This is a genomic window from Idiomarina loihiensis L2TR, assembly GCF_000008465.1.
Lineage (GTDB): Bacteria > Pseudomonadota > Gammaproteobacteria > Enterobacterales > Alteromonadaceae > Idiomarina > Idiomarina loihiensis.
The window spans coordinates 690,561-747,796 of the sequence record NC_006512.1; the positions used below are offsets into that span (position 1 = coordinate 690,561).

Genomic DNA, 57,236 nt, shown 5'->3' on the forward strand with positions numbered 1-57,236 from the left:
AATGCGGCGTGCAGGGTGAGTTCGTACGGTTCGGCAAGCGTGACGTTCCCTATCGTGATCTGCCCATCCACGGCAAGCGGGTCACTCTCTGGGTGGTCCGCCGCCGATACACCTGCCGGGCCTGCAAGACAACATTCAGGCCCCAGCTACCGGAGATGGTGGACGGATTCCGTATGACACTGCGGCTGCATGAGTACGTGGAGAAGGAATCCTTCAACCACCCCTACACCTTTGTGGCGGCACAGACCGGCCTGGACGAGAAGACGGTGCGCGACATCTTCAACGCCCGCGCCGAGTTCCTGGGGCGCTGGCACCGCTTCGAGACGCCCCGCATCCTGGGCATTGACGAGCTATACCTGAACAAGCGCTACCGCTGCATTCTGACCAACATTGAGGAGCGAACCCTGCTCGACCTGCTGGCCACCCGCCGCCAGGACGTGGTGACCAACTACCTGATGAAGCTGAAAGACCGGCAGAAGGTCGAGATCGTCAGCATGGACATGTGGAACCCCTACCGGGCAGCGGTCAAGGCTGTGCTGCCCCAGGCCCGTATCGTGGTCGATAAGTTCCATGTGGTGCGCATGGCCAACGATGCCCTAGAGAGAGTGCGCAAGGGCCTCAGAAAGGAGCTGAAACCGTCCCAGAGCCGGACTCTCAAGGGAGACCGGAAAATCCTGCTGAAACGCGCTCACGAAGTCTCAGACCGGGAGCGCCTCATCATGGAGACCTGGACAGGCGCGTTCCCGCAACTGCTGGCCGCCTACGAGCACAAGGAGCGCTTCTACGGCATCTGGGACGCCACCACACGGCTCCAGGCAGAAGCCGCCCTGGACGAGTGGATAGCCACCATCCCGAAGGGCCAAAAGGAAGTCTGGAGCGATCTGGTCAGGGCAGTGGGAAACTGGCGCGAAGAGACCATGACCTACTTCGAGACGGACATGCCCGTCACCAACGCTTACACGGAGTCCATCAACCGACTGGCCAAGGACAAGAACCGTGAAGGGCGCGGTTACTCCTTCGAGGTGATGCGGGCACGAATGCTCTACACCACGAAGCACAAGAAGAAGGCACCGACTGCGAAGGTCTCTCCTTTCTACAAGAAAACCATCGGTTACGGACTGCCGGACTTCGCAGAGGAACTCAACTACGGAGTCGATCTATCAACCATCTGAGGGTGGTATCAGATTGATGGGGTGAAGGTGCCCCATCAACCATTAAATCCGTATACCCAAACTAATAAAGAGGCGAAGAGTGCTTTCCGCCTCCAAGCTTCATCAGACGGTTATTGTGCAGTTCTAGACGAAAAGCTTTGGTTAAACAGCCGTACACCAACCTCTTCCAAAGCCGCTCTAACGCTCTCAACAACGTCAGGTTCGATCGACAGACCATTGGCATACACACCTTTATCGAACGTTAAAACAGCTCCGTACGCTTTCGCTGTGGACGCTGCCCGTTTAATGCCTTCACTATCAATCGCAGAGTCATCAGTGATGTGATGACGGATTTGGTAGGACGTGATGACATAACCCCGCTCATCAAGCAAGAGCAGGCCAAGTGGGCTTGCTGACATAGCGTTAGGAAAGTCTGACTCTGACCTTAAGCATCCAGTGTTTTGCTGGCGCTCTCGCAGTTGCGGTAAAAGTGCCAGTGCTGTTATTGCTGCCTTAATTCCCAGCACTACCCACTTTCTCGATGCCGGTGTCTTAAATATTGCCGCCATAAAGGTTTACTCCAGTATTTGGTTACAAGTGAATTAGCGCTAAAGAAGACCGCGCTCAGAGAATGACACGCACTCTTTGCCGACAACGATGTGGTCTTTCACCTCAACGTCGATAACAGCCAGGGCCTTTTGCAAGCGCTCAGTAAGACGGATATCCGCATTGGAAGGTTCAGCCTCTCCCGAGGGGTGGTTATGTGACAGTACGAGTGAAGATGCTTTAGTTTCGAGGGCAGCTCGCACCACTTCGCGGGGATAAACACTGGCCGCATTAATGGTGCCGTAGAACAGCTCCCTGTATTCAATGAAGTGGCCCTTTTCATCCAGGAAGATGATGCTGAATACCTCACGCTCGTAGTGCGCCAGCTTATACGTCAGGAAATCCTTAATGACGTTCGGGTTGTAAGGCTCTTGTCCTCGTAAATGGCGCTCTTCCAGGATCTGGCTGGCGCGATGAAAAACGTCTCGCTCAGCTTCATTGTTGGCTGATGAGTAACAGCCTTTATCAAGTGTGTGCATTGTTAACCTCCTAATTTGGTAAATGCACAGCAGTGATATAGGTCTGAAATCTGATGGGCTCTTAACTATCGCAATAAAACATTACGGCTCCGACCGATGCTTTGAGAACAAGCACGATCAATCAACACATCTGAAACTTGGAGTCATCATGTATAATCCTTTTACCTTTGACGCAAAGCATATCGAACTCATTCACAATCACTTTCACGACGACCCTTACTACATTAAAAGGGATGCGTTGGAGTCTGCAGTAAAACAAGCGTCCAACGAAATTTGGAATAATCCGACATATGGAGCTTTTGAAGCGGCAGGTGTTTACGCGTACCAGCTCATTCGCTCAAACGCTTTTGGTAGACAAAGCGGTGATACTGCTTTGGTCTGCGCCCTGCTATTCCTTCGGCTATACGGTCACGGTTTTGTCTGTACACAGCAGTATCTTTACAATTTCGTCGAGCGACATGCAGACCCTGAAACTATGGCTATCTGCCTTTCCGGTGCTTATGCCGGAGCTGAAAGCTATGTTGAGTCTCTCCATCTTCAACGGCCTCATGTGCCTATGGACATTGCTGATATAGCTCTCGATGAAGACATGGCTGTGTCGCTTACTTCCGCTATAAAAATGGCTTATGACGTAAACGGAGACTACGGGGCTTGCCAAAAAATAAAGAAACCTAGGTTAAGTGGCCGCAGAAAGCGTTGGGTCAGATTAGCTGATTTATAAAACTCAGGATGCAAAACGGCTGTACCCTAGCAGTACAGCCGCCCAATCATAATAGCCCCCGCTCAGCAAGCGAGACGACCTCATCAGTTACTAGCATGCAGTCCAATAGTGACACGTCAATCAGGTTCAGGGCCGACTTTAGCGTTGATAACTCATGTTCTTTGTCAGAATGATTCAGCTCTTTAGAAGGTGAGAAGTAACTGACAATAACTGCCGCTGCATTAACCTTGAGAACTTCGCGGTACACCATTGAAGCTGCCAGTTCTTCGCCCTCTTCAAACTCAACATTGTCAATTAGCCGGTGTTGGCTATCTAGTAGCAGTAAACCCGCGACTTCTGTTGAGCACTGCTGATAGCTCCCCTGGACGAACTCTTTAACCATTGAAGGCTCGGTAAAGCCCTCTCCCTGTTTAAATCGTGACTGGATTAGGAGATACGCTTTGTCCAACAACTCTCGCTCTGAGTTGAACTCAGCGCTTTTATCACTTGTGATTTGCTTGTGCATATGGATTCCTTAAGTATTAATGTATCGATGCACAGCGGTAATATAGGTCTCAAATTCTCAGGGTTGGTTGTTTATAATTATTCGTTACAGCTCGCACTAATCCTTTGAAACAAACCGAACAGAGGAAATCATCATGAGATTTTTAAGAATAAACGAAGTGAGAGAGCGCATAGGGCTTGGTAGAACGTCAATCTATAAAATGGTCAACGAAGGCACCTTCCCTAAGCCGGTTCGAGTTTTAGGAAAAAAAGTAGCCTGGGTAGATTCAGAAGTCGATGAGTGGATGTTAGAGCGCATAGCCGAACAACGTAGCGATACCATATCCGCAGTTAACTGCTAATTTATCTTCTAAACGGCGGCTTTCAAGCCGCCTTTATTTTTTCCCTCGCTAACATTCGCACTCAAAAAGGCTTGTAGAGAGCGTTGCAGGCTTACATCTAATCTAAAAAATTACAGCCCTACATCATCCTCTGACACTAAGAGGAGAAGCACTATGAAATTAATGAAAGTCAAAGAAGTCATGCACGTAACCAGCCTAGCCCGCCCTACTATTTACAAGTACATGGCCAAAGGACAATTCCCAAAACCGGTATCTTTAGGTGGCCGAGCCGTGGCATGGGTAGCAGATGAAATTGATGACTGGATTATGCAGTGCATTGCTGAGCGTGATGCGGAAAGTGATATAGAGGCTGATTAAAAACAAAAGAAGAAGCCTAATCGGCTTCTTCTTTATTTAGCACGAAGACACGCCATTATTTTTTTGATGGTGGGTTGTTACTACGACCTTTACCGCTAGGCCCACCAGTTTTGCTCGGTCCATTTTTAAGTCCCATCATAATCTCCTTTTAAGTTATTTAGTTAGCCAGCTAATAAGTTGAAACTGACTGTTTACACGGACCAAATTTTAGTTTTGATCCGCACTCTGGGTTCGATATACAGCTTATCGATTTATCTTTACTACGTATTTCCGTCGTCAATTTTTTAGCGAAATTAGGGGGTACTGCAGCTTCAACGACGCCACCACCAGGGCCAAAGTTTGCGCGATTAAAAAGGGCCACATTCCAGCCTAGTTCTTTTTTGTCTACTGAGATGGCAACTCCCCCTTCTTCGCCATTCACGTCCGTTATATTGTTACCCTGCAACCACTCATTCAAAGTTGCTTGAAAATCTTCAGCATTAAGAAAGTGTTGTTCGCCGACATAGCTTTCAAAGTCGTTAGGCTTAAACTTATGGAACACAACCAGCCAACCTGGTTTATGGCAGTAGCTAAACTGTTTTATACCGTTAATAGTTACGTTATCCGTAACACTCATGCGTAAGCGCTCGACTGCTAACTCAAGTTGAAGCTCTGCGGAATCATTCGATTCAATGTAAGTAATTCCGGTATCATCGGGGTATCCGGCTTTAACGCTCCAGTAGTTTTTGATGCCACTCTCTAGTTGACACAGTTCGAGACTGAGTGACGTCGCTTTAAAATCTATCGAAATCTCCAAATCACTTTGATCAAGTTTGTAACTCAGTATCCCGGCTGCGGCGATAACGCCGTCTATAAACTCAGAGAGAGACGCATGAATGTTTATTGCTGCAGGATTTGTTAGGCTTGCATTTCGAGTACTTAACCAGCAAACATCATTTTGATTCAGCAAGTCTTCGGGTTCGCAATCCAACGCTTTAGCTATAGCTTTTACACTTTTAGCTCTCACTGGTTCACCCTGCTTAGCACGGATCAAAGTTCGTTCACTAAAACTCCCTTCGTAACATATCGCCGAGTGGTATTGCCCTTTTAACCTTGCATTCAGTGCCTTGCTTATGTCGTATGACTTGTTATCTGCCAACTTCATTTTCTAATCCTTTAGTTTGTTTTATTAAGCGAAGGTCAGCTTATTCGATGGCATTAACGATAGAAAGCACTTAAAGGTGACAGTGAACTGACAGTAGTTAACGAGGTAGCCAAGATACTATATTTGTTGCGGCCAAAAACTGCCGCACCAATCGATTAACCTACTGGCAGTGACATCGGATTTATCCGTGGCATAATGACCACAACTTAAGGACGATATAATAATCAACAGGGTGTGCAGTGAATACCGAAAACTACTCTCAAACCGCTTCCTTTATCTGGTCGGTGGCAGACCTGCTGCGTGGGCATTTCAAACAATCTCAGTACGGACGGGTGATATTGCCCTTTACCCTTTTACGTCGCTTAGAGTGCGTTTTAGCGCCGAATAAACAAAAGGTACTAGAAGCCGCAAAACAGCACCAGAACAAACCCGACGCAGTGCGTGAGCAGTTATTGCTACGCGAGTCACAGAACGACTTCTACAACGCTTCGTCTTTGACTCTGGCAACCTTGTCAGATACTCAAACAGCGGAAGACTTAATCTCTTACGTACAGTCATTTAGCAGCTCTGCCCGTGAGATATTCGAGCACTTTAACTTTGAAGAGTTTGTGCTGAAACTGGCTGAAGCTGACCTTCTGTATCAGATCACTCAGCAATTCGGCTCTAAGATAGACTTATCAACCGACAATATCTCTAACTACGGCATGGGCCTTATCTTTGAAGAGCTCATCCGCAAGTTTGCTGAAAGCTCAAACGAGACCGCCGGTGAGCACTTTACCCCACGTGACTGTGTGCATGCAGCAACCTCGTTATTGATGACTGGCCAGGAAGAAGTGCTTTCACCTAACAGCATCATTACCATTTATGATCCAACGGCAGGCACCGGTGGCTTCCTGTCAGAATCTGAAGAGTATATTCAGTCCATCAGTGAAAAGGTTACCGTTAAGCTGTTTGGCCAGGAGCTCAATTCAGAGTCCTATGCCATCTGCAAAGCAGACATGATGATCAAAAGCCAGGAAGTCGACAATATAAAGCTGGGTAACACGCTGTCGAACGATCAGCTGGCGCATGAAAAATTTAAATACATGCTGGCAAACCCACCATTTGGCGTCGACTGGAAAGCCTCACAACGTGTCGTTAACGACGAGCACAAAGTAAAAGGCTTCGATGGTCGCTTTGGTCCAGGATTACCCCGTGTTTCTGACGGTTCACTGCTTTTTTTGTTGCATCTGGTCAGCAAAATGCGGGACACACGTAATGGTGGCTCGCGTATCGGTATTATCTTAAACGGCAGTCCGTTGTTTACCGGCTCTGCAGGCAGTGGTGAATCGGAAATCCGTCGTTACCTGCTGCAAAATGATTTGGTCGAAGCCATCGTTGCCCTTCCCTCGGATATGTTCTTTAACACCGGCATCAGTACCTATATCTGGATCTTATCCAATGCGAAAAAGCCGGAGCGTAAAGGCAAGCTACAGTTGATTGACGGCAGTGACGCCTTTGCCAAAATGCGTAAATCACTCGGCAGCAAGCGCAAATACCTAACCGAAGAAAACATCAACGAGTTGGTGCGTTTATACGGTGCCGTGGAGGAAACCAAAAACAGTAAAGTCTTCCCTAACGAAGCCTTTGGTTACCGCCGTGTCACCATCGAACGACCGTTACGGCTTAACTTCCAGGCTAGTGAAGAACGTGTCGCTCGGTTAGATGACGAAAAGGCATTGCAAAAGCTTAAAGCCGAAGACTTTAGCCAACTGAAACAGGCCATTCAGCAAATTGACGCTGATACCCTGTTCATTAATCGTGATGACTTTACTAGAACACTAAACGCCCAACTAAAAGTAAGCGACTTAAATCTAACCGCCGCACAACTAAAAGCTGTGCTCAATGCCTTGAGCGAGCGCGACAGCGACGCTGATGTCTGTGCCGACAAAAAAGGTAATCCAGAAGCTGATTCCGGCTTACGCGACTACGAGAACGTACCGCTGACAGACGACATATACGAATACTTTGAGCGTGACGTCAAACCGCACGTACCTGACGCCTGGATAGACGAGAGCAAGCGCGACGAGCAAGACGGCGAAATCGGTATCGTGGGCTTTGAAATTCCGTTCAACCGTCACTTTTATGTGTTCGAGCCCCCTCGCCCACTCGAGGAGATCGACGCAGACCTCAAGCAATGCACCGACAAGATCAAGCAGATGATTGAGGAGCTGTCGGCGTGAATAAACCTATTCATGAATCAGAAACTCGAACAGTTCGAGACCTAAAAGAGTTACTTCCAGAACGTTGGAAACTCATTAAGTTAAAGTTAGTTTGCAACATTGAGACGGGGTTTGCATTTCCTTCAGAGGTTTTTGGCGAAACCGGTACTCCAGTTATTAGGATTACAGATATAAAAAATAGAGAAATTAACTTATCTGAAATTAAGCGTGTCGATGACCTGCTCCTAAAATCAAAGCCAAAACGCCCAAGCGTAAATAAAGGCGATATCATCATGGCAATGACAGGTGCCACCATTGGTAAGGTTGGATATTACAATAGCGACAAACCTAGTTATTTAAATCAACGTGTGTGTCGGTTCATTCCAGCAAGTATTGATAGAGGATACCTTTGGCACACGTTAAATAGCGAAATCTATAAAAAATACATCGAACTCGAAGCGTTTGGGGGGGCACAGGCCAACATATCTGACTCCCAACTACTGAACTTTCCGGCTCCGCTGCCAGAATTAGAGGCAGAACAACAAAAAATAGCCCAGTTCCTCGACTACGAAACGGCAAAAATTGATGCACTGATTGACGAGCAAAAGCGGTTGATTGAGTTGCTTAAAGAAAAGCGTCAGGCGGTTATCAGTCATGCAGTTACCAAAGGGCTTAACCCAGACGCACCGATGAAAGACTCTGGTATTGAGTGGCTTGGAGAAGTTCCTGAGCACTGGGAAATTAAAAAGCTAAAGTTCTGTTCTCGCATGCTAAGTGATAAAGGTAAAGACAATACAAACGCGATTAGTCTCGAAAATATCGAGAATGGAACCGGTGCTTTTATCAAAACTGAGTCTAACTTTGATCAAGAGGGTGTTTTATTTGAACCACTGGATATTTTATTCGGAAAGCTTAGACCTTACCTGGCAAAAGTCTATCTAGCTAGAGAGCATGGCTCTGCTCTAGGTGATATTCTTGTTTTCAGAGCAAATAAAGATATAAGCCCAGAATTCTTATTCTTTAGATTGATTTCACAGGAATTTATTAGACAAGTGGATCAATCAAGCTACGGTAGTAAGATGCCAAGAGCCAATCCTGAGTTGATAAAAAGTCTGCAGATTGCTGTGCCACCAATCGAAGAGCAAGTAAAAGTTTCTGACTACTTAGCCAACCTACAGTTTAACAAAATAATGCCTTCGGTTATTAACGCATCATCTCTAGTAAAACTGCTTGAAGAACGCCGTTCAGCGCTAATCTCAGCTGCCGTTACCGGCAAAATTGATGTGCGCGACTGGCAACCGCCTGCAGGTTCCGATACAGTGGATTCAAACGCGTCAGTGCAAACGGAGAGGCATTATGGCTGACACCAAAGAGCGTCAGTTTCAGACGGACATACTTAACAGCCTGGAAAAAGACGGCTGGTTAATTGGCTCCGCAGCTAATTATGATAAAGCCAACGCGGTGTATACCGAAGACTTAATCGATTTCGTGAAAGACGCCTATCCTGACCGTTGGGAGCGCTTTTGTAAGTCTAACCCCGGTGACCCGGAAAAACTTTTAGTTCACGCCGCCGTTAAAGGCATGACCCGCGACGGCGCACTTCACGTGTTGCGTCACGGCTTTAAAGCCATTGGCGGCACGATTAAAGTCTGCGCCTTTCGCCCCGACCATGGCATGAACCCCGATACTGAGCGCCGCTATCAGGCCAATCGCTTGCGAGTGGTTGAGGAAGTCTCCTACTCGCCCCATGCCCACGAAGGCGACTATAACCCACGCATCGACCTGGTATTTTTTGTCAACGGCATTCCAACCGCCACCATGGAGCTAAAAAGCGAGTTTAAGCAGACCGTTGAACACGCCAAGCGCCAGTATAAATTCGACCGTCCAGTTAAAGACCCTGTGACCCGCAAGCCAGAGCCGTTATTAACGTTCAAGCGCGGTGCACTGGTGCATTTTGCGGTCAGTCAGGACGAAGTGGCTATGACCACCAAGTTAGCCGGTAAGGAAACTTTCTTTTTACCATTTAACTTAGGAAAAGAAGACGGCGCTGCCGGTAACCCGCAATCGACATCTGAAAATAGCTACGCCACCAGTTACCTGTGGGAACGGCTGTTGAATAAAGACGCCTGGCTAAAAGTCATCGGCCGCTTTATGCACCTGGAAGTTGAAGAAAAAGAAAACTTCGACGGGCGCACACAGAAAAAAGAAACGCTGATATTCCCCCGCTACCATCAGTGGGACGTAGTGAATCAGCTTATCGATACCACACGCCGTGAAGGCCCCGGCAGTAAGTATCTTATTCAGCATAGTGCAGGCTCGGGCAAATCCAATTCAATTGCCTGGACAGCTCACCAGCTATCATCGCTCTACGCTGACGACGGCTCTAAGCTGTTTAACTCCATTGTGGTGGTCACCGACCGCACGGTACTCGATTCGCAGTTACAAAACACCATTCGGCAATTTGAGCACGCCGACGGTGTGGTGCGGGCCATTACCCGCGATGTCGGCAATAAAAGTAAGTCTGAACAGCTAGCAGAAGCGTTGCAGGAGCAGGTTCGCATTATTGTCGTGACCATCCAGACCTTCCCAGCGTTGTACGATGCCATTGATAAGTACCCTGCTCTGCAAGCCGGTAATTACGCGATCATTGCGGACGAAGCCCATTCGTCACAAACCGGTGCATCTGCCAGTAAGCTAAAAGCACTGCTAGGCTCTGACCGTCCTGAAGGCGATGATATCAGCGCTGAAGAGCTGTTAGACGCCGCCGTTCAGGCGCGGATGCCAAACGAGCGTATCAGCTACTACGCATTTACCGCGACACCAAAAGGTAAAACTCTTGAACTGTTCGGTCGTCCGGATGACCCACATTCGCCCATTAGCGACGACAACAAGCCCAAAGCGTTTCATGTGTATTCTATGCGTCAGGCCATTGAAGAAGGCTTTATCCTTGATGTCCTAAAAAACTACACCACCTACGCCACAGCCTGGAAGATTGCTCACCCCGAGGGTGAGGACAAAGAAGTCGACAGTAAAAAGGCACGCATTAAGCTGGCTAAGTGGGTTCGGTTGCATCCTTACAACATCAACCAGCGCGTTGAAATCATCGTCGAGCATTTTCGGGAAAACGTCCGTCATTTGCTAAACGGCCAGGCCAAAGCCATGGTCGTCACCGGCAGCCGACAGGAAGCAGTACGTTATCAGCTAGCGATGACCAGTTACATTATCGAGAAAGGCTACCAGGACGTGCATGCTCTGGTGGCTTTCTCCGGTGAGGTTCCGGCGGATGATTACATTACCGAGAGCGTGACCGAGTACGACAAAAAATTAAACCCAGGCTTAAATGGCCGCAAGCACGATAAAGCGCTCGACTCCGACGACTTTAACGTGATGATTGTGGCCAATAAGTACCAGACCGGTTTTGACCAACCTAAACTGTGCGCGATGTACGTTGATAAGAAGCTACAAGGCGTTGAATGTGTGCAAACGCTGTCGCGTTTAAACCGTACCTTTCCGGGTAAAGACCAGACCTTCGTGCTCGACTTCTTTAACAGCGAAGAAGACATACTGGAGTCATTCAAGCCCTATTACACGACCGCAGAGCTTGATTCAGTGACCGACCCGCACATTCTGTTCGACATTATGAGCAAGCTCGATGAAGAGCATATTTATGAATGGTCGGAAGTGGAGAAATTTGCCGAGGCGTTCTATGACCCGAATGCGCCTGCCTCGAAACTAGGTTATTACTGTAAACCCGCCAAAGAGCGCTTCATGGCACGGTATAACCTTGCCGTTGATACGCTAAAGCAAGCTAAAGATATGCTGAACCAGGCTCGGGTTTCAGGTGATAAGGTTAGCATTAATAAAGCCGAGGACTCGGTTAAAGCCGCCGGTGAAATGGTCGACCAACTCGACCTGTTCAAAAAGAATCTGAACAGTTACGTGCGGATGTACGAGTTCTTGTCGCAGATAACGCCGTACAACGACCATGAGCTCGAGTCGCTGTGCGTTTATGCCAAGAGTCTACTCCCGCTACTTCGGGTCGAACGCTTGGACGATGAAGATGATGTCGATATATCCGGAATGACACTGACGCATTACCGCACAACCAAGAAAGCTGAAAAGGAATTGAAGCTGGGTGAAGAAGACGGTGGCTACCTAAGCTCAGTTAAAGCCGTTGGCAGTGGCAAACCACACGATCCTGAAAAGAAAAAGCTGCAGGAGATCATCGATGCCTTGAACGACCTATTTGGTGCAGAAGTTGGTGACGAGCACAAACTTCGTTACGCCGAAGGTATAGCCGGACGCTTACGTGAAGACGATGAAATCATGGCTCAGGTCAACAAGCACTCAGAAAACGAAGTCATGCATGGCCTACTGCCACAGCGTCTATTAGACCGAGTTGTTGATTCGATGGATGATCACGAAAAGCTGTCGATGGAAGTGCTCGAAAATCCTGCTGTGCGGGATGGCTTTGCGAGGTTGATATTGAAGATGTTGGTTAGTTCCTCTACCACCGAGCCTAAAGGAATATAACTATGTCGATAGGAAGCTCGGTTACTGGTTTCTTTGAACAGATCATTAACCCAATAAAAGAAAGACTCAGTAGTCCGCTTGGTAGTGCATTTGCGGCTTTCTGGTTAGCATTTAATTGGCACATTATTTACTACTTTTTAATGTCCAATGATTCAGTTGATCATAAAATCACTTTCATCAAGACAACGATGTACAGCATCGATAGCGGACTCATATTCCCTCTTATATGGGCCACCGGTTTCTGCCTAGTTTTCCCACTTTTAAAGAACATAGCTAATACGGTATGGTCTTTAAGCGATAATTGGTCGTCTCAATTCAGCGGCTTTGTCCTTAAAAACTCAACTCGACTAACAAAAGAAGAGCAAGAACAACATTTAGCCCTTTTAGAAGAAAGGACACAGGAGCATCAAGCAGCGGTTGATAGCTACAAGAGGGAAATATCCGAATTAAAAGGCCTTCTTAAAAAAGTAGATGCTTTAAAAAGTCATGATGCAAAAAGTAATGGTTCGGAAATGGAATCTGAGCGTACTGAACAAGCAGATCCTGATGAAGTAACAAGCTCTGAACTTATCCAAATAATAAAGTCTACTGATGGGTCACACAGACTAAAAAAATATCTAGCTCAACAGCTTCTGCTAAATGTAGATAATCAGATTCATAAGAAAGAGTTACAACGTTATGAAGCTATTATTGAGCTGTTAGCCAAAGAGCATCCTCACGGATGGGTAATAACTGATATAACGGCTCCAAGCAATCAGAGAACATCTGTACATGCCGTGAAAGCCGACATTGAAAAAATGTCTATGGCGGGAATTGCTGAGGTTGATGATACAAGGGAGAAAAGCAAAGCTTTTCTCTCCCACGATACTGTTAACTTTATCGTTAACTCGATAGACGAATAATGATGGGACTCCTAAAGCTCCAGCTCCACAAAGTCCCTATCCACATCTTCTTGAGTAATTCCGATGTAACGCAACGTCACAGCCTCAGAGCTGTGGCGCAGCATCTTCATGACCCGGGCAATATCGTTGGTGTTTTTGTAAAGATGGTAGCCCCTGGTTTTTCGCATCGAATGCGTTCCCAAGTCAATACCAACCTCCTCGCCTATTGCCGCAAATGCACGCGATACATAACGACGACTTAATGGTTTTGCCGGTGTATTTTTAGACCGTTGGTTTCGATAAGACTGAAAGAGATAAATGTGGTCAGGACGTTCAGAGCGAATACGAGCGATGACCGCCCTCGCCTTTTCATTGAGTTTAATTGTCGCTAGCTTCGACGTTTTGCCTTCGACCAGCAACAGCCGGTCGTGCTCGATATTTTCAAACTTGATGGATAGTAAATCTGAGATCCGCAACGCCAGGTTCAAGCCAACATCCCATACGTCAGCAATTTGCTGCCCGTAAGTTCGTTTAAGAAGGTAGCTAATTAGCTTTACGGTATCCAGATTCTTAACCGCTTGTACTTCGGCCATAATCTAGTTCCTTTTTTTCTGTAAAACGTGATTTTGAGTACTTAAAGGGGTATAAAGGGGTAAATAACCCGTTTTCAGTGGGTTTGCTTGTTCCCATTTCGTTATTTTGGGAACCTAGAACAACGGACTTGCAAGTGCTTGTCCCGGCACAATGATGTATACCTGAAAAATCGAGGCTTGAAACACACAACTATTTAATTCGTTAATCAGCCAGTAATTAGACATCAATGGTTAAAGGAATAAGCAGAATGTCAAACTCAGAAGCACAAGTTGAAAGCGAAGATGAAAACCAAGATATCGATATTGAAAAAGCGGCCAGAATAGCAAGAAGTAAAGCCAAGTTATTGGAGAACCTCAATGCTGGCAACTTTAAACAGTTAACAACAAGAGTTGCTCACATTCTCAACATTTTTCCAGAGAGCAGAAATAGTGATATCACATTAGCTCTTAGGTATTGGGAAACATACCAGCATGATGTTTTCGATGGCGAGCATATTGGCAAAAAGGACTTGTTTAAACTCGAAAGGCAAGTGGATATCACAAGAGCAAGGGCTAAAATTCAGAACGAATATAAGCTCTTTATGGCCAAAGACGAGATACGACGTCACCGGAAGAAAAATGAACGCGAAATGGTTGAAAGCACCATTAATGATCAAGCCGCGACAATAAAACAAACGCATGTGTTTTCTGACGAAAGCGGTAAGACACAGGATTTCTTTGTTGTTGGTTCAATTTGGGTATTGGAAGCAAAACAGTTAGTTTTTCTGACACAAAAGATTGAGCAGTGGAAAGTTGATAATGGGCTCCAAGGTAAAGAGATTCACTTCAAAAGAATCAAGAATGGTGATTTTAATAGGTTTAAAAGCTTAGTAGATTTAATCAGTGCCAACTCAAGTTATTTAAGCTTTAAGTCTCTAACAGCAAAGAACTCAGAGCTGAAACGAAGCCAGGCGGAAACACTTAATAAACTTCATGAAATTATACTTCACCGAGGAGTGGTTCACGAAGTAGAATCAAAAAGAATCTCAGGGAGCTCTTTGGTTAAAGTCACATTAGATGATGAAAGCTCTCTTGATCCTGTATCCTTGGAAGAACTAAAGCACAAAGTTGAAACTAAGTTAGCCGAGTCCGCGATGAATTCTGTAGGTTTAGCTGACATAACTACCGTTCCCTCTCAGCGGAGTATATTCATACAAATTGCTGACTTAATTGCCTCCTCAATTGGGAGACGCCTGAATAATCCAGACGCTGAAACGGAAAAAGATAAAATTGCAAATTATTTGATTGACAGTCTGCAACTTAACTTGTCAAAACTATCAAGTTCCTCAGATATAACTATTAGATTTAACCTTGGCAACTAAGCTAAGCCATCGGAGCAAACACAAACCCGAATCAATCAATAAGAAGCACCTTCTAGGAGAATAATTTTGGATTTGAACCAATTTCTTAGTGCAAATAACATTTCCCAAGAGGATTGGGATAAGTCCAGACTGGATAAAGAGCTTTTGCTTGACATAGAAAAGGATTACAAAGCTTACAAAGGTGAATTACATCGGGCAGCCAAATTTCTAGCGGAAACATTACAACCCTGCGAGCAAGTTCATTCAGTTCGTTGGCGAGTAAAAGAGCCATCTCATGTACTGGAAAAAATAGTTAGGAAAAGAGCTCAAGGATCTGAGAAATACGAAAAGATCAATGTAGATAACTATAAGGAGTTAATCACTGATTTAGTTGGTGTAAGAGTACTGCACCTTTTTAAAAGTGACTGGAGAGGAATTCACCAGTTTATTACCGATAAGTGGAAGCCACAGGAGCAGGTAATAGCTTATACCCGCAAAGGAGATCAAGACTCATCAAACGAAAATTATAGCAAGAATGGAATAAAGGTCGAGGTCCATGAACATGGCTATCGTTCCATTCATTACATTATCGCAACGGCGCCAACAAACAACCAAATATTATCAGAGATACAAGTTAGAACGATTTTCGAGGAGGGCTGGAGCGAAATAGATCACAAAATACGGTATCCTAACTTTTCAGATAATGAGCTCGTAGCCTATTTTTTGACTATATTCAATCGACTTTCAGGCAGCGCTGACGAGATGGGGGGCTTTGTACGTGACTTAGCAAAACAAATATCCGTAAATGAATCAAAGTTTAACGAAGCTGAACAGAAAAAACAGGAGCATTTGGCTAAGATTGAAGAGCTAGCTGAAAAGCTAAGCAAAGAACAGCAAGAGAAACAAGATAAAAGTAATAGCGTCGCCAACCTTCAACGAGAAATACGAGAATTGAGGGAGTCATCGATCCCACTGCTAACTACAAGTAATATATTAAATGCACATGCCGGTGTCGATATACTGAGTCCTGATCAAATACAAGCAGCCGCTTCAGCGGTAAAACTAGGAGCTGAGCCATTAGGCGAAATGGACTTAGCATCAGTGATGTCTGCGAATCATTACATACACGAAACAGTGACAAACACCCCTTTGCCCGATGGCTTAAATCAACTGGCAGATAATCACCAATCTTTTATTAATAGTGTTATATCTGGCGCCTTGCCCTCTGATAACCTGATTATAAGTGCCCCTGAAGTTTCGCAGAGTAAAGATAGTGATGACGGTAAAACAAACAATAACGACTAATAGAAGGTTGGCATTCGATGCTTTATCTACTAGACTCCGAACGCAAAAGGTTCGCAGAAGATTCGACATTATATTTGAAGAGCAAGTCTATTCAGTCCTGAACTGGTCGGACCTCTGCAAAGGTTAATTTTGTTATACTCAGGTGTGCGATAGACCATATTGAGGAGGTCATATGTCAACAGCATCATTTGATAGAAGTTTTGATATTCAAGACTCAAAATCAGCTGTTCGCCTAAATGAAGACCTACAATCACCTCGTTCTGTAAAAGTGGCTAAAAGAGATTATGCCAACGACGACAATAAAGGTGTTTTGTTATTAAAACAACGCTTCTCAGGCTCACAGCAGCGTTAGAACAGTTTCCGGAGGAAAGCTTGAATCAGCTTTTCTCCGATTTTAGCTGCCCCCCGCAACATGACGTTAAAAGATTTTTAACTAATTCAGCAATTAGATTTGAACGTGAAGATAAAGCAAGATCGTACTTAATTCTTGATGACGATAATGGCGATTTACTTGGTTACTTCTCTATCACGTTTAAAGAAATAACCTACCCTTCTGAAGCTGTTTCAAATACAGCAAACAAACGATTGGGTGCGGTTACCGACGCTGAGGTTGACGACAAAGTCAGAGTCAGAGCATACCTAATCGGTCAATTGGCTAAAAACAAAGCTATAGAGGGCAATCAGATAAACCTAGAGATAATACTGTCTGAAATTTACGGTGTTATTAATGAGGCGCGTGAACTTATAGGTGGAAGAGCTGTAATATTAGAGTGCGCGCAGGACGATAACCTAGTTGCTCTCTATGAGAGACATGGTTTCAAAAAAATAGAGATGCCACCTAACCATAACGGCGACATAACAATGTATATTGTAATTAGAGATTAGAGCACCGTCTCGTAGTGTGACTTTTCCCAACGTTCATTCCGTTTCCCTTTGTTCATTTACGAAATCCCCCCACCACTCCATCATCTCAACCCGTTCATCCCAGTACTCCGCCTTGTGTGAATAAGCGTCCTTCACTTTGTTCTGCTCAACGTGTGCTAATTGACGCTCTATAGCATCAGACCTGAACTTTTGGTCACTCTCATGCAGCGTTGATGAAGCCATAGTTCTAAAACCATGTGGTACAGCCTTCTCTTTTAAACGACCATCCGGGTAATGTGCATTATCCTGATACTTGAGGTAGGTTTTAGCGATCTTACCGTCTTTCGTATCTTTCGCCTTAGGAAAGTAGCCCATTTTGAACATGGCCTGCCGCATCGTATTGTCTGACATAGGCTCATCGGGCTTAGTTTCAGACGGAAATAGCAACTCATAGTGGCCGGTAATGCGTTTGATGCGTTTAATGACATCAAGAGCTTTCGCTGATAACGGCACCTCATGTGGCCGCTTCATCTTCATACGCTCTGCAGGAATCGACCAAACCTTGTTATCAAGATCAAACTCCTCCCAACGAGCGCCTCTAAGCTCCCCTGAACGCACAAACGTTAGAATCAGTAACTCAATAGCCAGAGCCGTCAATTCCCTGCCCGTCTGCGTATAGTTAGCTAGATCCTGCATGAAAAATGGCAGGTTCTTGATATCCAGAGCTTCACGGTGGACAACCGGTTTGGAAATTACTTTGACTGGGCGCAGCAAACGAATGTCGACATCGTCTTCCAGTGAATATTGATCGACGACGTATTCAAATAAACGCTGTGTATCGTCCGCTATGCGTTTGGCAGTCTCATGGTGACCCTTCGCCTCAACATTCTCAATTAAGCGCCTGACATCTTCTTTACGGACGTCAGTGATCAACTTATCACCTAATTTTTTAAGGATGCCATTTTCAAGACGCTTCCATACCCTCGCCTTATGATCTTCAGACCAAACTCGGGCCGTTGCCTGGGATTGGTACTCAAGCCATTTAGCGGCATAAAAACGTAAACTATTATCATTCGTATTTGTTGATTTTGTATCACCAGGATCGACACCATCAGCCAACATTGCCTTGGCTTTGATAGTCGCATCTTTTGCTTGCTTGAGAGTTACATTGGGGAATACACCAAGCGCCAGCGTTTTTTGCTTCTTATTGAAGCGATATTTCAAACGCCAATATTTACCGCCCTGCTTCCTTACAAGAAGCCGTAAACCGGTGCCACCGGCTACCCGGTACCATTCATCACGGTCTGAGGGTTTAAGGTGTTCTACGTGCTTATGCGTTGCTATGATTAGCTTGTCATCAGACATGGTGCTACATCCGTATAACCGAATTGAGATAGCACCAAAAGTAGCACCACTTAGTATCGATTTGCAACGATTTAATGTAGACAGAAGGAATCAGGGTTTGCCTTGAAAGCCAGTAAAATCAATGGCTCGCGGCATTTAATAGACTTTGAAATAATCGGAATTGGTGCCCGGGGCCGGACTTGAACCGGCACGAAGTTACCTTCGAGGGATTTTAAATCCCTTGTGTCTACCAATTCCACCACCCGGGCACTACATAGAAGTGTTCTCGAATAATGGAGGCGGGTCCCGGAGTCGAACCGAGATCCACGGATTTGCAATCCGCTGCATAGCCATTCTGCCAACCCGCCAGAATTTGGAGCGGGAAACGAGATTCGAACTCGCGACCCCAACCTTGGCAAGGTTGTGCTCTACCAGCTGAGCTATTCCCGCACCGTCATCTGCCGTGGCATTCTACTGTTTAATCGTTTTCAGTCAATGACTTTTTATCATTTTAATGACTGTTTGCACAAATTTACGGCAAAGCAGTTAATTTCTGGTCAATTCACTCTTGGCGCCGCGTAAATATTCCCACATGGACCACACAGTCAAAACGAAAGCCGAATAGAACAAGAACATCGATAACCAATAAATATAGACGTTCGCATTCCAAAGTAGTCCAATTAAGGCCAGCATCTGTGCCACAGTTTTCCATTTACCTAAGTTCGAAACAGCAACTTTTGCTCTGTGGCCGCTTTGCGCCATCCATTCCCGTAGTGCACTTACTATAAGCTCACGACAAATCATCGTCAGCGCCGGAATGGTAATAAAGGCAGAATTATAATCTTCAACAATGACAACCAGCGCAGCAACCACCATCGCTTTATCAGCTACCGGGTCAAGAAACTCGCCAAACTTAGTAAACTGGTTAAAGCGACGGGCAATATAGCCATCCAGAGCATCTGTGATTGCCGCTAACCAAAAGATAAAAGCAGCCCAGAAACGCGCATCTTCCATTGGTAAATAGAAAACCACCAGAAATACCGGAATAAGTACTATCCGGAAGCTGGTCAAAATATTAGGGATATTCCACTTCATTATCCGCTGATTCCTTATTGTTTTTACTCATCACGAAATGAGTAATAGATTTTCTCTGCCAATGATCGGCTAATGCCAGGTACGCTGGCTAATTTATCAATACTAGCGTTTTTTACCTCTTGTAATCCACCTAGATTTTTCAAAATGGCCTGTCTGCGCTTCGCTCCTACCCCGTCAATCTGTTCTAACGTCGAGGTTTTCTTAACTTTAGCCCGCTTCTGGCGGTGACCGGTTATTGCAAAACGATGTGACTCATCACGTATGTGCTGAATCAAATGCAGCGCACTGGCGTCTTTACTCAGCGGAATGGTTTCATGGCTACCGGCCATGATCAAAGTTTCCAGACCCGGTTTGCGCGACTCGCCTTTCGCCACGCCAATTAATACCGGCGCTTCTTTTCCCCAGTCATTAAAGTAGTTCTCCGCCTGAGCTAACTGTCCTTTACCACCGTCGATAAACAGAATATCCGGTATGTTGCCCTGCTCTTTCGCATTGTCGTACCGCTTAGCCAGGGCTTTAGACATGGCAGCGTAATCATCGCCCGGCGTTATGCCGGTAATATTATAGCGGCGGTAGTCTGACTTTTTAGGCCCGTTTTGATCAAACACAACACAGGAAGCCACCGTTTGTTGACCCATAGTGTGGCTAATATCAAAACATTCCATGCGCTGAATGGGTACACCAAATTCCAGCACCTGCTGTAATGCCTGAGTCCGGCGGTTCATCGTACTTTGCTGATTCAACCGACTCTCTAGCGCATTAACCGCATTCTTTTGAGCCAGTGACTGGTACTGACGCTTATCTCCACGTACCGAGCTTTGCAATTTAACCGGCTGCGACAGCGCATCACTCATCACTTCCGCTAAAACATTGTCAGGCTGTACATCGACGGGAAGCACGACTTCTCGTGGAATTTTCCGTCCAGCCGTATCTGACAAATAAAACTGCAGAAGAAAAGCCCTGAGTACTTCATCGTCAGGGGTATCTGTCGGCACTTTAGGAAAATAGCTGCGACTGCCTTGCAAATGATTATCCCGGATAAACAACATTTGCACTGTCGTCATTCCGTTACCACGTGCTAAACCAATAACATCCAGTTCTTGTTGGCTTCCGGTAACCGAGTTACGTTCCTGAGTTTTTCGTAGCGCAGCTATCTGGTCACGAAATCTAGCGGCTCGTTCAAAATCGAGATCTGTACTCGCCTGCTCCATTTTATTCATCAGCTCGTCAATAACCTGCTGATTCTTGCCCTGCAGGAACTGTTTTGCCAGCGCCACCTGTTCATTGTATTCGTCGTCAGTGCAAACATTAACGCAGGGCGCGAGGCAACGTTTTAACTGATACTGCAAACAAGGCCTGGTGCGCGCACGATAATAAGAGTCATCGCACTGTCGAATTGGAAACAGTTTCTGCAGCAGGTTTAGGCTTTCACGTACAGCCGAGCCATTAGGAAAGGGACCAAAATAGTCACCTTTCGCGCGCCGGGCGCCCCGGTGAAAACCAAGCTTAGGGTGCTGGTGGGAGGTTAAAATAATATAAGGATACGATTTATCGTCACGCAACAAGACATTGTAGCGTGGCCGATATTTTTTGATAAAAGAGTTCTCTAATATTAACGCTTCAGCTTCGGTGTTGGTAACGGTAACGTCCATGGACGCAATTTGTTTAACCAACACCTGTGTTTTCATCCGGTCGACCTTCTCACGAAAGTAACTGGACACACGTTTTCTTAGATCCTTTGCTTTTCCGACATAAATCACGTCACCCGACTCATCGTACATCCGGTAAACGCCGGGCTGATGAGTCAGGTGACGAAGAAAGCTGTCGCTGTCAAACTGCTTTTGTTGATTACCTTCTGTCATCTACCTTCAAACTGAATTAGGTCAACAAGACCTGACTGAATTGCAAGATGAGACAATTGTACATCACCATCGATACCGAGTTTAGAGAAAATCCGATAACGGAAGGTATTTATTGTTTTACTGCTAATGCATAAATGCCGGGATATTTCTCGTACCCGAATGCCCCGACTGAGCATTTGTGCGACCTGAAGCTCGCGTTCACTCAGCATATCAACCATTGTTTTTTGCTGTTGCGAACGCGGATTCTGTGCAAGATAAGCGGCAACCGGCGCTGCGACAAAAACATTGCCCTGTTTCAACGAACGAATTGCCTGAACTAAGTCAGCACTGTCGCACGAGTCCAGTAAGTATCCGTCGACAACGCTAATACCGCACTGAAAATCAAGTATATCTTGTTGGCTGCTACCCCAGACAATAAGCTTTAGATCGCAGTGACGGCGCTTCAAACGACGCCAGTGTTCCACTGTTGCAGCACCACCAAGTCGGCTGCATAAAACAACTACTGCGTCTTCATACTCGTAGCAAGCTCGGCGTAAATCGGCAATACCGGTTACGGTCAATATTTGATCACTGAAGTGTTGCTGCAGAACAGAGGCCATGCCGGCGCTAATAATGGGGCTGGGGATCGCTAAAATAATACGGTTCATTTTCACATTCCTTATTTGTATACCTTGTTAGTCTTCCTGATTAGGTTAAATCCGTACCACCCTGCCCGAATTCGGATAGAATATTCTGAGCTTTTAAAGACAATAACAAGCGGCTTTTACAGAACTTTACAAAAACTCTGAAAAAGCCAATTCAAAGGTGTGAAAATAACATTTGAAGACTAGCTTCAATGTGAATTTTTATACTGGGCTACAGACGTGCCTGATCCAGCATGTCCCACAAATAGCAGGCTAAATAACTGCGGTAAGGCTGAGCCCGTTCGGGGATGATCAAAATATCCTGGTCTTTCAGCAGGCTCATGGCTTTACGCAGCGAGCTATCCTGAATGGGAAAAAGATCTTCATGGGCAAAATGAAACATAGCTAAAATAGACGCCGTCCAGGGACCAATACCTTTAAGCTGAGTCACATCCTTAATCAGGTCAGCTGAATTCATCTGCGACCAGGCATCTATTCTCTCAGGCTGAGTTTGATGACAGTGAGCAACGCTGTTAATAGCTGCAGCTTTGGAACGACTGACACCGCACCCTGTTAATTCCTCCGCAGGAATATAAGCAATGCGACCTACTCCTAATGCTTTTGCCTTTTGCTCTGCTCTTTCAATAATGGTTGCGGAGGCTTTTAAAGACAGCATTTGACGAATAATAATTCGTGGCAGTGCCTCGATAACGGGTGTTTCAGATGCCGCCAATAAGCCTCGCTCGGGCAACTGAAGCAGCAACAAGTCGATACCCGGCTGAGTATCGATAAGGTGTTGTCTGACGATTGCTGGTGTCGTTTTCATACAATTATTACGCAAATACCGTAAAAGTCTGTCGACTTATAGCTAATAACTCGCCCTTCTCACTCCACAGACCCGCGCGGCTGTGCCCATAACCATTTTCAGCATGCTCAATAAAAGCTTCGTACTGAAACCAGTCGTGGCTACTGAAACTTTGTAGAGGAATATCGGGAAACTCAATAGTCCAGGTTAAAGACGAGGCCGGCGCAGGGCTGTCCAGATGAGGCAAGACTGCCGGTGGCCAGGCGTCAACTAAAGCCAGTATAGTTGCCGTTGTCAGCGGCTGTTGTTCTTCACGAAAACGTATCCAGCCACCAAAAGTTCTTCCCGGTTGTCCGCTAAATGGCATACCACCTGACGTAATACGGTAATCGAAGTTTTTCGCAAACTCTGGGACAATATCCGCTTCAGGTAAACCTGGTCCGTCGTTGATGGTTTTAAGATCGGGTGGCGTTTCACTTACCACTGTAACCGTTGAACTTCGGCCTTTGCCCAGGCTCGCCAGACAAGACAACATAATCTGCCCTTGCTGCTGCAGTTCGACAGCAACCTGAATAACCGATTTTCCCTCGCGCAAAATTCGGTAATTTAACTCAGCCTCACCCGGTTCAGCAGGCGCGACAAAAGAGATACTCATGGAACGAAGATGATATTCAATCGGAAATTGTTTCAACAAAAACTGAGCAGCCAATGCTCCGCTGAATCCGCCGAAAAACGCGCGTCCCTGAGCCCAGCCGGAAGGTAGTTCAATGACTTGATTGTTCTTATCCGCAACGATTTGTTCTACAGCTGTGTGGAAGTTCATACTATTCCCTATTTAAACGACTGTTTGATTTAAGCTTTAAGAATACCAATTATCACCATTAATACAAAAGAAGCGCTTAATAAAAGAAAATAACCAAAAACACAGGCTAAAAATTTGAATACAGTTAATGTCCAGCTTTGCTGATAGAAGCTCTTTTGCGTCAATAGCAGATAAGTGAACATCCATCCAATAAGAATATAACCTAACCAGTCTGATGGTAAGGTTAACCAGGTCCAGCCAAAGTTATCAATCAGCGGGTTAGTTATATAGCCTAATGTCGACAACAACATCAGGGAAAGCAGTAAAAAAGCATGTGTATGCAAAGCTACAGTTAAGTGCTCTAAGTAGTAACGGTTACTGAATAAATAAAGGACTTTTAAATACAGTGCCCAAAAAGGCAGCATCAAAAGCATCATCTGTGGTGTCATTGAAATCAGTTTTTGCGTAAACAGCTGGGGGTTTTGCTTTAAATGCTGAAGTTTCTGTTCAAGCATCCGCGTTTGCTCTTCATTCAACCAGGGGATATCACCAAACTCCAACTCAAATCCGCGCCGTACGGTACTTTCGTTAGAGTCACTTTCAGATATTTCTGTTTCAGACTGTCGGGCCTCGCTCTTTGACTGTGAATCATTAAAGGTTATCTGTGATGTCAGCACCATAAAAGATATCAACGAGATAAAGAAATAGAGCCTGAGCGGAGGTACATAAGAGGCATGACGTCCTTTCATAAACTCAGATGATAGAAAACCAGGTTTTAGAAAGAGTCCTCTGAGAGTACGGTAGAATCTGGAGTCCCAGTGCCCTAACTCACCAAAAAGATCGCCGACAACGGCAAAAACGCTGCGTATGCTTTGTTTATCCTGTTGGCCGCATTGATGGCAGTATTCACCGGTAAGAGGTGTATTACAGTTCTTACAATTACTGACGGTCGATTCCATGGCAAAATTCCATTTTTGCTTAATATAACAGGAGGTTTAAAGTTGCGCTATCGGCTGGAACAAAAAGCTGCGGGAACAAAAAAAGCCCCACTCAAATGAGCGGGGCTTTTTTCTGAATTTGGCGGAGAGGGAGGGATTCGAACCCCCGGTGGGTATGAACCCACGCCTGATTTCAAGTCAGGTGCATTAAACCGAGCTCTGCCACCTCTCCGTATTTTTGTTCTCTGCAACTGCGTTGTTGAGAACGAGGCGAATATTAAAGACCTAAGTTACGCTTGTAAAGTAAAAATTTGAACAAAGTGTTCGTTTGGGCGTTTATTAAACAAACCGACCAAAATTCGCCAGAAATTACTACCTTCTGCTCTACCCAACGCCCCCATTAATGCTGTAGTATCGAGGAAACTTTTTAAATAAAAAACAGTCTTAACAGACAGTAAGTTCAACACGGAGAAATCTATGAACAATCGCAGTCAGACTTATGTCGGTCAGAACGAATCGACGCTGGCCGTTAATAAGGTATTACGCAACACCTACACTTTATTGGCAATGACATTAGCCTTTAGTGCTATTGTTGCTACTATCAGCACGATGATGAACTTGCCCTATCCGGGTTTCATTATCACTTTAGTTGCTTACTTTGGCTTACTTTTTGGTATTCACAAAACCAAAGATAGCGGCATGGGCATTGTACTAACCTTCGCTCTAACAGGCTTTTTAGGTTACACCCTTGGCCCTATCCTTAACATGGCATTATCAATGCCTGGTGGTGGCGAGATGGTTGCTACTGCGTTAGGCGGTACAGCTCTGACCTTCTTTGCAACTTCGGCTTATGTGTTAACCACGAAGAAAGACATGTCTAAACTGGGTGGTCTGGTTACTGCCGGTATTATCATGGTTTTTGTGGCGATGCTGGCTAACCTGTTCTTCCAACTGCCAGCATTACAGCTTGCAATATCTGCTATCATGATTCCATTGATGGCAATGCTGATTATGTGGCAGACCAGCGACATTATTAACGGTGGCGAGCGTAATTACATCCTTGCAACAGTCACTTTGTATGTTTCGATTTATAACTTGTTCCTTAGCTTGCTACAATTGCTAATGGCGTTTAGCGGCGATGATTAATCTCTCCTGCTAAAATAATAACAAACGCCCCGCCATGCGGGGCGTTTTTGTATAAACGGACAGTTTATGGCTAAACTTACTCTCATTCTTCAACGTTCTGTTAAAGAACGAGCTCGTTCTTTAGACGCTCTGGCATTTGCAAAAGCGGCTATCAACACCGGCCACACCATAGCCTGTGTGTTTTTTTATCGGGAGTCGGTAAATCACGCGGAATTTCCCACTCCAGCAGAAAATGAAGACTTGATTACGCAATGGGAAGAGTTTAGCCAGCACCACCAAGTCCCCCTGGTGGTCTGCCATACCGTAGCTGAACGCAAAGGAATGGAGAAATTCCATCCCGGTTTTGAAGCCTCAGGTTTAACCGCTCTGGCAACTGCCATGGCTAACAGCGACCGGACCTTACAGTTTTAATGACCATGAAAAAAATTGCTATTTTACAATGCAGTGCCGCTAGCGACTCGGCGACCGAAGCACTCGATATTGCTTTAGCATTGGCCAGCTTTGATTATCCGGTGCAATTAATATTGTCCGGTGAAGCCGTTAAGTCTCTACTGAACCAACCTTCTAAGCGTTATGCCATGCTGGAATTACTGGATGCTGAGCCTGTTGTAATAAGTTCAGAAGAGTTAACCGATACAAGCGCCCTGCCCGCAAACATTGATACGGTTATCGTCTCGCCAGAACAATTAAAGCGTCACCTAAGCCAATTTGACGAGGTATTACAATTCTCATGACCTCTACTTTACACTGGTTAAGAAATTCGTCTTTAGTGCCTTGGCTGGAACAACATGGCCACCTGCTGAGTGACACTGATGCCTTGCTTATGTCGGGCGTAGCACTCAACGAACTGCCACCTGAGTCACCTGTTGAATTACCGGTTTATGCGCGCAAACAGGAAGCTAACGCTTTGGATACTGCACTGCCTGACTACGTCATGTTAAAATCGGACGAGCAGTGGGTTGAGCTGGTGCTTAGCTTCCAACAACAAATAACCTGGTAATATCACGGCATGATTGAATTTAACGGTAAAGAATACGAAACCGACAAACACAACTACCTTGCAAACTTAGACGACTGGAGCGAGGAGCTGGCCCTTCACTTTGCAGAGTTAGAAAATATCGACATGACCCCGGCACACTGGGAAGTCGTGACTTTTGTGCAGGATTTTTACCGTGAATTTGATACCAGTCCGGCAATGCGCGTACTGGTTAAAGCCATGAAAAAGCAGTTAGGCGAGGATAAAGGCAACAGTCGTTATTTGTATAAGCTGTTCCCTAAAGGCCCGGCAAAGCAGGCCACACGAATTGCGGGCCTGCCTAAACCGGCTAAATGTATTTAATTTAAGCCTTAAGCACTTCTACACCGCCCATGTAAGGACGTAATACCTCAGGCACAACAATTGAGCCGTCTTCCTGTTGGTAGTTTTCCAGCACGGCTACCAGCGCACGGCCAACAGCCAGACCAGAGCCGTTTAATGTGTGCATAAGTTCAGGTTTCTTCGCGCCTTTACGACGGAAACGAGCCTGCATACGGCGCGCCTGAAAGTCCTGCATGTTCGAGCAAGAGCTGATTTCACGGTACGCTTCCTGCGCCGGCAACCAAACTTCCAGGTCGTAGGTTTTAGCTGCCCCAAAGCCCATATCCCCAGTACACAGCAGTACTTTTCGATACGGCAGCTCAAGCTTTTGCAGCACAGTTTCGGCGTGGCCTGTTAATTGCTCCAGCGCATCCATCGACTGTTCAGGTTTAACCAACCAGACCAGTTCCACTTTATCAAACTGATGCTGACGAATAAGCCCACGAGTGTCGCGACCGTGAGAACCGGCTTCACTGCGGAAACACGGCGTATGCGCGGTAAACTTAAGCGGTAGCTCTTCTTCGTCAGCAATTTCATCACGGTATAAGTTTGTTAACGGCACTTCAGCCGTTGGAATCAACGACATAGGAATTTGATCCTGAGACTCGCCTTCAATATGGAATAAATCCTTACCGAACTTAGGTAACTGACCGGTTCCGTATAATGAGTCCTGGTTCACCATATAAGGCACATAGGTTTCAAGATACCCATGCTCGTCAGTATGTAAATCCAGCATAAACTGAGTCAGAGCGCGATGCATGCGGGCGATACCACCACGCATAACCACAAAGCGTGCTCCAGTGAGCTTCGCGGCCGTTTCAAAGTCCATACCTTTGGCTAATGCTTCGCCTAAATCGACATGATCTTTCACTTCAAAGTCGAACGACTTAGGCTTGCCCCAAGTCAGGACCTCCTGATTTTCATCTTCATCCGCACCTTCCGGGACTTCGTCTGCCGGCAAGTTCGGAACACCCATAATAATATCGTTAAGTTCTTGCTGGATAACTTTTAGCTCTTCTTTAGCGTTATCCAGTTGCTCGCCTAAATCGCTTACCGCATCTAACAAAGGTTGTATGTCTTCACCTGAAGCTTTTGCCTTACCAATGGCTTTCGAGCGGCTGTTACGCTCTGCCTGCAACTGCTCGGTGCGCACCTGCACCTCTTTGCGCTGCTCTTCCAGCTTTTGTAATTTGGCAACGTCTAAGTCAAAGCCTCGCGTTGCTAGCTTTTTTGCGGTCTGGTCTAATTCCTCTCGGAAGTATTTTGCGTCTAGCATGAGTGTCCTATTTAACCGTTGTTGAGTACAACATCATTGCCGCGAAAACTGCAGCAATACAAATAATTACATTAAAGGCAATGTGCAGAGCGGCTTTAAGCAGCTCACCCTGACTGGCTAAGGCCACAACTTCGACAGAGAATGTCGAGAAGGTTGTAAAAGCCCCCAGTAAACCAACGCCTAAAAATAAACGAGTTGTTTCAGAAACAGGTTGTTGCTCTGCGTAAGCCAGCAACAACCCTAAGAAAAATGAACCTATTATGTTAACGGTCAACGTGGCAAAAGGGAATGCCCGAACCCCAAATGATTGCATAGCAAGAACCATAGCAAAACGTGCCGATGCACCTATTGCGCCCCCCACTGCAACGCAAAAGAAATGAAGAAGAAGGTTATTCATCAGGTTCCCTGTGCCAGTCTGACTTTGAATCCATATCTTGCAGCCAACGGAGCTTTTCCTGCAACTTTATTTCTAAACCACGCGGCTCAGGGGCGTAGAACTGGGTATCGGCGATTTCCGACGGTAAGTAACGTTCACCCGGAACGTAAGCGTTAGGATAATTATGTGCGTACTGGTAGTCAGCACCATATCCCTGAGCTTTGTGCACCTTGGTTGGTGCGTTACGCAAATGTTCAGGCACCGGCGCATCGCTGTGTTCTTTTGCGGTTCTTAGTGCGCTTTTAAAGGCATTATAAACGGCATTACTTTTCGCCGCACAGGCGCAATAAATAACCGCCTGAGCAATGGCTCGTTCACCTTCGGCGGGGCCAACTCTGTGGTACGTATCCCAGGCGTTTAATGCCAACTGTAATGCCCTGGGGTCAGCATTACCTATATCTTCAGAGGCGATAGCCAATAGCCGGCGGGCAATAACCAAAGCGTCCCCACCACCGGTCAATAAGCGCGCGTACCAATACAAGGCTCCGTCTGGAGACGAGCCTCTGACAGACTTATGAAAAGCGGATAAAACATCGTAGTAATGGTCACCCTGATGATCAAAAGCCGTGGCTTTTTCACCAATAGCCGCAGTGATCAACTCGGGCGTAATTGGCTGGCTGCTGCTCTCAACAAAATCAGCAACCACTTCCAGATAGTTTAATAAGCGACGTGCATCCCCACCAGCTAAGTCCAGAAGCTTTGCCCTGGCTTCACCTTCCAGTTGCAATTGACGTTGACCAAGGCCTCGTTCCGCGTCCGTTAACGCGCTTTCCAGAGCCTGTTCAAGATCCGTTTTGGACAGTGTTTGTAACCGGTAAACCCGCGCCCGCGACAGCAGTGCGTTGTTAAGCTCAAAGCCGGGGTTTTCGGTGGTCGCGCCAATAAAGACAATAGTGCCGTCTTCAATGTGGGGCAAAAAAGCGTCTTGCTGGCTTTTGTTGAAACGGTGCACTTCGTCCACAAACAAAATGGTGCGGCGTCCCTGCTGCTGAGCCAGCAACTTCGCTTCTTCAATGGCTTTTCGAATGTCTTTAACACCGGAGGTTACCGCACTAATGCGGCTGACCGTAGCATTTGCCTGAGTCGCAATGAGTTCAGCTAAGGTGGTTTTACCGGTACCCGGAGGCCCCCATAAAATCATTGAATGCAGATGCCCCTGCTCGACCGCTACCCGCAAAGGTTTACCGGGAGCAAGAAGATGTTGCTGACCTACATACTCGTCAACCGTACGCGGGCGCATTCGCGCCGCAAGAGGTTTGAAATCGGGTTGAAAATCTAAGTCCAGACCTGCCACAACAATTAACTTTGATCGTCGACGTCGACATCAGCGGGCACATCAAAAACAAATTGTTCGTCGCTGATGGTTTCATTTAACGCCACATTATTCAGCATCAGTTCAGTCCGCTCGCCCTGAGCCTGAACCATAGTTATCTCTGTGAGTTTTTCATCAGTAAATCTTAACTCCAGCTTACTGCCATTCGTTTGATGCTCAACAAAGTAGCGGTTATCGCGAAAGCTGACATTATAGTTCTGCCACTGATTACCGTTGCTGTTCAACACCAGCAGTAAAGGGCTGTCGTCAACCATGTCCTGCTGTGCATAAATGGTTACTTGTTCAACAAAAGGATTGTAGTACCAGACCTTTTTGCCGTTAGCGACCATCACGCTTTCGTCCGGCTCTTTCGTATGCCAATACAAATTAGCGGGTCGTTTTAGCTTTAACGTACCGCTTAATGTTTGTAGCACTTCGCCCTGTTCATCTTTTACTTGCTGTTCAAACTCTGCCGATAAGCTTTGAGTTTGTTTCAGTAAACTTTGCAGAGCCTGCTTGTCTGACTCGTCGCCTGAGGCAAACACATTAAACGAAACGGCCATGACCATGGCAAATACAACTGCTTTCATGAATTAATCCCTTGGAGCTCGTGGAGCCAGCACTTCGCGCTGGCCGTTATTGCCTGCACTGGTTACGACACCACTCACCTGCATTTGTTCGACGATACGGGCGGCGCGGTTATAACCGATACGGAATTTGCGCTGTACACTGGATACTGAGACCCGTTGAGTCTCAGTAACAAAAGCAACAGCCTCGTCGTATAGAGGATCAGATTCAGCATCGTCAGATTCCTGCTGTTCCCCCGGAAGCAGCGCTTCCTCGCCCTGATCGCCCGATAAAATTTCTTCCAGATAGTTAGGTCGACCACGTTTTTTCCAGTCTTTAACCACCGCATGAACTTCATGGTCATCGACAAAAGCACCATGTACACGCACCGGAGAACCGCTACCCGGTGGTAAATAGAGCATATCGCCCTGCCCTAACAATTGGTCGGCACCCGGCTGATCCAGAATGGTTCTCGAATCTATTTTTGATGATACCTGAAACGCAATTCGGGTTGGAATATTCGCTTTAATTAAACCGGTGATAACATCCACCGATGGGCGTTGAGTTGCCAAAATTAAGTGAATACCGGCAGCACGGGCTTTCTGAGCGATACGAGCTATTAGCTCTTCGACTTTTTTACCGACAATCATCATCATGTCGGCAAATTCGTCTATCACCACGACAATGTTTGGTAATTTTTCCAGCAACGGCGGTAACTCATCCATAGAGTCGCCGGGCTTCCAGATAGGGTCTCGCAGTGGTTCACCAGCGTCTTTAGCCGCCTTCACTTTCGCGTTGTAGCCTTTTAAATTACGTACCCCTAAAGATGACATGAGTTTGTAACGACGTTCCATTTCTCCCACACACCAACGCAGTGCATTGGCGGCATCTTTCATGTCAGTAACAACCTCGGTCAACAAGTGCGGAATGCCCTCATAAACCGACAGCTCAAGCATTTTAGGGTCTATCATAATAAGGCGAACGTCTTCCGGCGTGCTCTTGTAAAGCAGGCTCAGAATCATAACGTTAACACCAACAGATTTACCGGAGCCGGTGGTACCCGCCACCAGCAAATGCGGCATTTTTCCTAAGTCGACAACGACTGGAGTGCCCGCAATGTTTTTGCCCAGAATCATCGTTAACGGCGAGCCGCTATGGGTGAACTGGTCGCTATTAATCACTTCGCTTAGCTGCACAATTTCGCGGTGTTTATTAGGCAGTTCCAGACCAACATATGACTTACCCGGAATAACCTCTACCACACGTACAGCAACAGCAGACAAGGTACGGGCAATATCTTTTGCCAAATTCGAAATTCTGGAGACTTTAACGCCCGGTGCTAAGTCGAGCTCAAAACGGGTAATGACCGGACCGGGTTCAACGTGCGCCACCCGAACATCCACCCCAAAATCTTTCAGCACTGTCTCGACCGTGCGTGATACCTGATCCAGTTCTTCCTGAGTTACCGGGTGCTCTTTTTTATTCGGTCTATCCAGAAGCTCTATTGACGGCAACGGCGGAAGTAACTCGCCCTCGCCTGAATCAGCCGCTGATTGCGGTTCGTCTTCCGCAGAGGTGTCTGAAGAAGGCGCCACAGCTGGTTTATTAGGTGTGTCTTTTTTCGCAGCCGCTTGCTTGCTAAATTTAGGCGCATCGCTGTCTACGTCATCATCTTCATCAACAGAGCTCATTGAAGGCAGGCTCAAAACAGGTTCTTGTTTGTCAGTCCCGAATAAGTCGCTACTGAGCGTTGTGGATTTCTTTTCTTCAAGCGTTTGCTCACGCTCGTTGTCATCATAAGCTTCTGAGTCGTCTTCTTTATCTTCCGTTTCTGAGCTTCCGCGACTTTGCCAAAGAATTTTAATTTTTTCGGTTAGCCACAAAGCCCCGTCAATAACCCACTCACCGAGTTTGTCAGCAACCTGCAACCAGCTAATACCGCTGACCAGAGTGATGCCAGTAAAAAAGAAGGTTAACAAGAGTAAGGTTGTACCAACAAAATTCAGATAAGGAAGCAAAGACGCCGCAATAACATCGCCAATAACACCGCCAGCAGAAAAGTAGTAAATATCGTCGAAATTAATAGAGGACAGTGCAGATGCACCAATAAGCGCGAGCATAGCGCCTATCATACGCAAACTGACCGCAAGGTAATCCATTTCTAATAAATGGTAAGTTTTGCGAAATAGTAGGTAGCCAAGGCCAACAAAGCCGAAAGGAATAAGGTAGGCAACGAAGCCAAAAGCAAACAAGAGTACATCTGCCATCCAGGCACCTACGGCACCGCCGGCATTATGTATGCTTCCTTCATAACCGGTCTGTGACCAGCTGGGATCAGCGGGATTAAAGCTCACCAATGACAAAAAAATGAAAATGGCCAGCGCACCACTTATTAGCAACCCTGCTTCTAAAACTCTTTGTACACCTGTCATTATCTTATTGCAGCGCCTTCGTTGGTATTCTTGTTACGATAAAATATCGAGATAAATTTTATCCGCATGATTGTAGCGAATATCAGCCCCAATGTTACCCCTTTACTAATACTTTATTTTCTTGTTTGACCTCTTCCATAACCACATAGGTTCTTGATTCATCAACCCCCGGCATCATTAACAGGGTTTCACCCAATAATTTGCGGTAAGCACGCATATCCGGCACCCGTGCTTTTATCAGGAAGTCGAAGTCACCCGCCACCAAATGGCATTCAAGAATTTCATCCGTTTTACGTGCAGCCTCGCTAAATTCGGCAAAAGCGTCGGCTGAGGTTCGGGTTAAGGTAATTTCAACGAAAACCATCAGGTTTGCACCTAACTTAGCAGGATTAATCCGGGCATGATAACTTTCAATTACTTGTTCCCGCTCAAGCTTACGCACACGCTCCAGGCAAGCAGTCTGGCTAAGCCCTACACGCCTTGCCAGTTCAACATTCGACATGCGTCCATCATCCTGCAAAAGCCGCAGGATCTTCCTGTCGGTTTTATCAATAGTGACTTCTGCTGGTTGTTCGGCGTTAAACATAATAAATCTCTAAATAAGTAATTAAAATTAGTATATCACACCAAAAAATAACTTAAAAAAAGTAAGTCATGCACTGTTATTTGCGTCTATAATTTGCGCCAAACAATTCCCCCTTAAACACGAAATTGTAAGAGGCAGATAATGTTAATTGGTGTACCAAAAGAGATTAAAAACCACGAATACCGTATCGGCTTAACTCCAGCAGCCGTGCGTGAATATGTGGAAAACGGCCATGACGTCATCATTGAAAATAACGGTGGTGCAGCAATAGGCTTCACAAACGAGCAATATATGGAAGCCGGTGCAACTATTATTGATACACCAGAAGAGATTTTTCAGCGCGCCGACATGATTGTTAAAGTAAAAGAGCCTCAGCCAAACGAATGCAAAATGCTTCGCGAAGGCCAAATTCTTTATACTTTCCTTCATTTAGCACCAGACCCAACTCAAACTGAGTTACTGGGTAAAGCGGGTTGTACTGCTATTGCTTACGAAACGGTCACTGATACTCGTAACGGTTTGCCTCTTTTAGCTCCTATGAGTGAAGTTGCCGGGCGTATGTCAATTCAGGCAGGCGCTCACTATTTAGAAAAGGCCCATGGTGGCAGCGGCACCTTATTAGGTGGTGTTCCTGGCGTAGCACCGGGTAAAGTACTTATCATTGGCGGCGGTGTTGTTGGTACTAACGCTGCGAAAATGGCTATTGGCCTGGGTGCTGAAGTCACTATTTTAGATCGTTCTCTGCCTCGCTTACGTGAACTGGACGATATTTTTGCCGGCCGTGTACAAACTGTTTACTCAACCGTTGATGCTATCGATAAATACTCTCGTGAAGCTGACTTAGTGGTGGGTGCGGTTCTTATTCCGGGCGCCGCTGCACCGAAACTGCTGACTCGTGAAAACATCAGCAATATGAAGCCGGGCTCAGTACTAGTAGACGTTGCAATTGATCAGGGCGGCTGCTTTGAAACATCAAAAGCAACCACACATCAGGACCCTGTTTACATTATTGACGACGTTGTTCACTACTGTGTGGCAAACATGCCGGGCGGTGTTGCACGTACCTCTACTATTGCACTGAACAATGCAACCTTGCCTTATGGTATTGCGCTGGCAAACAAAGGCGTGCAAGCCATGCTCGAAAACGAGCACCTGTTACGCGGCCTGAACATGCATAAAGGTAAAATTACCTACAAAGCCATTCACGATGATCTTGGTCAGCAGTTAGGTCTGGATTACCAGGACCCTCGCGAAGCGCTTCAGGCGTAATAGCCGGTTGTTCTGAATAAGCCCGTGAACAAAAGTTTGCGGGCTTTTTTATTGGCAGTTCTTGTTCGCTAAGCTTGTAAACCCTACAATCAACCCCCATAGCTAAAGAACGAACAATCAAAAACGCATTAATGGAGTTTTTCTAATGGCTGAAGCCAAACACTGCAAGTTACTTATTCTGGGATCAGGTCCTGCTGGCTATACAGCTGCAGTCTATGCTGCACGTGCTAATTTAAACCCGGTTATGGTAACGGGTATGCAACAAGGTGGTCAGTTAACCACCACAACCGACGTTGAGAACTGGCCGGGCGACGCCGAAGGGTTAACCGGACCCGACCTTATGGTCCGCATGCAAAAGCACGCTGAGCGCTTTGATACCGAAATTGTGTTCGACCATATTAGCAGCGTCGACTTTTCCAAGCGCCCTTTTCAGTTAAAAGGTGACGTTGGTGAGTACACCGCAGACTCAGTCATTATCAGCACTGGCGCCTCAGCTAAATACTTAGGCTTAGACTCAGAAGAAGCCTTTATGGGTAAAGGCGTTTCAGCTTGCGCAACATGTGACGGCTTTTTCTACAAAAAGCAAAAGGTCTGCGTTGTCGGCGGCGGTAATACTGCGGTTGAAGAAGCGTTGTACCTTTCAAACATTGCCAGCGAAGTGCATGTTATCCACCGTCGTGACACTTTCCGGGCGGAGAAAATTCTGGTCGACCGTCTGCATGAAAAAGAGCAGAACGGTAATGTCACTTTCCATCTGAACAAAACCTTAGATGAAGTGCTGGGTGACGATGCTGGTGTTACTGGCGTGCGTATTAAAGATACGCAAGACGGTAGTACCGAAGAGCTGGAAGTTGCGGGCTGCTTTATTGCCATCGGCCACCAGCCTAATACCGGTATTTTTGACGGTGAACTGGAAATGCAGGACGGTTACATTCAGGTGCAGAGCGGGCTTCAGGGCAATGCGACTGCAACCAGTGTACCGGGCGTTTTTGCAGCCGGTGACGTAATGGATCATATTTACCGTCAGGCAATTACCTCTGCCGGTACTGGCTGTATGGCCGCGTTAGATGCCGAGCGTTACTTAGACGCACTGACTAAGTCTTAATCTTTTAACGTGATTGTTCAGCTTGATCCGGCATCAATCAGTTTTCCACCCGCAGCGACCGCTTTGCATGAGCCCAATGGGCTACTCGCTGTCGGTGGAGATTTATCGCCGGGCCGGCTGATACACGCCTATCAGCAGGGAATATTTCCCTGGTTCTCAGAAAGTGACCCAATTCTGTGGTGGTCCCCTAACCCCAGAGCTGTATTTTTCCCCGACCAAATCCATACCAGCCGCTCTTTAGCTAAAACCAATCGTAAGCCAAACTGGCAAATGAGCATTAATTGTAACTTTGCTGAAGTTGTTCGTGCCTGCGCAGACGAACGCGCCGACAAAGAAGGTACCTGGATAACGGAAGAGATGATTGAAGCTTATTGCAAGCTTCATCAGTTAGGTTACGCCCATTCGGTCGAAATTTGGTTCGACAATGAACTTGCAGGCGGTTTGTATGGCATTTCAGTAGGCCGTGCTTTTTGCGGGGAAAGTATGTTTCACTACAAAACCGACGCGTCAAAAATAGCCTTGTTACGTTTCGCTCAATATTTTAAAAAGCATGGCGGCCAGCTAATTGATTGTCAGGTGGGTAATCCGCATTTATTTTCATTAGGTGCTGTTAACCTGCATCGGGAACGTTTTTTAATGAAGCTCAATATTGCGCAACAAAAAAAGATGCCAGATACTTTTTGGCAAGCTCGTGAGCTTCCTCTACCTGGAGAACTCTAGTGCAATTTGGCGTGACGAAAGAGAGCCAGTGTCACTATTTAACCGACCAGGAAGAGCGACTTGTTGTTGCCCTGCCTAATGATCTTGAAAACCTTAATGCAGACGCGTATCAACAACTCATGCAATACGGCTTCCGGCGCAGCCATAATGACGTTTACCGTCCGCACTGCCGGCTCTGCAGTGCTTGTCAGTCGCTCCGTGTGGTCGTGCCAGAGTTTCGCTTTAGTAAAAACCAAAAACGAATTCTAAAAAAGAATGACGACTTAACGCTGCAGATTAAACAGCAGCCGGAAGCTGAATACAGTCAATTGTTTTCGCAGTTTATTGAACAACGACACGCGGATGGGGAAATGTACCCACCCGACCCGGACAAATTCTGGAAGTGGATAGATTGCGACTGGTTAACTCCCGAATTATTAGAGTGGCGCAATGCCAGCAATGAGTTAATGATAGTTTCGGTAGTTGATCGCACTGTTGACGCAATGTCCGCGGTCTATACCTTTTTTCATCCCGATGAGGAAAAGCGTTCGCCTGGTACCTTCGCTGTATTAGAAATGATTCGATTGGCTCAGGAACGAGAAGTTGCCAGACTCTATTTGGGTTACCAAATTGATGACTGTAAAAAGATGAATTATAAAACTCGATTTGCCCCATATGAACGACTGGTTGGCAATCATTGGAAAAAAGAGCTAAAATCGCACACACTTAAAGCTCAAAACAAAGATTAGAGGATTTTAATGGCGAAAGAAGACAGTATTGAGATGCAGGGAACGGTTCTAGACACCCTTCCTAACACTATGTTCCGAGTAGAATTGGAAAATGGTCACGTAGTTACTGCCCATATCTCAGGAAAAATGCGTAAGCACTATATCCGCATCCTGACCGGCGATACCGTGACTGTGCAGTTAACTCCTTACGACCTGACCAAAGGCCGCATCGTCTTCCGCGCACGTTAATCCGCACTGAGGATTAAAAAAACCGGCTTCATTTAATGAGCCGGTTTTTTCATTTCTGCCGAAGGCTTATTAACCTTCGACGGTCTCGTTCTTGCTGTCGTAATCGAATTGCAGTCCGTCCTTGCCATCAGCAGTCACTTTCACGCTGCCGCCACTGGCCAGTTTCCCGAACAGAATTTCGTTGGCTAAGGTTTTCTTCAGGTGTTCCTGAATAACCCGACTCATTGGACGGGCGCCCATTTCCTTGTCGTAGCCTTTTTCAGCAATCCAGGCATGAGCAGAAGGGTCAACCTCAAGCGACACACCTTTTTTATCTAACTGAGCCTGCAGTTCACAAATGAATTTATCGACAACCTGTTCCAGTACTTCCGGTGTCAGATGGTTAAACCACACAATACCGTCCAGGCGATTACGAAACTCCGGAGTGAAAATATTATTAATTTCCGCCAGCGCATCGAAGCTGTGATCCTGCTGTTTAAAGCCAATAGACTTACGCACAGTTTCACGAACGCCCGCATTGGTTGTCATAACAATAATTACGTTACGGAAGTCAGCTTTACGGCCGTTATTGTCCGTTAAAGTGCCGTTATCCATTACCTGCAACAGAATGTTAAATACATCGCTGTGGGCTTTTTCCAGCTCATCCAGAAGCAACACACAATGCGGTTGCTTGATTACAGCGTCGGTCAATAAACCGCCCTGCTCGTACCCTACATAACCCGGAGGCGCACCAATTAGACGACTGACCGCATGGCGTTCCATGTATTCCGACATATCAAAGCGCACCAGCTCAATGCCCATAGCTTTCGCCAGTTGCTGTGTTACCTCGGTTTTACCAACACCCGTTGGTCCGGCAAAAATAAACGAACCTATTGGCTGGTTATCGTTGGCAAGACCCGAACGCGACAACCGTATAGCACCAGTGAGCTTATCAATAGCTTCATCCTGACCAAACACCACCATTTTCAGGTTACGATCCAGCTGCTTCAGTAAGTCCTGGTCGGACCGGGAAACTGACTGTTCCGGAATACGGGCTATTTTGGCGATAATGGTTTCAATATCCGACACCCCGACCGTTTTACGGCGTTTGGACGGCGGCAATAAACGCTGGGAAGCACCGGCTTCATCCATTACATCAATGGCTTTATCAGGCAAATGACGCTCATTAATGTATTTAGCAGAGAGCTCCGCTGCCGCTTTAATCGCCGGCTGCGTGTAACGAATACCATGATGGCTTTCGTAACGCTCTTTTAAGCCCATTAGAATTTTAGTGGTGTCTTCTACTGAAGGCTCCACCACATCCACTTTCTGGAAGCGGCGAACCAGCGCTCGGTCTTTTTCAAAAACATTTTTGAATTCATTGTACGTAGTGGAGCCAATGCACTTAAGCTGCCCACTTGAAAGCAACGGCTTAATCAAGTTAGATGCATCTAAAACGCCACCGCTGGCAGCTCCGGCACCAATAATGGTATGAATTTCGTCAATGAACAGAATCGCGTGCTCTTTTTCCTGCAGTTCTTTTAAAAGCATTTTAAAGCGCTTTTCAAAGTCGCCACGATATTTAGTGCCCGCCAGCAAATCGCCCATGTCCAGTGAATAAATGGTGGCATCCGCAAGTATCTCCGGCACTTCACCTTTAATAATGCGATAAGCCAGACCTTCTGCAATAGCTGTTTTACCCACACCGGCTTCGCCAACTAACAACGGATTATTCTTACGACGGCGGCAAAGAATTTGCGCACACCGTTCCAGCTCAAAATCGCGGCCAATTAGAGGGTCAATTTTGCCTTCCTTTGCCTGCACATTAAGATTGGCACAAAAGCGCTTCAAGTAGCTCTCTTGCTCTTCACCACCCTTAACGGCCTCTTCTTCCGCCATTTCTTCGTCCATAGGCTCATCGTCATCGATACGAGAAATACCATGAGAAATGAAATTAACGATATCCAGTCGGGTAATATCGTTTTTACTTAGCAGATAGACGGCTTGAGATTCCTGTTCACTGAAAATGGCAACCAATACATTGGCGCCCGTTACCTCAGCGTTACCGGATGACTGAACATGAAATACCGCGCGCTGCAAAACTCGCTGAAAACCAAGCGTAGGTTGAGTGTCCGGACTTTCTTCTTCCGGACCAAACAGCGGCGTACTGCGGTCAATATAACTTAATAGTTCTTCTTTCAATTGTTGAAAGTTTGCCCCACAAGCTCGAAGCGCTTCCGATGCATCTGGGTTATCCAGTAATGCAATTAGCAAGTGTTCAACTGTCATCAATTCATGATTACGTTCGCGCGCTAGCCGAAACGCATCGTTTAGCGTTAATTCAAGGGCTTTATTCAACATAGACCACTCCTTACCAGCCAACCCGGATCATTCTTGCTCCATGGTACACAATAATGGATGCTGATTTTCCCGAGCATACTGATTTACCTGTACTACTTTAGTTTCGGCGATTTCCGCAGAATATACACCGCAAACGGCCTTTCCTTTATAATGCACCTGTAACATGGTGTCCGTGGCGCGCTCCTGATCCATCTTAAAAAATCTCATCAATACTTCAATCACAAAATCCATAGGGGTGTAATCGTCATTATTAATAATGACCTTATACATGGATGGTGGCTTGAGCTCCTGCTTTTCCTCTGTATCGCTAAGGTGCTGGTGATCAAACTGACTCATTTATTAACAACCTGCCATAATAATAGTTTTAAATTTACCAGAAAATATAAAAAAACAACCAAAATATTAACAATCCAGGTTATTTTTTGAACTTTAGGGCTTGACTAATCACTCACGTCACCTAGAGTTAAACATGGTGCTAAATCGGCGATTTTTCAAGCCACCGCACCTAATAATAATAAACTATCTATCTGTTGCAGAAGAAGGATGTAGAAGTATGGCTACCGGAAAAGTCAAATGGTTCAATAATTCGAAGGGCTTCGGCTTTATCGAAAGCGAGGACCGCGAAGGTGATATTTTCGCTCACTATTCAACCATTGAAATGGAAGGCTATCGCACACTTAAAGCGGGGCAACCCGTAGAGTTTGAACTCGAAGAAGGCCCCAAAGGCTTGCATGCCAACAACATTGTTCCCGGCGCTGCCGATAAATAACATCGGCTAAACCAAACAATTTAAGTACTTTCAAAACGCCGGCTTGTCCGGCGTTTTAATTTACTTAATCACTTCAACTAACTATCTATACCAAAATAACGCCGTAATTGATCACGTAAATTTGGCGGAGTTCCATTAATTGTTAATGTATCCGTCGCCGCGTCATAGTGCACTCTCTCTCCCAGGGCTGTGTGATCAAAGCCAACGCTGACTCCTCCACCTTGTCCCTGAAACTTAACCAACTTACGTAATGTCGACTTATCTGCCGGAAAGTCATCGACTAATTCGCGTGAATTCTGTTCAGCAAAATCCTTCGAGAAACTCTCGAAGCTCTTTTCTACCGGGTACTGCTCTGCAAATTGCTCTGATAGATCTTTAATTTTTACCGTGTCGCCCTGCTTCCATTGGTCGTCACAATACTCATAAGCCGCTTTATTCAGGGCTTGGCGTTGTTCCGTTTCCAGTTCGGACTGTTTCGCATATTCTTGAACCGAATCGACTAACTGTTGTGTGTGCGCTTTTGAGTTTAAACGCTCAGTGCACCCCAGAAAATCGAGGAAGAAGTCTGAAACCTTGCGACCGGCGCGTCCTTTAATAAAAGAAATGTACCGCTCACTTTCCGGAGATGTTTTCCACTCGGTTAAATCAATACGAGCCGCCAATTGGACTTTTGTTATATCTAACTGCGACGAGCGGTCAACAGCCAGCTCAGGGTTTATTGTTACCCCTTCTTTAACGGGTAAAAAGCAGACCAATAAATACTCGGTGCTAATGTGTTGGTAGCGTGTGACTAACAAAAAGCCCGCTTCTAACAAGTTATAGTTCTGCAGTTGTTCCAGCAATAGTTTGGCAGACTGTTGGCTGAACTCGACAAAGTCCAGCTGCCCGTCATACCAGGAGGTTAAATGCTCAGGAAAAGGACCGGGCTCGCCCTCTTCTTCATCTTTAAGAAAACTCGCATAACCTTTTGCCGGTTTGCTGGTATACACATCCGTTAATTCGACTAACAAATCGTGCAACTGGTCATCTTCCGTTAACGCCGAAGGAGCCAACCGAAGCCCTACTTGTCCGTCATTTTGATAAAACTGGTGAATAATGCTTTCTTCTATCCGCAATTGCATAACGGGGACTATCCTTGCTGTTTTGCTGTGTTACTATAATGCCATTGTAACACGGGACTGACGAACGATGGGAAAGTACCAACGTAGGGATAAAATTGCCCGATTAATAAGCTGGGGACATTGGTTTACCTTTGCCAATATCGTCCTGTGCCTGTTTATTGGACTTTTGTATATTGAAGCGGCCCCGAAGCCCTCCACGGCTATCGGTAATCTCTACATGCTTGTCAGCTGGATAGGTCACTTTGCCTTCCTGCCGTTCGTATTCTTCATAATTCTGATATTCCCATTCTGCCTGATAGTACCTTATTCCAAAATATTACGTGGCTTTGCCGCCCTGATAGCCTCATTCGGTCTAATAGCGCTTATCGCCGATGCGCTGTTCTTTCGTCAGTACGGGTATCATTTAAATACCTATTCTATGGCGCAAATGACCCGCGATGCAGAAGCGGTTTTCACAGGGGCCAGTTTCGTTATTATTTCCGGTGTTCTGTTAGGTTTCTTATTAACTGTCGGAATACAGCTGCTGTTGGCTAACCTCGCGTGGAAACGTCTGGAAGACTTACAACAGCGGAAAATTGGCGCCCCGGTTACAGCCATTTTCCTTTTATGCTTTTTCGTTAGTCACAGTATTCATGTTTGGGCTGACGCGGTGTTGTACGACCCTATTACCCAACAAGACGATATGTTCCCGTTGTCCTATCCTACAACGGCTAAAACATTAATGGCTAAACACGGAGTCATTGATGTTGAAAGCTACCAGGCCAGACAACAAATGCTGATGGCTACCGATAAAATAAAACTTAAGTATCCCCAGCACCCGCTTTTATGCTCTAAAATAGACTCTCAGCAGTCAACAACTCTGATTCTATTCGAACGTAGCAGTAGCAAAATTCAGAAAGAACTGGAAACTCTGGCAGCCAAACATCAACTAGAGCGACCGGAGCTTAAACTACTGGCTCATCCGAACCGCGACGGCGGATTATTTCAGGTGCTTTATGGCTTGCCCGACTTTTATCAGGAATCCATTGAGCGCCAGCAGTTGAAGCCCGCTTACCTTAAGCCGCTTAACGACTTTAATTTTGATGTGCGCTGGTATCACAGCGAAAACTGGAACGACTCTCTGCGTTTAAGTCAGTTTCATCCCGACTGGCAAAGCCAGGAGCTGGCAGAGTTTAGCGCTCATCCGCAAAACCAAATTAATGTCATTTTAATTGCTGAAGACGATATTTCTACTTTAGATAAAGTGCTTCAGCAAACCGGAGACCAACAACTGCTGCTCACGGCCTTGTCTCCTGCGCAAAGTGAAGAGTTATTGGGTAACAAGCAGTTTGCGCTTGAAAACATGCAGGTTCCCCTTTGGCAGCGAAATTACCAGTTGGCAGACCAACCTATAGCCGGACTTATGGATTTGGTTCCAACCATGCTTGAAGATCGTATCTCCTGCGCTGGTTCTCATAAAAATTACACCAATGGCGAAAGCTTGCAGACATCTAAGCGTCGTTGGCCGCTGGTTGAAACCTACAGTCCTTATATTGTTATTTACGACCAGAAAGAGATTACGATTTTAGATAATAGTGGTCAGTTTAGCGTATACAGCAGCAACGATTTTGAACTGAAAAAACAGGCCGAACCGCCCGTCCCGGTGCTTATCGACGCACTGAAAGATTTAAAACGCTTTAGCGAAACTGAAAACAAGGAGTAATTGTCGAAAATAGCAGCAGTCGAGCATCGGAGGGCGTGTTGAGACTTGCTAATTCGGCTTAATCCAGTAACATAGCAGTCCTCGGTCGGCGTGTGGCGCAGCTTGGTAGCGCACTGTCATGGGGTGTCAGGGGTCGGAGGTTCAAATCCTCTCACGCCGACCAATTATTTCTTTATTTTTCAAAATCTAAGAGAAATACTCGTCCCGACACACCTTATTTCGGAACCTTTATGGAACCTTTGGGGAACCTAATACAGTAGACCTAAATTGCAATTTCTCCAGGTGGCACTCGCGTCCATAATTTATGGTTTTCGGTATAAACCTTTGTTGATTTAGCATCCGAATGCGCCATTCTTGCTTGAGGATCATATCCCCCATCTTTGTATGCCCTTGCTGACAATGCTCTAATTTCATGAAAACTGGGTCGTTCAATTTTTGATAACTCAGAAAATAGCCCTAGCTGGTCTCGCAATTTGCTAAACTCTCTACTAATGTACTTGCTAGCAACTTGCGTTGGATGATCACAGCCTTCCCCAACCCGCTTGGGATATCGCCCACGACGGTGAACAATGTATGGACTCAAAAGCCGATCTCGACTCCTCTCGATAACCCTTTTTAACTCTTTTGTGATCGGGATCTCAACTCTGCTAGCCTCTTTCTCTTCTGTTTTCTGACGATGAATACGCAGATATCCGAATACCATCATGCCTTCTTCAACTACTGGTTTATCCAACCAGACGCAATCTTTGTACTGAATTCGGCTAATTTCCAAAACAGCGTGGGTCGTCTGCATGGATAATTCCATAGCTACTTTCAGATATACCGAAGCTGCCTCGTGTATTAATTTAAATGCCTCAGCTGTTAATCGTTTTCGTCGCTTGCCTTCTTTGCGCTTTTTCTTCTTCTGATCTGCAAAGTTAAGATCCATCGCGGATTCGTCGATTAGATACGTAAACACCTTCTGTAAAAAACTGATTTTCCGGTTATAAACGTTGTTGGATTTACCTGTGCAGTATTTTTCCAAATACTCATTGACATGTCTCAGCGTTATCGCCTTTGTATAAGTTTTTCCAAAAAGCAAAGTTAAGCGTTCACAATCTGCTTCAAATGTTTTTTGAGTGTCAGATGACATTTGCTCTTCTTCACGGACTCGACGAAGAATCTTTGGCAGCCAGTACTCTAATGGCTTATTATATCTATCAGCCCTTTCGATTAGTGAGATAGTTGGGTTCCGGTACTTTGCATTAAACAGTGAGGCAGCTTCTACGGCATCATGACGAGTCGTTTCGACTGGCAGATAGACGTCTTTACCACTCGGGTACCGATAACGCCAACGTTTTACACCACGCTTTTTAATTTGGTTTAAACCTGTCGGAAGTCCAGCGTTCTGAGTCATTCTTCTTCGTGGGGCCATCAGATGGATCCTCCTTCCAGCAGTTTAACTAGTTGCCCAACTTTTGATTCCGGCATGCAAATGTCGACGTGAATCAGAAACCGCCCCGTTGGAGTTCTCTCGATTTCAGTATTCACTGGCATTCGCCCAGTTGCAATCCAGTTGCGTACCGTTCTGCAAGTGATTTTGCCGTTAAAAAACTCGTTTGCATACTCAGAGGGAGTATATACATTCATATCGTCCCCCTTATGCCTCTGTCAGCCACTACTTCCATGTTTACTATCATCGCTATCATCCTTTAACGCCAGCTGCTTACAGTGGATATGGTATAACAATTTTCAGAAAAATTTACCGAACCCCAAAATTTCTTAAAATCTGACGTTAATACCCTGAATAATAATATTTTTATTTAACTCTCCTGTTAATTTGAGTCACTTTATAAGCTTCACAGTATCCCCATGAGTCTGTTTGCCAATTTGTTAAAGGTAAAAGATTTAGCACACTAAAACCTATCTCTGATAGGTCGCTTACGCGGTGTGTTTGCTCCGCAAAAATTTCGTTAAAGGGAGTTTAAAAAATATTATGTGCTACGATATGAAGTATATAATTTCTTATTAAACAAGGGCTTAAAATGAAAATCAAAATTTCCGATTTCGACTTAGTTGAGATGCTTGCTAATTTTGACTGTCAAAAGGTCATTGACATATTAGAGGAAAATTACTTGAGGTGCGCACAAGATCTGAAATTGATGAATTTGCATGGCAGACTTCATCATAATTGCTCATTTGAAGAGCTTCATCTCGAATGGTTGGAAAGATTTATTGAGGATATTCCGTTTAGTTACATCCAGAAAAAAGCTCCCGAATTTCGTAAGTTTTACCAGCAAAACTTGATCGACAGTCAGCTCGAAATACTTGGTTTTAATTTGGAGCACAAATTAATAATTGGCAATGCATTACGGATCCTACGTACTGAAAAATTCGAAGATCTTCCTATTCACGAACTGGAAGATTTAGCTATAAACACAGGGCTTATATCGAGATGTAGGCGTTGCGATTTTGGACATTTCACCACAGATCGGTTTTTTCAAAACCTCAGTTTTGAAGGATGCTCTGCAACCCCGAACGGTATCAACTCCCCCGTTACCGGTGACTGTGTTTATTTTGTAACCAGAGGTATCAACGATGAAAGCGCAACATCGTAAGGCATATGTTTCGGTAAAATCGAGATATTACAAGCGTGACGCGGCTACGGCGGTTCTGGATCACGCTAACGCACGCCGAAACGGGTTTACCAAATCGATTAATGTGCATCCTGAGTATAGCTGTGACAACGTGGGGCTGTACCCGAAAGAATGTAACAGCTCAGCAGAGGCGCTTGAGCGAGCTTGTACACAGTACAAACTCGTTACAGGTAAAAAAGTTCGTAAGGATTTCAACCTCTTATTTGAACACGTAGTGGTACTCACAGAATCACAATATGCGAAACTTGAAAAAACTTGGGGAAAACAAAAAGCCAAGGAGCTGGTACTTAAACAGTTAGCATTATACATGCGTAAAATTAAAGCAGAATTTGGTTTTGAACCGATCGGAGTCGAATTTCATGCTGATGAAGGTCATTTTCAGCCTTCAAAAACGGGTGAGGAACCAATCTTTTGCCGAAATATCCATGCTCATTGCCATTTTTTTAATTATGATTTTACGAAGAAAGTTGCACCGCTTAGACATTTGATGAAAAAGCAAAAAGATGGACGCGGTAGGACTAATCAGCTGAATCCAAATTTTGAGCGTATGCAGGATATTGCTGCTAATTTATTTTCTCCTCTCGGCTTTAATCGTGGCGAATCTAAGAATGTCACAGGAAAAGAACACCTGACGAAAGAGGCGTTCGTATTAAAAAAACTGCATGGTATGGAAGAACAAATTGCTGACTTGACGAATAAAAATCGTGCGCTCGAGGTTAAGCTTCAGGCAAAACACAAGAAATCCGAAATTCTTGACAAAAAAATCTCAGTTCAAGAAAATAAAAGCGCTTGGCTTGAAAAGCATCTCCAAAAACTTCAAACAATGGCGAATGAGCTTGAAACCGCAATAAAAAGGCGCTGCCAGAGTGCTTTAAAGCTAATGAGCCAGCGTCTTAAAAGAAGAGCCTCCCCTTCACAATCTCTGAATCGTCACTAACTCATTAGACACTCAGTAATCTTATTGTGAGGAGCTATCGGCCCTTGCTTGAACATTAGCTCTAGTAAGCAGTATTCAGCTTTACTGAATGCGGCAGGGACAAACCAAATTTTCAATATATCATGAGGAAGGGTCTGTCCGGCTAACTCTCAATGCTATTAACCAAATTATTGGCGATAAAGCTATTGATAATGCTAATGCAATTACGATGGCAGGAAACATTAAGTTTATCATTATAGATATTGGATGAACCCATTGGAATTCCCAAAAAGCATTCCAAAAGCCGTGATTCTTTATAGCCGAAAAAGATAAAAAAACAGCATATACAAGAATAGAGAGGGTGAGCGTCACTCCAAAGCATCCCGAAAATACGGTTTTAAAAGATGGCTTCATTTTAATACCCTGTGTTTTAAATCAAAAAGATTTTACTGGCAAGAATATGATTCTTCGAGAAACTTTTTTATTACAAACGCGTGGTACTCTCCAAGAGAGTCAGGGTTTTTGTTTCCCCAGGCAATGAATTTATCACTTAATAGAAGAGCGTTGTCACTCATGCAAGAAAGTGCTTCATCAAGTACAAAGTCTCTCTTTTTTCGATAAGCTTCAGAGCTAACCTCATTAAACAGTGATGGTTCTTTTTCGCTATTTATCATGTGCCACATAGCTCCGGCAATAAACCCTTCATCGTATGCCTCCGCTCTAGTTGAATATGAAAACGCTAACCTAAGCATATAGCCCCTACAAACATTAATATCTTCTTTACAGCCGTTATGCAGCATTTTGCCTTGATATTCTAATGGTACTTCATCGGCATAGGCAATCGCAGAGACGGACATGAGGATTATTAGACTGGGTAAAATAAAGCGCATAGTTTGATCCTTTATGAGAAGGCCCTTCAAAAGACATTAGGTCAATGTTCTTTGGCGTGCAACAATTTGTATGCCATTATCTATGGCTATGAGGTGTCTAGAAAATCGTGGTGATTCATATTGCTTTGCTTCAACTCCCAGATAAAACACTTAAGTCAGTAATGTCAGTTGTCAAGTAGCTCCCTAGGTCAACTAACTTTCATTTTTGGAGCCAAATAAGAAGCTACTCCCTTTGTGATAAAAGACTAAATTAGCAAGTATCACTCTTACCTTTAAAAGCGTTTAAGCTAGTGCGAGGAAGCCACTTATTTCTTGAAGTGACTAACTTTTACGTGCTAAAGCGCAAATGCAATTGGGCAAAGAATTGTATTTCGGTTTATTGTTTTACCAGCTTAAGGCCTGTCCAGCAAATAAGCCAGTGGAAGCCCTCTTTTGACAACTGACAACACTGACTTTTAATGTGTAATGTCAGTGTTGTCAGTTGTCGGTAACAGCTATTATCCATTCCCTTTATAATCAGGGTGGATTTCATAACGAAGGCAGGTTTTCTTCGACTTTCCCATAGTCCATGTTTTCCGAAGATAGCCATTCTCGACTAAGCTATCGACCGCCGCCCGACAGTCCTCATTGGAAGTTAAGCCTTTCCACCCTTTCCTCTGCAATGTCCGAAGATCAAACGGCGTATCCAGCTCTTTCAGCTGTGGTAACAATAATTGCGCTAAAACCACCTGGGAACTTGATTGCCAATAGGATTGTATACGACGGCTGTGAGACTCTAGCAGAGTCATGAAATTAATTGCTTTATTAAGGCTGTCTTCACCAACGCAATTACTTGAAACGAATGCCTCATGGTGTTCTGTACTATCAGCTTCATCAAAAAGATGAAAAAGATGCGCGAGTCGAGCAAGTAACGATGGATATTTCCCAATTACGCTCGCATGGGCACTTGAAGATTTGAGCGAATTTTCATGGTTTCTACAACACCAATTCTCAAACAAGATTTGGGCTGTATCACTGAATCTTGCAACGACCTTTATATCGTTCTCTACCATCATTGCAAAACAAGCAAAAGCCTTTATAGCTCTCTCTTCGTAATCATGATGTTTCGCTATATCTGTAAGCTCAGTTTTGACGTCTGGATAGACTGCAAGCTGAAGTCGCTCAAAAAATCCGTCGTCTGACTCACCGGAATGCCTTCGTTTCATTAACGGTAGGAGCCTACCTGGCTGAATTCCTCCGAGAATATTGATGCCTAAACGCTCGATAAAAACATCGTCTCGCGAGAGTCGGTCCTGCGAGTAACTACTGGTATTATTGAATGCCTCCAGATAAATAGAACGCTCTTGAGAGTTTTCGATTCTTTCAAGCCTGTTAAGCAGTCCAAATAGCTCATCTCTAACCATCAAAATTCCGTTCGGGTTTTCCTCAACGCGTTTTAGCAGCGCTTCAGGCGTCGCATCGTTAATCACAATATTCCGCATTTTAGGAGTGCTTACTTTTAATTCCTCTATTTGTTGTAATAAGGACTCTGCAAGCTTCAAATCGTTATTTTTAAAAGCTTGATCAGCTGAATCTTCTAGTATTTTGATCTGCTTCGTGAGTAACTTTTTCTTTGCAGCCCCATTTCGCTTACGCAATTCGTTTGCGGGCGTTATGATGCGATCATGTATCTTCGATATCAATGAGGTACCCACGCTCATACAGGGAGTTTTATAGGAGGATGGCGCACCGACAAATAGCCCCCAGATTGCTTGCCGAACCTCCCACTCATCAAACCTTTTGGGTTTTATACTAGCTGAGGCTCCAATAACAGAGGCAGCCGCAGTAATTACTGACACAGCGACATACTCTGGAGGGGCGTTATTGATACGTTTGGCTTCATGGCAAACGTGGCCGTATATAGCTTCTGGCAGCATATCCGGGGAGAGAGCTATCACCGGTTCCAGCTCAGGCTCTAGGGGCCTTGGAACGTCCCATTTGGAATTAGAAACAGGGATAAGAGCCTTCTCATCAAGGGTACTTAAGTCAGACTCTCCCACTTCATGATTCCCTAACCTAACACGTTCACCAAGCTTTGCTTCTTCGTTGCTTTCAATAAAAATCCTTTTCACCCTCAAAGCAAGCGTTTTAATTCCTTTCATAACTACTACTCCTGTAGAAGAATCAAATAGTACAGGAGAAATATTAACCCAAAAGTCCTAATAAATATTCAGTTTGGATGGCCAGGAAACCCTATCAATTCTATTTTATAGAAAGATAATGGCAATTTGCTTGGTTATATTATTATGAGCTTTGTTATGTTATTTGAATCCGCCGACTTAATTCTAAAAAAAGAATCAATATTTTTTCTCTTTCTTTATAAAATGACCTCTTTTCAACCTATTCAACGATGATATAAAAGAATCAAATTGTGCTTAACAAGAACAATGCTAAGCAGATCAGCGGGACCATTATACAGTACTCCGTGAAATCTAAGTTATTGTTTCCTAATTGTTTTTATTTTCCTGAATTACTCATTTTTCTGGCAGATAATAACAACTCAAAGAACTTAAGCGTTTGAAGTTAAAGGATTATATTCAATTTCGTTAGTTATCATGGGGTGTCAGGGGTCGGAGGTTCAAATCCTCTCACGCCGACCAATTCTTCTAGTGACACTCAATAAAGCATTCACTGGTTCCATTCTGGTAAGCTAAGTTGCTCTCCCATTTCAGTTGCCACTCGCCAGTAACCTCCTCTGGCAGAACCTTTTCGAATTAATACCCCTTGTTCTTTCAATTTAGAAATGTGTTTTTCTACCGCGCGCGACGAAATATTCAACACTTCAGCGACTCTGGCGGCACTCCATTCGGGTTGCTCATTTAATAGCCTAAGTACCATATTTCGTGTGCTCGTGCCCGAATATCGACCTTTACCCGAACCGTTATCCGAACCTAACAGCGAACTTTTTACCGAACTCATAGGTATTTCACTGGAAAAATCATGCGAGATACTCGCTTCTTCCAGCACCTCTGCTTTGTCTTTTTCTTCTTTTACTGTGGTTGAAATACTCTGTTGCAAACAATCCAGAATAAACTCAACCATAAGACCTCTGTCATTTTCACTAATTGAGCGTCGCAAGCAATCAAGATATTCGTCTTTATTGAATTTAAAGATTTGCTCAAAGCTTAACCAGGCAACTGCCGGATGCCATTTAGCTAAAATAAGGCTAAACCAGAGTCTTCCAACACAACCGTTGGCAACAGAAAACGGCTGAATAAATTCGAACTGCTGTAAGAAAATAGCCGCTTTAATTAAAGGGTGTTCGTTGCTTTCGTCTAACCAGGACAATAGACTTCTTACCGACTTCCCGGCCTGCCCCGCCGGAGCGGTCATATGAACCAGCTTGTTGTTGCGGTAAACGCCCATTCCCGTTGCGCGATAGCTTCCGGCACTGGGGGTTACTGCGGCGCAAATCATCTGGTGAGCGTTTTTAAGATCTGACTCCGAATGTAAATTCCACTCAGACAGCTTTTTATAGGCTTCATCTAGACGAATACCCTCCAGCGGTTGTGACTGCTCATCCAGGCCTACCGACGCATGAGCTTTAATTGGCAATTGTTGAGACTTAAAATCTTCTAAATTGCTTTTATCGGATTCAAGTAATGCTAACCAACGGCCAAAGTCGGTGCTTATTTGCGCCACTAAATTCACGCATTTACTGGTAATCAAATAATCTGCTGCCATTTGTTATTAGTAACCTCTGGGGGTTACTCTCCGTTATTTTGTTAACGCACACACTCAGTCTAAAACACTTACACTGTAATATCAGCGAATACCGATTGCAGCCTTGCCACTTCACTTTCTTCCAGCGGAAGCATAGGTTGTTTCCCCCAGACTGGAGCAGGCCAGGCAGCGTCAGTTTGAAACCGCGCTATATGATGAACATGCAACTGCGGAACCTGATTTCCTAAAGCAGCGACATTAAGTTTATCGGGTTGGTATTCAGCCTTTAGCCAGTGGCATAGAAATCGGCTTTCTTTTAACAACTGCAGTTGATCGTCTTCAGAAAGGTCTATGGCTTCGCGCACGTCTGCCACTTTAGGAACCAACAAAAACCACGGAAATTGCCTGTCATTCATGACTCTGACTTCGCATAGCGGCCAATCGGTTAAATGATAACTGTCTCTGGCTAATTCCGGAGCTAATGTATATTCCATAACCTACCCTTTTAATAACGTTTCAAGAAACCGTTTAAACAGTGCATTAGTTTGCGGCAAGCTGTCAATTAAACGGTGGCCATCATTCACCAGGTGTAACTCTGCCCTGGTTCTTTCCGCATAACGCCAACTGTTCTCAACAGGAACAATATCGTCTTTCCAGCCATGAACAATTTGAGTCTCACAAGCCGGTGTCAGTTCATCAAAATTTGCCTGACCACCTAAGTAAAAGGCCGGAGCCATTAAGAACAGCCCCCGGCTCTTTGTTTTAGCTGCAGCTACCGTTGCCACGTAACCGCCCATGCTGGAACCGACCAGCAAGAAATTTTCCGTTAGTGCTTCAATATATGTTGTGAGTTTTTCCACGCGCTGATCAGGATCATCAATACCCTGATAATCGACACTGGTTACGCTGAACCCCAAAGCTTCAGCGGTTTTTGCTAAAACTTTAATTTTGCTGCCCCAGGGGCCGCTCTCTTTTCCGTGATTAAAAATAACCAGCATTTAGCAATTACCTATATTTTGTGCTTAGATAAAACTATCAGATATAACAATTAAGTAACAATGTAAGCTTTTATCATGATAGTCAAAACGTTCATTATAAAGAAAGGCGGTTACTATGACCTTTAACAAGCAACTTGTTGCGCTGTACACCGCATTATCTATAGTGGCTCTGTTTAGCTCAAGCAGCCTTGCCGAGCACGAAGACATTATCTGGGGAGTAAACTCCTCCCCGCCGTTTCATATATTTGATGGTAAATACGAAGAACAAGGCTTTTGCGATGCTTTAGTCAGCAGCTTTCAGCGCCAGCTACCGGAACTGTCGCACAAGGTCAGAAAGCTGCCCTCCCGCCGTATTACCATGCTTATGAAAAAGAACAAGAACCTCTGCTTTCCCTGCCTGATTAAAGGAGCAAGTTACAATTCCGAATTTAATTACACCGAAACAACTCATCGGTACCAGCCGCACGGTATCATTACCCGTGCTGACACAGCAGCCAGAATCATTGGAAAGTATGGCCAGCCAGTAGATTTTTCCAGCCTGGTTCAGGACTCAAATTTACGCTTTGCGCAACCGGCTGAACGCCGTTACGGCCGCCTGCAGCCTCTACTGGAAGAGCACCTTATCGATTCAGATAATTTCAGTTTTATTAGCGGCGACAATGCCCACATCAACTTGCTGACTATGATAGTCAACAAGCGTATTGATTACACTATCGATTATGAAATGATTATGACTTACTACAACGAAACTGAATTTAAAAACAGCGGACTGGTGTTCTTGCCTATTGAAGAGTACGAGGGTGTGGTTATTGAGGGTGCGGTTGGTTGCAGTAATAATGAATGGGGACGTAAAGCTGTGCGACACCTTAATGAGGTCATCAACGAACTTAAAGCTGATCCGGACTTTCAAAAAAGTCTGGATCAGTGGTTAGGAACTAGTCGCCCAATGGTTGATTAAGCAAAGCGCTGTTGTAAATACTGGTTAATGTCATCGGACTCATACATCCACTGTACTTTATCGTCCTGCTCAATGCGCAAACACGGCACTTTAACTCTGCCGCCGCCATCTAACAGCTCTTGTCTGTGCTGCTCATTATTTTTTGCATCTCTTAATTCTATATTTAAATTAAGGCGGGCAATTTCCTTACGTACCTTGACGCAAAAAGGGCAAGCGGCAAATTGATAAAGAGCCAGCGACTTGCAGGCTTCATCTACCTGTTGCTGAGCCTCATCACTGCGGCTCTGGCCTTTTGGGGTGGTCAATTTTTCGACCAGTAAAACAATAGGCGTTAAAATAAGCCGTAGAGTACGAAAAAAGTAACGAATGATAATTCTCATAGAAATACAACCAGACTGCCTGTTAAAGATGCCGCTATTCTAACGTGTTTAAGGTAGAGCGTCAGTCTTTTAACTAAACGCTTTTCACTTTCCGTTTAAAGCTTCCGCGGCAATTTCGAACGACCTTAAACGAGCCTGATGATCAAAGGCATGACAAGTAAGAATAACTTCATCTATACCGGTATCATCAATAAACTGATTAATATGCCGTTGAACTGAATCCTTAGTACCAACCGCCGTATAGGTTAATGCATGATTCGCCCCGGCCAGTTCATGAGGCGCAGCAACCGTTCTTATGTCATCCACCGGTGCTTTTAAAGGCCCGGGTGTACCGCGCCGCAACGCAATAAACTGTTGTTGCATTGAACTCATCATTTTTCGCGCATCGGTTTCGCTGTCTGCCGCAAAAACGTTCATTGCCGCAGCAACATAAGGCTTGCTGAGGTAACGCGACGGACGAAAGTTCTCGCGATACGCTTTTAACGCATGCTGCAAATAGTCTGGTGCAAAATGCGAAGCAAAGGCATAAGGCAGGCCTAAGTGTGCAGCAAGCTGAGCGCCAAAAGTGCTTGAGCCGAGCAACCACACCGGAATTTTCTGTCCAAACCCGGGCACCGCTTTAATTGGGTCGCTTTCCTGCGCTTCTTCCAGATAACCTAAAAGCTCCTGAACATCGTTAGGAAACTGTTCCGCATCATCTGGTTTACGTCTTAACGCGCGTAAAGTTCGGCCGTCTGTTCCCGGTGCTCTGCCCAGACCAATATCAATACGTCCGGGGTACAGGGCATCCAGCGTACCAAACTGCTCAGCGACCACAAAAGGCGCGTGGTTTGGTAACATAACACCGCCTGAGCCCACTCGAATTTTGTCAGTTTTACCGGCGACATAACCTAAAGCAACCGCGGTTGCGGCCGAGGCAATTCCGGTCATATTGTGATGTTCAGCCATCCAGAAGCGGTGGTAACCCCACCGCTCTGCATGCTGGGCCAAATCAGCCGAGTTATGCAATGATTCAGCCACAGACCCACCTTCGGTAATGGGCGCTAAATCAAGAACTGAGTATTTCATACTGAATTACAGCTCTTGCTTGGTTGGGCGAATGATCATTTCATTCACGTCAACTTGCTGAGGTTGCTCAATCGCAAAGGTAATGGCACGAGCAATAGCCGCAGAATCAATCGCGTCTGAATACAAACTGTCAGCCATTTCTTTCGCGTCTTTGTCACTAATGTGATCCGTCAGTTCTGTTGCTACAGCGCCCGGTGAAATATTGGTCGCGCGAATTTCACCATTAGATTCCTGACGAATGCCTTCGGAAATGGCTTTTACCGCAAACTTGGTTGCGCAATACACCGTTCCGCCAGCAAAAACTTTCTGACCTGCAACCGATGACAGGTTGATGATATGACCCACATGCTGTTCACGCATAACCGGTAATACAGCAGCTACGCCATATAGAACACCTTTAATGTTCACATCAATCATGGTGTCCCATTCGTCCACTTTCAGCGCGTCGAGCGGGGCCAGTGGCATGAGTCCGGCGTTATTAATTAAGACATCAATACGACCAAATTCAGCTTTGGTGTCGTCAGCCAGTTTTTGAACTGCGGCTTTGTCGGTTACATCAACCACACGGTAAGCTGCCTGGCCACCGTCTTTCTTAATTGACTCAGTCAATTCTTTTAGGCGATCTTCGCGACGCGCCGCTAACATCAGTTTTGCGCCTTTTGCTGCAAGCATACGAGCGGTCTCTTCTCCTAAACCACTGCTTGCACCTGTAATAATCACAACTTTATCTTGTACTTCTGACATAGCTTTACCTCCGGTTAGTGCTATTGGTCAACTGCCCCTAACTGCTTTAATATCATCTCTTCAAAACGCAGTAGCGGCAGCATAGAACGCTGAACTTTGGCTCGCAGTAATGCCCCCTGCCAACCAGAAAGAATGAAGGCTCCCATCTGTTCGGTGTCAATGCACTGCTGAATTTGCTGTGCGTCCTGTGCAGCTTTTAAACACCGGGCAATACGCTGCTCCCAGTCAGAAAAAATGTCATCTAACCGTTCGCGAAATAAGTCACTCTGAGATGCCATTTCCTGACCCAGGTTGCCTATCAGACAGCCTTTGGAGAAATCACACGACTTTAAGTCCTCTACCGAGCGACGCAAATAGCTGCGCAAACGATCAACCGGCTCCAACGTCTCGTTAGCCAGAGTTTCGTCCATGCGTGCTTCATAATCCTCGGCGTAGGTTTCGATAACAGCCAGGCCAAAATCATTCTTACTTTTGAAGTAATGATAAAAGGAGCCCTTGGGCACCTGCGCCTCGCTCAGAATTTTATTCAAACCGGTGCTGCCGAACCCATGTATGGATATCAGGTCAGCACCGATTGTTATGATGTTTTGTCGTGTGTCATTCTTAGTCATGCGATCTATATTAGACCAGTCGTCTAGAAACTTCAAGATCAGTCTGTTAATTGCAACTATAGGGCTTCAGCAATGGGTTCCGGCCAGACACCGCACTGAACTTTAGCAATGTGGTCACTTTGTAAAATTTGCATAACCACCCGTGACTGACCTATTCCCCCTCCAATAGTTAAAGGCAATTCACCCGCTAACAAGGACTGATGCCAGGGTAGCTTGAGCTTTTCCTCCTGTTGGCTAATAGCCAACTGACGCTTTAATGCCTGCTGGTCAACACGTATCCCCATAGAAGAAAGTTCCAGCGCGTCATCTAATACCGGATGCCAGACAAGAATATCGCCGTTTAAGCCCGTACTGCCCTGCTCGTTAACCGAACTCCAGTCATCGTAGTCCGGCGCTCTTACGTCATGTGCATGACCATGACTCAGCTCCCCGCCAATACCGACCAAAAATACTGCGCCATGTTGTTTAACCACTTTGCGCTCACGTTGTTTTGCAGTAAGGTCTGGATAGGCAGTAATTAAATCCTCTGCATGCACAACCTGTATTTTCTCCGGTAAGGTTCCGGTTCCACCGTGTTGTTCAATATATTGCTGCTCCGTTTGACGCAAAGCAGCGTAAATACGCTCGACGGTCTGGATCAGAAACGCCAGCGAACGCTGCTCTTCAGTAATGACTTTTTCCCAGTCCCACTGGTCAACGTAAACAGAATGTACGGAACTCAAAGCTTCTTCGTCGGGCCGCAAGGCTTTC

General features: G+C 45.4%; 59 protein-coding genes and 5 tRNA genes (2 of these 64 cut by a window edge). 28 read left to right on the top strand and 36 right to left on the bottom strand.

Annotation, left to right across the window (positions count from 1 at the left end):
- Positions 1–1,172, top strand: partial view of an ISL3-like element ISPpu12 family transposase gene (locus IL_RS03210; RefSeq protein WP_004574636.1) — the 3' portion only. It extends 118 nt beyond the left edge of the window; the window shows 1,172 of its 1,290 coding nt (coding positions 119–1,290); the start codon falls outside the window, past its left edge; it ends in the stop codon at positions 1,170–1,172.
- Between the two features lie 110 nt (positions 1,173–1,282).
- Here the strand turns inward: IL_RS03210 and IL_RS03215 are convergent, their stop codons facing one another.
- Together IL_RS03215 and IL_RS03220 are read right to left on the bottom strand one after the other, a co-directional pair.
- Entirely contained in the window at positions 1,283–1,720 is a 438-nt protein-coding gene (locus tag IL_RS03215) for a hypothetical protein (protein WP_011233888.1), read from the bottom strand.
- A gap of 39 nt (positions 1,721–1,759) precedes the next feature.
- Entirely contained in the window at positions 1,760–2,236 is a 477-nt protein-coding gene (locus IL_RS03220) for a JAB domain-containing protein (protein WP_011233889.1), read from the bottom strand.
- A gap of 148 nt (positions 2,237–2,384) precedes the next feature.
- Between IL_RS03220 and IL_RS03225 the strand changes: the two genes are divergently transcribed.
- On the top strand, positions 2,385–2,957 hold the full coding sequence (locus IL_RS03225) for a phage maintenance system killer protein Doc (protein ID WP_011233890.1): 573 nt from the start codon (positions 2,385–2,387) through the stop codon (positions 2,955–2,957).
- A gap of 46 nt (positions 2,958–3,003) precedes the next feature.
- Here IL_RS03225 and IL_RS03230 read toward each other — a convergent pair whose 3' ends face one another.
- Positions 3,004–3,462, bottom strand: coding sequence for a JAB domain-containing protein (locus IL_RS03230; RefSeq protein ID WP_011233891.1), 459 nt, complete (start codon positions 3,460–3,462; stop codon positions 3,004–3,006).
- A gap of 133 nt (positions 3,463–3,595) precedes the next feature.
- Between IL_RS03230 and IL_RS03235 the strand changes: the two genes are divergently transcribed.
- Positions 3,596–3,802 carry a helix-turn-helix transcriptional regulator gene (locus tag IL_RS03235; protein WP_011233892.1) on the top strand — a complete coding sequence of 69 codons (207 nt, stop codon included), beginning with the start codon at positions 3,596–3,598 and terminating at the stop codon, positions 3,800–3,802.
- A gap of 153 nt (positions 3,803–3,955) precedes the next feature.
- Positions 3,956–4,159, top strand: coding sequence for a helix-turn-helix transcriptional regulator (locus tag IL_RS03240; RefSeq protein ID WP_011233893.1), 204 nt, complete (start codon positions 3,956–3,958; stop codon positions 4,157–4,159).
- A 169-nt stretch (positions 4,160–4,328) separates the two neighbouring features.
- On the opposite strand, the gene IL_RS03245 is transcribed toward IL_RS03240, so the two are convergent.
- A complete protein-coding gene (locus IL_RS03245; RefSeq protein ID WP_011233894.1) occupies positions 4,329–5,303 on the bottom strand; it encodes a helix-turn-helix domain-containing protein in 975 nt (324 codons plus the stop codon).
- Between the two features lie 239 nt (positions 5,304–5,542).
- Here IL_RS03245 and IL_RS03250 point away from each other — a divergent pair, with 239 nt between their 5' ends.
- From IL_RS03250 to IL_RS03265, 4 genes are read left to right on the top strand one after another with little or no spacing between them, the layout of a single operon-like run.
- Positions 5,543–7,525, top strand: a complete 1,983-nt coding sequence (locus tag IL_RS03250) for a type I restriction-modification system subunit M (protein ID WP_011233895.1) — start codon at positions 5,543–5,545, stop codon at positions 7,523–7,525.
- A complete protein-coding gene (locus tag IL_RS03255) occupies positions 7,522–8,868 on the top strand; it encodes a restriction endonuclease subunit S (RefSeq protein WP_011233896.1) in 1,347 nt (448 codons plus the stop codon). The genes IL_RS03250 and IL_RS03255 overlap by 4 nt, the downstream gene beginning before the upstream one ends.
- A complete protein-coding gene (locus tag IL_RS03260) occupies positions 8,861–12,037 on the top strand; it encodes a type I restriction endonuclease subunit R (RefSeq protein WP_011233897.1) in 3,177 nt (1,058 codons plus the stop codon). Before IL_RS03255 ends, IL_RS03260 begins: the two co-directional genes overlap by 8 nt.
- A gap of 2 nt (positions 12,038–12,039) precedes the next feature.
- Entirely contained in the window at positions 12,040–12,939 is a 900-nt protein-coding gene (locus IL_RS03265) for a hypothetical protein (RefSeq protein WP_011233898.1), read from the top strand.
- An 11-nt stretch (positions 12,940–12,950) separates the two neighbouring features.
- Here the strand turns inward: IL_RS03265 and IL_RS03270 are convergent, their stop codons facing one another.
- Positions 12,951–13,511 (bottom strand): tyrosine-type recombinase/integrase, encoded by a 561-nt coding sequence (locus tag IL_RS03270; protein WP_011233899.1) that lies wholly within the window; start codon positions 13,509–13,511, stop codon positions 12,951–12,953.
- Between the two features lie 248 nt (positions 13,512–13,759).
- On the opposite strand from IL_RS03270, the gene IL_RS03275 reads away from it, so the two are divergent.
- From IL_RS03275 to IL_RS03290, 4 genes are all read left to right on the top strand, one after another.
- On the top strand, positions 13,760–14,872 hold the full coding sequence (locus tag IL_RS03275) for a DUF3800 domain-containing protein (protein WP_011233900.1): 1,113 nt from the start codon (positions 13,760–13,762) through the stop codon (positions 14,870–14,872).
- A 66-nt stretch (positions 14,873–14,938) separates the two neighbouring features.
- Positions 14,939–16,156 (top strand): RelA/SpoT domain-containing protein, encoded by a 1,218-nt coding sequence (locus IL_RS03280; protein WP_011233901.1) that lies wholly within the window; start codon positions 14,939–14,941, stop codon positions 16,154–16,156.
- Between the two features lie 172 nt (positions 16,157–16,328).
- Positions 16,329–16,508 (top strand): hypothetical protein, encoded by a 180-nt coding sequence (locus tag IL_RS03285; RefSeq protein ID WP_011233902.1) that lies wholly within the window; start codon positions 16,329–16,331, stop codon positions 16,506–16,508.
- 20 nt (positions 16,509–16,528) lie between these two features.
- Entirely contained in the window at positions 16,529–17,041 is a 513-nt protein-coding gene (locus IL_RS03290) for a hypothetical protein (protein WP_011233903.1), read from the top strand.
- Between the two features lie 33 nt (positions 17,042–17,074).
- Here IL_RS03290 and IL_RS03295 read toward each other — a convergent pair whose 3' ends face one another.
- The 11 genes from IL_RS03295 to IL_RS03345 all read right to left on the bottom strand — a co-directional run bounded on the left by IL_RS03295 (position 17,075) and on the right by IL_RS03345 (position 24,721).
- The gene (locus IL_RS03295; protein WP_011233904.1) at positions 17,075–18,385 is read right to left on the bottom strand and encodes a tyrosine-type recombinase/integrase; all 1,311 of its coding nucleotides are present in this window, start codon (positions 18,383–18,385) and stop codon (positions 17,075–17,077) included.
- A 161-nt stretch (positions 18,386–18,546) separates the two neighbouring features.
- A tRNA-Leu gene (locus IL_RS03300) sits at positions 18,547–18,633 on the bottom strand.
- Positions 18,634–18,658: 25 nt separating this feature from the next.
- Positions 18,659–18,732, bottom strand: a tRNA-Cys gene (locus IL_RS03305).
- Between the two features lie 6 nt (positions 18,733–18,738).
- Positions 18,739–18,814: transfer RNA gene (locus IL_RS03310), tRNA-Gly, on the bottom strand.
- Positions 18,815–18,910: 96 nt separating this feature from the next.
- Positions 18,911–19,459, bottom strand: coding sequence for a CDP-diacylglycerol--glycerol-3-phosphate 3-phosphatidyltransferase (gene pgsA, locus IL_RS03315; protein ID WP_011233905.1), 549 nt, complete (start codon positions 19,457–19,459; stop codon positions 18,911–18,913).
- Positions 19,460–19,482: 23 nt separating this feature from the next.
- Positions 19,483–21,321 carry an excinuclease ABC subunit UvrC gene (gene uvrC / locus IL_RS03320; protein WP_011233906.1) on the bottom strand — a complete coding sequence of 613 codons (1,839 nt, stop codon included), beginning with the start codon at positions 21,319–21,321 and terminating at the stop codon, positions 19,483–19,485.
- Positions 21,318–21,968: a LuxR C-terminal-related transcriptional regulator gene (locus IL_RS03325; protein ID WP_011233907.1), complete on the bottom strand. Its 651-nt coding sequence runs from the start codon at positions 21,966–21,968 to the stop codon at positions 21,318–21,320. The genes uvrC and IL_RS03325 overlap by 4 nt, the downstream gene beginning before the upstream one ends.
- A gap of 208 nt (positions 21,969–22,176) precedes the next feature.
- Entirely contained in the window at positions 22,177–22,770 is a 594-nt protein-coding gene (locus IL_RS03330) for a DNA-3-methyladenine glycosylase family protein (RefSeq protein ID WP_011233908.1), read from the bottom strand.
- 7 nt (positions 22,771–22,777) lie between these two features.
- Positions 22,778–23,572, bottom strand: coding sequence for a thioesterase family protein (locus IL_RS03335; RefSeq protein WP_011233909.1), 795 nt, complete (start codon positions 23,570–23,572; stop codon positions 22,778–22,780).
- Positions 23,573–23,601: 29 nt separating this feature from the next.
- Positions 23,602–24,510 carry a DUF3667 domain-containing protein gene (locus IL_RS03340; protein WP_011233910.1) on the bottom strand — a complete coding sequence of 303 codons (909 nt, stop codon included), beginning with the start codon at positions 24,508–24,510 and terminating at the stop codon, positions 23,602–23,604.
- 119 nt (positions 24,511–24,629) lie between these two features.
- Positions 24,630–24,721 (bottom strand) — tRNA-Ser (locus tag IL_RS03345).
- Between the two features lie 245 nt (positions 24,722–24,966).
- Between IL_RS03345 and IL_RS03350 the strand changes: the two genes are divergently transcribed.
- From IL_RS03350 to IL_RS03370, 5 genes are all read left to right on the top strand, one after another.
- Positions 24,967–25,635 carry a Bax inhibitor-1/YccA family protein gene (locus IL_RS03350; RefSeq protein WP_011233911.1) on the top strand — a complete coding sequence of 223 codons (669 nt, stop codon included), beginning with the start codon at positions 24,967–24,969 and terminating at the stop codon, positions 25,633–25,635.
- A gap of 66 nt (positions 25,636–25,701) precedes the next feature.
- Positions 25,702–26,046 carry a sulfurtransferase complex subunit TusD gene (gene tusD / locus IL_RS03355; RefSeq protein ID WP_011233912.1) on the top strand — a complete coding sequence of 115 codons (345 nt, stop codon included), beginning with the start codon at positions 25,702–25,704 and terminating at the stop codon, positions 26,044–26,046.
- Positions 26,046–26,369 (top strand): DsrE family protein, encoded by a 324-nt coding sequence (locus tag IL_RS03360; protein ID WP_011233913.1) that lies wholly within the window; start codon positions 26,046–26,048, stop codon positions 26,367–26,369. Before tusD ends, IL_RS03360 begins: the two co-directional genes overlap by 1 nt.
- Positions 26,366–26,635: a hypothetical protein gene (locus tag IL_RS03365; protein ID WP_011233914.1), complete on the top strand. Its 270-nt coding sequence runs from the start codon at positions 26,366–26,368 to the stop codon at positions 26,633–26,635. Before IL_RS03360 ends, IL_RS03365 begins: the two co-directional genes overlap by 4 nt.
- A 9-nt stretch (positions 26,636–26,644) precedes the next feature.
- The gene (locus tag IL_RS03370) at positions 26,645–26,974 is read left to right on the top strand and encodes a TusE/DsrC/DsvC family sulfur relay protein (RefSeq protein ID WP_011233915.1); all 330 of its coding nucleotides are present in this window, start codon (positions 26,645–26,647) and stop codon (positions 26,972–26,974) included.
- A gap of 1 nt (position 26,975) precedes the next feature.
- On the opposite strand, the gene serS is transcribed toward IL_RS03370, so the two are convergent.
- From serS to lrp, 6 genes are all read right to left on the bottom strand, one after another.
- A complete protein-coding gene (serS, locus tag IL_RS03375; protein WP_011233916.1) occupies positions 26,976–28,268 on the bottom strand; it encodes a serine--tRNA ligase in 1,293 nt (430 codons plus the stop codon).
- A 7-nt stretch (positions 28,269–28,275) separates the two neighbouring features.
- Positions 28,276–28,665 carry a fluoride efflux transporter CrcB gene (gene crcB, locus IL_RS03380; RefSeq protein ID WP_011233917.1) on the bottom strand — a complete coding sequence of 130 codons (390 nt, stop codon included), beginning with the start codon at positions 28,663–28,665 and terminating at the stop codon, positions 28,276–28,278.
- Complete coding sequence (locus IL_RS03385; RefSeq protein ID WP_011233918.1) at positions 28,658–29,998, bottom strand: replication-associated recombination protein A; 1,341 nt, start codon at positions 29,996–29,998, stop codon at positions 28,658–28,660. Before IL_RS03385 ends, crcB begins: the two co-directional genes overlap by 8 nt.
- Before the next feature lie 5 nt (positions 29,999–30,003).
- Positions 30,004–30,606, bottom strand: coding sequence for an outer membrane lipoprotein chaperone LolA (gene lolA / locus IL_RS03390; protein ID WP_011233919.1), 603 nt, complete (start codon positions 30,604–30,606; stop codon positions 30,004–30,006).
- A 3-nt stretch (positions 30,607–30,609) separates the two neighbouring features.
- Positions 30,610–33,015 (bottom strand): DNA translocase FtsK, encoded by a 2,406-nt coding sequence (locus tag IL_RS03395; protein WP_011233920.1) that lies wholly within the window; start codon positions 33,013–33,015, stop codon positions 30,610–30,612.
- A 94-nt stretch (positions 33,016–33,109) separates the two neighbouring features.
- On the bottom strand, positions 33,110–33,604 hold the full coding sequence (gene lrp, locus IL_RS03400; RefSeq protein ID WP_041291753.1) for a leucine-responsive transcriptional regulator Lrp: 495 nt from the start codon (positions 33,602–33,604) through the stop codon (positions 33,110–33,112).
- A 138-nt stretch (positions 33,605–33,742) separates the two neighbouring features.
- Here lrp and ald point away from each other — a divergent pair, with 138 nt between their 5' ends.
- The 5 genes from ald to infA all read left to right on the top strand — a co-directional run bounded on the left by ald (position 33,743) and on the right by infA (position 37,651).
- Positions 33,743–34,870 (top strand): alanine dehydrogenase, encoded by a 1,128-nt coding sequence (gene ald / locus IL_RS03405; RefSeq protein ID WP_011233922.1) that lies wholly within the window; start codon positions 33,743–33,745, stop codon positions 34,868–34,870.
- Between the two features lie 145 nt (positions 34,871–35,015).
- On the top strand, positions 35,016–35,975 hold the full coding sequence (gene trxB, locus IL_RS03410; protein WP_011233923.1) for a thioredoxin-disulfide reductase: 960 nt from the start codon (positions 35,016–35,018) through the stop codon (positions 35,973–35,975).
- Between the two features lie 9 nt (positions 35,976–35,984).
- The gene (gene aat / locus IL_RS03415; RefSeq protein ID WP_011233924.1) at positions 35,985–36,695 is read left to right on the top strand and encodes a leucyl/phenylalanyl-tRNA--protein transferase; all 711 of its coding nucleotides are present in this window, start codon (positions 35,985–35,987) and stop codon (positions 36,693–36,695) included.
- A complete protein-coding gene (locus IL_RS03420; RefSeq protein ID WP_011233925.1) occupies positions 36,695–37,423 on the top strand; it encodes an arginyltransferase in 729 nt (242 codons plus the stop codon). The genes aat and IL_RS03420 overlap by 1 nt, the downstream gene beginning before the upstream one ends.
- 9 nt (positions 37,424–37,432) lie before the next feature.
- On the top strand, positions 37,433–37,651 hold the full coding sequence (gene infA, locus IL_RS03425; protein WP_008489926.1) for a translation initiation factor IF-1: 219 nt from the start codon (positions 37,433–37,435) through the stop codon (positions 37,649–37,651).
- A 69-nt stretch (positions 37,652–37,720) separates the two neighbouring features.
- Here infA and clpA read toward each other — a convergent pair whose 3' ends face one another.
- Together clpA and clpS are read right to left on the bottom strand one after the other, a co-directional pair.
- Positions 37,721–39,991 (bottom strand): ATP-dependent Clp protease ATP-binding subunit ClpA, encoded by a 2,271-nt coding sequence (gene clpA / locus IL_RS03430; RefSeq protein ID WP_011233926.1) that lies wholly within the window; start codon positions 39,989–39,991, stop codon positions 37,721–37,723.
- 27 nt (positions 39,992–40,018) lie between these two features.
- Positions 40,019–40,327, bottom strand: a complete 309-nt coding sequence (gene clpS, locus IL_RS03435) for an ATP-dependent Clp protease adapter ClpS (protein WP_011233927.1) — start codon at positions 40,325–40,327, stop codon at positions 40,019–40,021.
- 217 nt (positions 40,328–40,544) lie between these two features.
- Here clpS and cspD point away from each other — a divergent pair, with 217 nt between their 5' ends.
- Entirely contained in the window at positions 40,545–40,760 is a 216-nt protein-coding gene (cspD, locus tag IL_RS03440) for a cold shock domain-containing protein CspD (protein WP_011233928.1), read from the top strand.
- A gap of 77 nt (positions 40,761–40,837) precedes the next feature.
- Here the strand turns inward: cspD and yejK are convergent, their stop codons facing one another.
- Positions 40,838–41,881 (bottom strand): nucleoid-associated protein YejK, encoded by a 1,044-nt coding sequence (gene yejK / locus IL_RS03445; protein WP_011233929.1) that lies wholly within the window; start codon positions 41,879–41,881, stop codon positions 40,838–40,840.
- Positions 41,882–41,948: 67 nt separating this feature from the next.
- Here yejK and IL_RS03450 point away from each other — a divergent pair, with 67 nt between their 5' ends.
- A complete protein-coding gene (locus tag IL_RS03450; protein WP_011233930.1) occupies positions 41,949–43,583 on the top strand; it encodes a DUF3413 domain-containing protein in 1,635 nt (544 codons plus the stop codon).
- 86 nt (positions 43,584–43,669) lie between these two features.
- Positions 43,670–43,746: transfer RNA gene (locus tag IL_RS03455), tRNA-Pro, on the top strand.
- 99 nt (positions 43,747–43,845) lie between these two features.
- Here the strand turns inward: IL_RS03455 and IL_RS03460 are convergent.
- Positions 43,846–44,979 carry a tyrosine-type recombinase/integrase gene (locus IL_RS03460; protein ID WP_231378625.1) on the bottom strand — a complete coding sequence of 378 codons (1,134 nt, stop codon included), beginning with the start codon at positions 44,977–44,979 and terminating at the stop codon, positions 43,846–43,848.
- A 628-nt stretch (positions 44,980–45,607) separates the two neighbouring features.
- On the opposite strand from IL_RS03460, the gene IL_RS03470 reads away from it, so the two are divergent.
- Positions 45,608–46,180 carry a hypothetical protein gene (locus IL_RS03470; RefSeq protein ID WP_011233932.1) on the top strand — a complete coding sequence of 191 codons (573 nt, stop codon included), beginning with the start codon at positions 45,608–45,610 and terminating at the stop codon, positions 46,178–46,180.
- The gene (locus IL_RS03475; protein ID WP_011233933.1) at positions 46,161–47,156 is read left to right on the top strand and encodes a hypothetical protein; all 996 of its coding nucleotides are present in this window, start codon (positions 46,161–46,163) and stop codon (positions 47,154–47,156) included. The genes IL_RS03470 and IL_RS03475 overlap by 20 nt, the downstream gene beginning before the upstream one ends.
- 425 nt (positions 47,157–47,581) lie before the next feature.
- Here IL_RS03475 and IL_RS03480 read toward each other — a convergent pair whose 3' ends face one another.
- From IL_RS03480 to IL_RS03500, 5 genes are all read right to left on the bottom strand, one after another.
- A complete protein-coding gene (locus tag IL_RS03480; RefSeq protein ID WP_011233935.1) occupies positions 47,582–48,025 on the bottom strand; it encodes a hypothetical protein in 444 nt (147 codons plus the stop codon).
- A 497-nt stretch (positions 48,026–48,522) separates the two neighbouring features.
- Positions 48,523–50,166 (bottom strand): YfjI family protein, encoded by a 1,644-nt coding sequence (locus tag IL_RS03485; RefSeq protein WP_011233936.1) that lies wholly within the window; start codon positions 50,164–50,166, stop codon positions 48,523–48,525.
- Positions 50,167–50,692: 526 nt separating this feature from the next.
- Positions 50,693–51,748, bottom strand: coding sequence for a Fic family protein (locus tag IL_RS03490; protein ID WP_011233937.1), 1,056 nt, complete (start codon positions 51,746–51,748; stop codon positions 50,693–50,695).
- Positions 51,749–51,816: 68 nt separating this feature from the next.
- The gene (locus tag IL_RS03495; protein ID WP_011233938.1) at positions 51,817–52,221 is read right to left on the bottom strand and encodes an HIT domain-containing protein; all 405 of its coding nucleotides are present in this window, start codon (positions 52,219–52,221) and stop codon (positions 51,817–51,819) included.
- A gap of 3 nt (positions 52,222–52,224) precedes the next feature.
- On the bottom strand, positions 52,225–52,725 hold the full coding sequence (locus tag IL_RS03500; RefSeq protein WP_011233939.1) for an alpha/beta hydrolase: 501 nt from the start codon (positions 52,723–52,725) through the stop codon (positions 52,225–52,227).
- Between the two features lie 115 nt (positions 52,726–52,840).
- Here IL_RS03500 and IL_RS03505 point away from each other — a divergent pair, with 115 nt between their 5' ends.
- The gene (locus tag IL_RS03505; RefSeq protein ID WP_011233940.1) at positions 52,841–53,683 is read left to right on the top strand and encodes a TIGR02285 family protein; all 843 of its coding nucleotides are present in this window, start codon (positions 52,841–52,843) and stop codon (positions 53,681–53,683) included.
- On the opposite strand, the gene IL_RS03510 is transcribed toward IL_RS03505, so the two are convergent.
- The 5 genes from IL_RS03510 to asnA form a co-directional block, all read right to left on the bottom strand.
- Complete coding sequence (locus tag IL_RS03510; protein WP_011233941.1) at positions 53,680–54,063, bottom strand: glutathione S-transferase N-terminal domain-containing protein; 384 nt, start codon at positions 54,061–54,063, stop codon at positions 53,680–53,682. The genes IL_RS03505 and IL_RS03510 overlap by 4 nt on opposite strands.
- A gap of 84 nt (positions 54,064–54,147) precedes the next feature.
- On the bottom strand, positions 54,148–55,131 hold the full coding sequence (locus tag IL_RS03515) for an LLM class flavin-dependent oxidoreductase (protein ID WP_011233942.1): 984 nt from the start codon (positions 55,129–55,131) through the stop codon (positions 54,148–54,150).
- Positions 55,132–55,137: 6 nt separating this feature from the next.
- The gene (locus IL_RS03520) at positions 55,138–55,875 is read right to left on the bottom strand and encodes an SDR family oxidoreductase (protein WP_011233943.1); all 738 of its coding nucleotides are present in this window, start codon (positions 55,873–55,875) and stop codon (positions 55,138–55,140) included.
- A gap of 20 nt (positions 55,876–55,895) precedes the next feature.
- Positions 55,896–56,486, bottom strand: a complete 591-nt coding sequence (locus tag IL_RS03525; RefSeq protein ID WP_016341287.1) for a TetR/AcrR family transcriptional regulator — start codon at positions 56,484–56,486, stop codon at positions 55,896–55,898.
- Between the two features lie 56 nt (positions 56,487–56,542).
- Positions 56,543–57,236, bottom strand: the 3' portion of a protein-coding gene (gene asnA, locus IL_RS03530; protein WP_011233945.1) for an aspartate--ammonia ligase. 287 nt of this gene lie beyond the right edge of the window; only the last 694 of its 981 coding nucleotides appear in the window; its start codon lies off the right edge, out of view; its stop codon occupies positions 56,543–56,545.

Bases quoted from the DNA above. Each gene is read 5' to 3' on its own strand.
- IL_RS03230 (WP_011233891.1), bottom strand. From the start codon at position 3,462: ATGCACAAGCAAATCACAAGTGATAAAAGCGCTGAGTTCAACTCAGAG.
- IL_RS03480 (WP_011233935.1), bottom strand. From the start codon at position 48,025: ATGCGCTTTATTTTACCCAGTCTAATAATCCTCATGTCCGTCTCTGCG.
- IL_RS03495 (WP_011233938.1), bottom strand. From the start codon at position 52,221: ATGGAATATACATTAGCTCCGGAATTAGCCAGAGACAGTTATCATTTA.
- IL_RS03370 (WP_011233915.1), top strand. From the start codon at position 26,645: ATGATTGAATTTAACGGTAAAGAATACGAAACCGACAAACACAACTAC.
- tusD (WP_011233912.1), top strand. From the start codon at position 25,702: ATGGCTAAACTTACTCTCATTCTTCAACGTTCTGTTAAAGAACGAGCT.
- IL_RS03365 (WP_011233914.1), top strand. From the start codon at position 26,366: ATGACCTCTACTTTACACTGGTTAAGAAATTCGTCTTTAGTGCCTTGG.
- ald (WP_011233922.1), top strand. From the start codon at position 33,743: ATGTTAATTGGTGTACCAAAAGAGATTAAAAACCACGAATACCGTATC.
- crcB (WP_011233917.1), bottom strand. From the start codon at position 28,665: ATGAATAACCTTCTTCTTCATTTCTTTTGCGTTGCAGTGGGGGGCGCA.
- IL_RS03285 (WP_011233902.1), top strand. From the start codon at position 16,329: ATGTCAACAGCATCATTTGATAGAAGTTTTGATATTCAAGACTCAAAA.
- uvrC (WP_011233906.1), bottom strand. From the start codon at position 21,321: ATGACAGAAGGTAATCAACAAAAGCAGTTTGACAGCGACAGCTTTCTT.
- IL_RS03520 (WP_011233943.1), bottom strand. From the start codon at position 55,875: ATGTCAGAAGTACAAGATAAAGTTGTGATTATTACAGGTGCAAGCAGT.
- infA (WP_008489926.1), top strand. From the start codon at position 37,433: ATGGCGAAAGAAGACAGTATTGAGATGCAGGGAACGGTTCTAGACACC.
- IL_RS03275 (WP_011233900.1), top strand. From the start codon at position 13,760: ATGTCAAACTCAGAAGCACAAGTTGAAAGCGAAGATGAAAACCAAGAT.
- IL_RS03295 (WP_011233904.1), bottom strand. From the start codon at position 18,385: ATGTCTGATGACAAGCTAATCATAGCAACGCATAAGCACGTAGAACAC.
- IL_RS03240 (WP_011233893.1), top strand. From the start codon at position 3,956: ATGAAATTAATGAAAGTCAAAGAAGTCATGCACGTAACCAGCCTAGCC.
- IL_RS03325 (WP_011233907.1), bottom strand. From the start codon at position 21,968: ATGAACCGTATTATTTTAGCGATCCCCAGCCCCATTATTAGCGCCGGC.
- IL_RS03235 (WP_011233892.1), top strand. From the start codon at position 3,596: ATGAGATTTTTAAGAATAAACGAAGTGAGAGAGCGCATAGGGCTTGGT.
- IL_RS03490 (WP_011233937.1), bottom strand. From the start codon at position 51,748: ATGGCAGCAGATTATTTGATTACCAGTAAATGCGTGAATTTAGTGGCG.
- yejK (WP_011233929.1), bottom strand. From the start codon at position 41,881: ATGCAATTGCGGATAGAAGAAAGCATTATTCACCAGTTTTATCAAAAT.
- IL_RS03215 (WP_011233888.1), bottom strand. From the start codon at position 1,720: ATGGCGGCAATATTTAAGACACCGGCATCGAGAAAGTGGGTAGTGCTG.
- IL_RS03515 (WP_011233942.1), bottom strand. From the start codon at position 55,131: ATGAAATACTCAGTTCTTGATTTAGCGCCCATTACCGAAGGTGGGTCT.
- trxB (WP_011233923.1), top strand. From the start codon at position 35,016: ATGGCTGAAGCCAAACACTGCAAGTTACTTATTCTGGGATCAGGTCCT.
- IL_RS03220 (WP_011233889.1), bottom strand. From the start codon at position 2,236: ATGCACACACTTGATAAAGGCTGTTACTCATCAGCCAACAATGAAGCT.
- IL_RS03335 (WP_011233909.1), bottom strand. From the start codon at position 23,572: ATGAACTTCCACACAGCTGTAGAACAAATCGTTGCGGATAAGAACAAT.
- IL_RS03450 (WP_011233930.1), top strand. From the start codon at position 41,949: ATGGGAAAGTACCAACGTAGGGATAAAATTGCCCGATTAATAAGCTGG.
- clpA (WP_011233926.1), bottom strand. From the start codon at position 39,991: ATGTTGAATAAAGCCCTTGAATTAACGCTAAACGATGCGTTTCGGCTA.
- IL_RS03485 (WP_011233936.1), bottom strand. From the start codon at position 50,166: ATGAAAGGAATTAAAACGCTTGCTTTGAGGGTGAAAAGGATTTTTATT.
- IL_RS03395 (WP_011233920.1), bottom strand. From the start codon at position 33,015: ATGACAGGTGTACAAAGAGTTTTAGAAGCAGGGTTGCTAATAAGTGGT.
- IL_RS03525 (WP_016341287.1), bottom strand. From the start codon at position 56,486: ATGACTAAGAATGACACACGACAAAACATCATAACAATCGGTGCTGAC.
- pgsA (WP_011233905.1), bottom strand. From the start codon at position 19,459: ATGAAGTGGAATATCCCTAATATTTTGACCAGCTTCCGGATAGTACTT.
- IL_RS03330 (WP_011233908.1), bottom strand. From the start codon at position 22,770: ATGAAAACGACACCAGCAATCGTCAGACAACACCTTATCGATACTCAG.
- IL_RS03500 (WP_011233939.1), bottom strand. From the start codon at position 52,725: ATGCTGGTTATTTTTAATCACGGAAAAGAGAGCGGCCCCTGGGGCAGC.
- IL_RS03470 (WP_011233932.1), top strand. From the start codon at position 45,608: ATGAAAATCAAAATTTCCGATTTCGACTTAGTTGAGATGCTTGCTAAT.
- clpS (WP_011233927.1), bottom strand. From the start codon at position 40,327: ATGAGTCAGTTTGATCACCAGCACCTTAGCGATACAGAGGAAAAGCAG.
- IL_RS03245 (WP_011233894.1), bottom strand. From the start codon at position 5,303: ATGAAGTTGGCAGATAACAAGTCATACGACATAAGCAAGGCACTGAAT.
- IL_RS03350 (WP_011233911.1), top strand. From the start codon at position 24,967: ATGAACAATCGCAGTCAGACTTATGTCGGTCAGAACGAATCGACGCTG.
- IL_RS03475 (WP_011233933.1), top strand. From the start codon at position 46,161: ATGAAAGCGCAACATCGTAAGGCATATGTTTCGGTAAAATCGAGATAT.
- IL_RS03460 (WP_231378625.1), bottom strand. From the start codon at position 44,979: ATGACTCAGAACGCTGGACTTCCGACAGGTTTAAACCAAATTAAAAAG.
- IL_RS03265 (WP_011233898.1), top strand. From the start codon at position 12,040: ATGTCGATAGGAAGCTCGGTTACTGGTTTCTTTGAACAGATCATTAAC.
- IL_RS03340 (WP_011233910.1), bottom strand. From the start codon at position 24,510: ATGGAATCGACCGTCAGTAATTGTAAGAACTGTAATACACCTCTTACC.
- IL_RS03225 (WP_011233890.1), top strand. From the start codon at position 2,385: ATGTATAATCCTTTTACCTTTGACGCAAAGCATATCGAACTCATTCAC.
- IL_RS03510 (WP_011233941.1), bottom strand. From the start codon at position 54,063: ATGAGAATTATCATTCGTTACTTTTTTCGTACTCTACGGCTTATTTTA.
- IL_RS03260 (WP_011233897.1), top strand. From the start codon at position 8,861: ATGGCTGACACCAAAGAGCGTCAGTTTCAGACGGACATACTTAACAGC.
- IL_RS03360 (WP_011233913.1), top strand. From the start codon at position 26,046: ATGACCATGAAAAAAATTGCTATTTTACAATGCAGTGCCGCTAGCGAC.
- lolA (WP_011233919.1), bottom strand. From the start codon at position 30,606: ATGAAAGCAGTTGTATTTGCCATGGTCATGGCCGTTTCGTTTAATGTG.
- serS (WP_011233916.1), bottom strand. From the start codon at position 28,268: ATGCTAGACGCAAAATACTTCCGAGAGGAATTAGACCAGACCGCAAAA.
- cspD (WP_011233928.1), top strand. From the start codon at position 40,545: ATGGCTACCGGAAAAGTCAAATGGTTCAATAATTCGAAGGGCTTCGGC.
- IL_RS03270 (WP_011233899.1), bottom strand. From the start codon at position 13,511: ATGGCCGAAGTACAAGCGGTTAAGAATCTGGATACCGTAAAGCTAATT.
- IL_RS03505 (WP_011233940.1), top strand. From the start codon at position 52,841: ATGACCTTTAACAAGCAACTTGTTGCGCTGTACACCGCATTATCTATA.